Source organism: Arsukibacterium sp. (assembly GCF_036735525.1).
Taxonomy (GTDB): Bacteria; Pseudomonadota; Gammaproteobacteria; order Enterobacterales; family Alteromonadaceae; genus Alishewanella.
This window is the reverse complement of sequence record NZ_DAINOE010000007.1, coordinates 1-57,671: the sequence shown is the minus strand read 5'-3', so window position 1 is coordinate 57,671 and position 57,671 is coordinate 1. Positions and strand designations below refer to the sequence as shown.

Below are 57,671 nucleotides of genomic sequence, written 5' to 3'. Positions count from 1 at the left end.
AGGAAGAGCTGCAGAAAATGTGGATATTACGCAAAATTCTGCACCCGATGGACGAAAGCGATTGTATGGAGTTTTTAATCGACAAACTGTCGATGACCAAAACCAATGATGAGTTTTTTGACTCGATGAAACGAGCAAAATCTTAAAACTAAACCGGCGCTGGCGCCGGTTTTTTTATTGCTGTCGCTCAACAACGGCATGGCCTAAGCACACTACGCTGACTGGCCAAATAACACAGATACGTTTAATAGCATAACCAAAGGAAAGCTTAACATGAGCTCCCCTCGCATCCTGGTGATTGGTGGTGGTGCCGGCGGCCTGGAGTTGGCCACCCGCTTGGGCAATACATTAGGCCGTAAAAAGCGCGCGCACATTACGCTGGTTGACCGCAACCACACCCATATTTGGAAGCCACTGCTGCACGAGGTGGCTACCGGCACCCTCGATGTGGAAATTGATCAGCTCAGCTACCGGGCACATGCTGCCAGCCATGGCTTTGATTTTCAGCTCGGTCAGTTTACCGCTATTGATCGCCAGCAGCGAACCGTCACCCTGGCGGCCATTACCTCGGGTGATGGCGAACAACTGCTGGCAGAGCGACAGCTGAGCTATGATTACCTGGTACTGGCCATTGGCAGTATTTCCAATCACTTTAATACGCCGGGTGTGGCCGAACATTGTATTTTTCTTGACAGCCCGGCGCAGGCCCACCGCTTTCAACGCCGCTTGCTCGATGCCTATCTAAAGCTAAATTCGCCACAACACCCCAAAGAAAAACTGAACATCGCTATCGTCGGTGGCGGTGCTACCGGTGTCGAGCTGGCAGCCGAGCTTTACCATGCCGCCGCTGAGCTAAATTTATACGGTTTTGCCGACCTGCGCTCAGAACGGTTAAATATCCACTTAGTCGAAGCCGGCCCCCGCCTGCTACCGGCCTTGCCGGAGCGCATTGCCACTGCCGCCCATAAAGAGCTGCAAAAACTGGGGGTCGATGTGCGGGTTAACACCAGAGTAACGGCAGCCGACCATCAAGGCTTGCAGCTGGGAGACGAACATCTGGAAGCTGAGTTAATGGTATGGGCGGCCGGCATTAAAGCGCCGGATTTTATGCAGCAACTGGCCGGGCTGGAATGCAACCGGATCAATCAGCTGCTGGTAGGGCCTACCCTGCAAAGCAGCTGCGATCCAAATATCTACGTGATAGGTGACTGTGCCGCCTGCCCGTTGCCCGATGGTAAATGGGTACCCCCCCGGGCGCAATCGGCGCATCAGATGGCCAGCCTGGTGGCGGATAACCTGCTAGCCAGCATTAAGCAAAAACCCTTACGACACTTCGTCTATAAAGACCATGGCTCTCTTATTTCACTGAGCCGTTTTGGTACTGTCGGCAGTTTAATGGGTAATCTGGTGGGCGGTGCCATGATGATTGAAGGCCGCATTGCCCGTCTGGCGTACATTTCGCTGTATCGGATGCATCAGGTCGCGCTGCATGGCTGGATGAAAATGCTGGTGATTTCAATGGTTGCCCGGCTTAACCGTATTGTCCGACCCAGGCTCAAATTGCATTGAGGCTTGCTGCAACTGCTGAATGTCTGCGCTCACTCTTTGCCGGGCGTTGCCATCCAGCCAGTGCTGCATCGCCTCGGTATAACTGGCTTGCTGCCATAACACGGGTAATAACTGGTTTATTTCGCTAATCAGTTGCTGGCCAACAGCGGTTTTAGTACAGGTGATGTGAGATATCGCCGTTGGCTCAGCCAAAGCCACCTCAGCACTGCTTAACGCCAGAGGCTCTGTTAACGCCAACGCATAAAACTGCAAGCGCTCAGGGTACTCTAATACATAATCTATCCGGCGCGATTGTAACAACATGGCAGCATTAAGCTCACTGGTAAATTGTTGCACCAGCAAGTTGTGCTCAGCGGCCAGTACCTGCATTACCACGGGCGAATAATAACGGTTTGGCTGATAAGCCCCCACCAACTGTGGATCAGCTGCTAATTGCTGCAAATCAATACTGCCATCTGCTTGCTGGTATTCTGCCACAGCACTACCCGCCAGATAATTGATATATATGCCGGGGCCCACTGCCATAGGCAGCGAAAAATAGCGATCACGGGCGCGTTCTTCGGTAAGCAAGATACCGGTGGTGCAAATAGTGAGTTGGCTCTGCTGAAATTGCTGCTCTAACCTTGCCAGGCTTACCAGCTGCGTTTGATGGGCATAGCCTGGCAACCCGGGCAATATTTGCTGCAACAGTTTGTCGAAAGTGCCTTGGCTTTTGAACGGACCGCTCGCAATCTGATGCGGTGGCCAGTCGGTATAAAGCCAAAAAACTTGTGGCTTAGCCATAGCTAACAAAGGCAGCAATAACAGACTACTGAGCACAACACGCGTCCATGCAAGCATTTGTACTATTCCGAATAAAAGATGTACCTAATACTTTAGCCAAAAAAACACTCTCTGACTATTAGCCTTTAGTGGTTAGCTAAGCGTTTTGAACCGTCAGGATTGACTCAATAGTGGTTAACCAATGACATGGTGCACTAATGGCATGCCAGCGCGGGCTTGATCGCCCAGCTGACAGGCTGCCAGGTATTCAATGGCGGCCAGCTTAGCCGCCTCAGCAGAAGCCGCATGCACTTTGGCTATCACCTCGCCTTTGGCTACCTTAGTACCACAAGGCAGAATAGCGCTAAAGCCCACCGACGGGTCTATTTGCTGACCCGGATGCGAGCGACCACCGCCTAAACGCACGACCGCCATGCCAAGGCCAATGGTATCGGTATAGTGCAGATAGCCGGCCGCTGGCGCCACTATATCCTGCTGTACTTTGGCCTGTGCCAGATAACGTTGTGGCTGCTCCAGTAAATCGGCTGGGCCACCCAGCTCAGCCACCATTTTGCTGAAGATCTCAGCGGCTTTGCCAGAGCTTAAGCTGTGTTCTAATGCCACTATGGCTGCGGCTTTATCGCGGTACAGGCCACCCAGCATTAACATATTGGCGCCCAGTTCCAGCGTTAACTGGTGCAACCGGGGTTCGCGGTATTTACCGGTTAAATAATCCAGGGTTTCTATTACCTCTAAAGCATTACCGGCACTAGTGCCTAAGATTTGGTTCATATCGGTGATCAATGCCCGCGTTGCTACACCTGCGCCAGTAGCGGTATTGACAATACTGCTGGCCAGCGCGTTGGCATCGTCAGCGGCGGCCATAATGGCGCCATTACCGACTTTTACGTCCATTACCAGTGCATCCAGCCCCTCAGACAGTTTTTTCGATAAAATTGAGGCGGTGATCAATGGGATAGATTCAACAGTAGCAGTAACATCGCGAATGCCATACAGCCTGCGATCGGCCGGTGCCAATTCACTGCTTTGGCCAACGATGACGCAGCCCAGTTGTGGCAACAGTTGCTGAATGCGGCTTAAACTCTGAGTACAACTGTAGCCGGGAATAGTCTCCAGTTTATCGACAGTGCCACCGGTATGGCCCAAACCACGCCCGGCAATACTGGGCATAAAGGCGCCACAGGCAGCCACCATAGGTGCCAGCATTAAGGTCACTTTGTCGCCGACCCCGCCGGTGCTGTGTTTATCAACCACAGGGCCATTCAGCTTACCCTGCCAGTTCAGTACGGTGCCGGAGTCACGCATCGCCAGTGTCAGCGCCACCATTTCCTCTACTGTCATGCCATTTAAATAAATCGCCATCGCCAGTGCGGCTGCCTGGCTGTCGCTAAAACTGTCGTCGGTCAGACCGGTGACAAACTGGCGGATATCGGCTTCGCTCAACAGCTTACCGTTGCGCTTACGTTTAATGATTTCCTGTGGAATGGCCATGGGTGTCCTTATGAAATTTTGTTACTGTCAGCCAGATAGGTTGGCGTGAAGGCATCTGGCAGCAATTGTTGCAGGCTCCAGCTTTGTTGCTCACCTAAATGGTTACAACTGGCGATGGGCGCATCTGGCATAAAAAATTCGGCGATCACCTGACGGCAAATACCGCAAGGTGGTGTCAGTTTGCTTTGCGGGGTATAGACCATTAAGGCAACAAATTTGCGCTCTCCGGCCACCACGGCCGCGGCGATAGCATTGCGCTCGGCACAGACAGTACCGCCATAGGAGGCGTTTTCAACATTACAGCCCTGATAAATGTTGCCACTAGTGGCTTGTACGGCCACCCCCACCGGAAACTGGCTATAAGGGGCGTAGGCTTGCTCAGAGGCAGCTTTGGCAGCGGCAGCCAGTGCTGCCCAGTTAATTGTAGTCACAGCAAGTTCTCAGCTGAGTAAACGGTCTGTAGTTATGCCGTGTTCAGTCTGTTAAATCAAGTGCTTTTGGCTTTATAAACACATCTGCCAACCGTTACCAAACTTAATTAAGCAGACTAAAATCATCCGCATCCAGATAAGCCGGAAAGCGTTTTAGATATTCGGCCTGGGCGACTAAATCCAGCTCGGCATGTAACATGCCACTTTGCTCGGGTGGCAAGCTGGCCAGCAGCTGGCCCTGGTAATCGATGATGGCGCTGTCACCACTGTAGCCAATATCATTGCCGTCGCTGCCGACCCGGTTGACCCCCAGCGCAAAAGCCTGATTTTCAATGGCCCGCGCCAGCAGCAAACTACGCCAGGCATGGCTTCTGGCCGCTGGCCAGTTGGCCACGTAAATCAGCATATCGTAGTCCTGGCGGTTGCGGCTGAATACCGGAAAGCGCAAGTCGTAACAGACTTGCAAGCAGCAACGGGCCCCGCGCCAGTTGACGACAACCCGCTTAGCGCCCGCCTGATAAGCCTGCTGCTCGCCAGCCATTCTGAATAAATGTTTTTTATCGTAATACTGTACCGCCCCATCAGGCGTAACAAAATATAAGCGGTTAACATAAGTGGCCGCCGCCGTTTTCACGGCAACTGAGCCGGTAATAGCGGCATTCAGCCGTTTTGCCTGCTCAATCAGCCAGGCTAAGGCCGGGCCGGGTTCTGCCTCGGCAATCTCAGCACTTTGCATGCAAAAGCCGCTGCTAAACATTTCTGGCAATACCACCAGATCGGTGGCCGGCAGCGCATCCAGCAGCTGACTGAAATGCGCTAAATTGGCTTGCGTATCTTGCCAGTGCAATGCCGTTTGCAACAGGCTGACCCTGAGTTTGTGCGTTGTTACAGTTGACATAAGCGCTGTGCCGCCTGTTGAAGCGTATCGGGTGTTTTTGCAAAACAAAAACGAATTAGCCGCTGCTGTGCCGGCGCTTGTTTGTAAAACACCGACAAGGGTATCGCTGCCACTTTGTGCTCAATTGCCAGCCGCTGACAAAATGCCAGATCAGGCTCGTCGCTGATGGCACTATAGTCGGCCAGCTGAAAATAAGTACCCGTACTGTGCAATAAGCCAAAGCGGCTGCTGGCCAGCAAGCTGACAAAGCCATCGCGCTTTTGCTGATAAAAAGCCGCCAGACCGCTCACCTGATGTCGCTGTTGCGCCAGCATCTCGGCGATGGCGTGTTGCGCCGGGGTAAAGCAGGAAAACGTCACGTACTGGTGAATTTTGCGAAACTCCGCCATCAGCGCCGCCGGTGCCACTGCATAGCCCAACTTCCAGCCGGTAACATGAAAGGTTTTGCCAAAGGACGACACCACCACAGTCCGCTCTGCCAGCTCAGGCAGCTTATTGGCACTTAGCTGCGGCGCCCCGTCAAACACCATATGTTCGTACACTTCATCACTCAGGCAATAGAGGCCATGCTGACACACCAGCTGGCTCAGTTGTTGCCAGTCATTAGCAGTAAACACCGTCGCGGTAGGATTATGCGGGCTGTTGACGATAATCAGCCGGGTGCGGGCGTTAATGCTGTCGGCCACCTGCTGCCAATCCGGATTAAAATCCGGCGCCGTTAAATTCAGGTGCACACAGCGGCCGCCCGCCAAATGCACGGCAGGTGCATAGCTGTCGTAGGCCGGGTCAAATACGATTACTTCATCACCCGGGCGCACCAGCGCCTGAATGGCGACAAACAGCGCTGCCGTGGCACCACTGGTCAGGGTGATCTCGGTGTCCGGGTTCAGCTGCCGCTGATAACAGCTATAAACCACGTCAGCAATTTGCTGACGCAAGGCTAAGATGCCAGGCATAGGCGCATACTGATTTAGCCCGTCACGGCTAAAACGGGCTAAGGCGTCAATTAATAGCGGGCTGGCGGCAAAGTCAGGAAAGCCCTGCGACAAATTAATCGCCTGCTGCTGTAATGCCAGTTCAGACATCTGGCTAAAAATACTGCTGCCTATCGCCGGTAACTTGGAGCTTATCGTCATAATGCAAGAAAACGTTGCGAAAACCAGCTTGAATGCTATCATTCAGCCAGTTTTATGTATAGACATCTAAACGTTTAAGCGTTTATCTCTGCTGGCATTATTGGATAAGGCCGTTGGTATCTCTGCTGGCCTTATTAGATAAGGCCGTTGTTAAGAGTAGCGCTGCAAAATGTCTTTTTAACAGAACACAGGTACTGCTGTTTATGAATGCTAGCCCTCATGTGCAACATCTTAATCCCAATGCCATAGCGCTGTGCGCGCTCGGCCGCTGGATTGCCAGCCGCCACTGGGTGCCGGCTACCGGCGGTAATTTTTCTATTCGCAACGCTGAACAAAGCATGCTGATCACCGCCTCAGGCAAAGATAAAGGTGAACTTAGCCCACAGGATTTATTGCCGGTAAGCTGGCAACAGCAACAAATACAGTGCACTCAGGGTACGCCCTCGGCCGAAGCCGCCTTGCATGCCATGCTATATCAATTGGATCCGCAGATTAAAGTGGTGTTGCATACCCATTCGGTGCAAGCGACCGTATTTTCGCGGTTGATCGAGCAAGAACAATATTTTTTTACCGGTTATGAGATGCAAAAAGCCATTAGCGGCTGCAGCAGCCATCAGCAAGTACTGCCGTTAGCGGTATTTGATAACACTCAGCAAATCCCCGAGCTCGCCGAAGCACTAAAACAACGCTGGCAAGTTAAGCCGCTGAATTATGGTTTATTAGTGCGCGGCCACGGCCTCTATGTCTGGGGACATAGCCTGGAGCAGGCAAAAAGGCATTTAGAAGGCTGGGAATTTCTTATACACTGCGAACTGGAAAGATTTAGCATTACAGGAAAGCCGTGAACTATTCCGCCATTATTACCGACATTGAAGGTACCACCAGCCGCATCCGTTTTGTCACTGAGGTACTTTTTCCTTACGCCGCTAAACAGCTACCCGATTTTATCCGTCAGCATCAGGCAGAGCCGGCCGTGGCCAGCGAGTTGCAGGCAGTGCGTGAGCTGATGCCACAGGCCAATGCAGACACTGAAAGCTGTATTGAGCAATTACTGCAGTGGATAGCCGAAGATAAAAAAGTCACCCCGCTTAAAAGCCTGCAAGGTATGGTGTGGCGTGACGGTTACCAGAGTGGCGCCTTTAGCGGCCATCTGTACCCGGATGTGCCCGTGCAATTACAGCAATGGCAGGAAAAAGGCATTAAATTGTATGTGTATAGCTCGGGCTCAGTGGCGGCGCAGCAGTTGTTGTTTAAACACAGTGATGCCGGCGATTTAACCCCGCTGTTTAGTGGCTATTTTGACACCCGCATCGGCCACAAGCAGCAAGCCAGCAGTTATGCGGCGATATTGCAGCAATTACAGCTGCCGCCGCGTCAGGTATTGTTTTTATCGGACGTCACAGCCGAATTAGACGCCGCCGCCAGCCTGGGCATAGATACCGTGCAGCTGATCCGTGAACAGCAAAGCGCTGGCAGCCACCCAATAGCCACCGATTTTTATCAGATTAAGGTGTAAGCCACTATTAGATGTAAACCAGTATTAAGTGAGGTGTAACCATGTCCCAGCTTCGCATCTTTACCGACACAGATCCCGCCACACCCTTAGTGGACACGACAGATCCCGCCCTTATTCAAGCGCAATTGCACGCGGTCGGCATTCAATTTGAGCAATGGCACGCCAGCGCACCACTTACTGCCGACAGCACAGCCGAGCAAATCCTGCAAAGCTATGCCGAGCCCATCAACCGGCTTAAAGCGCAAGCTGGCTATCAGGCAGTGGATGTTATTTCGTTAAGCGCTCACCACCCGGACAAAGTGGCTTTGCGGCAAAAATTTTTAGCCGAACACCGGCACAGTGAAGATGAAGTTCGGTTTTTTGTGCGTGGCCAGGGGCTGTTTTGCCTGCATCTGGGCGACAAGGTGTATCAGGTGCTGTGCCAGCAACAGGATTTAATCAGTGTACCGGCCAACACGCCGCACTGGTTTGATATGGGCAGCCAGCCAGACTTTAGCGCCATCCGCTTATTTACCAACCCCGATGGCTGGGTAGCCAATTATACCGGTAGTGATATTGCCAGCCGTTTTGCGTTATTGCCCTAGCTGTCGTTAACCGGCCAGGGATTTGTATCTTATTCATTTCTCTTTATAATTGCTGCGTTAGTTATCATAGGCGCAGCATAGCGTTTTGTGATTATTGCTCATCTACATGGAGTGTCATATGAAACCCTTATACTGCGCCGCATTAACCTTGGTGATGGCCTTAGCCAGCAAGCCTGTTTTAGCTGACACCGTCAAAAATTACAGTGTGGGGGTTAGCTCGAGCGCCACCAGCCTTGGCTATAAAAATAATGGCACCGAGAGCTTATCCGGCCTGGGCCTGACCGGCAGCGCAGTGTTCGCCGATGATGGCCGTTACCAGTGGGCTGGCCGGCTGAACTATGCTTATATGGAGCATGAAAATATCAGCTCCTTGCGCTCGCACAATACGGATTTGAGCGCACTGTGGGGCAGTCGCTTAAACCGTGAAGGTTTTAGTTGGGCAATTGGCGGTGGCGTATTTAACGAACGGTGGCATGCCAACAGCAACAGTGCCACCTTTAGCGGGGTGCAACTCGTTGGCAGTTTGGGTTATCGCTGGCAGTCGCTGAGTATCGATTTCTGGTTAAACTTGCGTAATGCCAATGCTTACAAAGTTGGTAATGTGCAAGCCGATGCTGCGGCTAATGGCGCTCTGGCGCTGAGCTATCGCTTCTAACTGGTGCAAGGCGGGGCTGACTGCCAACTAATGGTGCAGTCAGTCGCCGCCATAATAGATTAACGTATTAATATTTAACGTTTTTATTTTTGGTTTATAAATTGCAGAAGCTTTATATTGCAAATGAGTTTTTATATTGAAGCTGCGTTGTCATCTTTGCCTTGTATCGTTTTTTTATTCGCTTGCTGATGTTACTGGAGTCGCGTAATGAGTATTCAGACACCGTTAAGAGGCTTGCGCTGTTTTTGCGTCGCCGCCGAGTGCCTGAGTTTTAAAGATACTGCCCAACAGCTGTATTTAACACCCTCGGCCGTCAGTCACCAAATCAAACAGTTAGAAGATAACCTCAATTTAGCCCTGTTTGAGCGCAAAACTCGCGCCATAGTGCTTACCGAAGCCGGAAAACGCTTTTACCAGCAGGTGCAACCTTTGCTGGCGCAGCTGGCCGATACTATAGCCCAGTTCAGCCAGGCAGAGCGCGTGCAGGAAGTGAGCATTTCGATGCCGGAATTTTTTGCCAGTGAGTTATTTGTACCCAAACTCATTGGCTGGTCGGCGCAATATCCCAACATTAATTTAAAGCTCGAAACGGTAAAGTCGCGCCGTGACAGCCCCAAATTTACCGATTTATCTATCATATTGTCTGGTAAAAAACCGGATGAAACCCAGGCTTATGATCTATTCCCGATAAGCTATGTGCCTGCCTGTAACCCAGAGCTGTTTGCAAAAATTCATGGCAAAAGCTACCGGGCGCTGGAAAAAACGCCACTGATTTTGCATCAGGCCAGGCCCCATGCCTGGCACCAGTGGGCAGAGCATGTGGGTTATCATCAGTTTCAGCCAAAACAAATTATCCAGCTCGACAGTATGTTCAGTGTGGCGCGCGCCGCCCAGCAAGGTTTAGGGGTAGCGCTGATTCCGTTGCCGATCAGTCAAAGCTGGTTTAGTAGTGGTAGCCTGGTGCGCTTGTTTGAGCAGGAGTTGTTAAGCCGCGATCGTTATTATCTGGTCAAACATGACGACGACGGTAACCGGCCAGAAATTCAGTTACTTATCGATTGGGTGCTACGCAGTTTTCAGCCCGGCACAGCTGGCATCTAACACCACGTCTTTTTGCTACCCTGCCCACGCTAGGGCGTGTTGACGTTTGCGCTTTATTGCCGCTTTATGACTGTTATAGGTGAAATTTCTTAACCTGTCGCTGCGATTTATCTCGTTTGTCAGACCAGTTGCCCTTGGCTACAGTATCCCTGTCGCCGCCAAATGTTATACCAGCACATGCCGACGACCCACATTTAACCAAGGGAGAATAAGACATGACCTTTTCAGCCAAAAAATTTGCTACAGCAGTGGCACTGAGTGTGCTGGCCTCAAGTCCATTTCTCGCTTCAGCTGCGAGCAATGGCTACAAAATGGTGTTAATTGAAGACACCCCAGGTGCAGACACCATCCAGGCCGGTGAGCTTGAGCAGGGTATCAAAGAAGTGACGACCAGCTTGAGTCTGGATGCTGACGGCTTTTCACGCAGCATGGCATTATGTGTCGCATACAGCCGTTTAGGCCAGTTAGCCCAAGCCGAAGCATCCTGTAACAGCGCGGTAAACCAGGCACGGACTTATGCCAGTGCGCCCCGCGCTATCAAGCGTGAAATGCGCGCCCTGGCCTTTAGCAACCGCGGTGTGATGCACCTGCTGGCCGGCAATCGCGTGGCCGCCTTGGAAGACTTTAAACAAGCGGTATCGATTGATAAAAACGATATCAGTGTAGCGAATCTGGAGCGGTTAACCGCTTCGATCAACGGCGTGGCGTTGCAACAGTACGCTTTCCACGCAGAGTAAACGGATTACTCAACCCTATCTATCCTTGTCCTTTGCCCGGTTAATTTAGCCGGGCTTTTTTTATGTGCTTTGCTCATTTCCGTTTTTCAGGCCATCGTACAGTTCAAACACTTTGTTCCGGCGTTGGCTTCGGTAAACTCATTTTCGCTTTATAGGCCTTGGTGACATCCCGCAGCTGACCTTTATATGCCTAGGGGTCAGGCCTTGCTTTTTGCATTTGTTAACAGCTTTGTTGCTTAACGCAAAAAGCAAGGCCTGACCCCCGAGGTGGCTAAACTAACTGCTGCAACACGCCACTGGCGATATCTTGCTGCGAATACACCCCAGTATCCAACACCCAGCCGGTGACTAAACTGGCTGGGGTAACGTCGAAGGCCGGGTTAAATACCGGTGCATCTTGTGGGGCCCAGATGATCTGATGGAAGGTCGTCTGGACGAAAGCGCCGCAGACACCGCGCACTTCACTGGCGTCGCGCTGCTCTATTGGAATAACACTGCCATCCGGGCAATTTAAATCGACGGTGGTGTGCGGTGCCACTACATAAAAGGGTACCTGATGATACTGCGCCAGCACGGCTAGGCTATAGGTACCCACTTTATTGGCAAAATCGCCATTGGCGGCGATGCGATCGGCGCCGACAAAAAGGCGGTCTACCTGGCCGCGCGCCATCAGCATGGCCGCCATATTGTCACAAATAAGCTGATAAGGAATGCCCAGCTGCTGGCACTCCCAGGCCGTTAAACGCCCGCCTTGTAGCAAGGGTCGGGTTTCATCGACCCAGAGCCGGATATTTTTACCCTGCTGATGGGCCAGGTTAATCACCCCCAGGGCAGTGCCAACCCCTGCGGTAGCCAGGCCGCCGGTATTGCAGTGGGTTAACAGCTGCTCGTCCGGTTGTACTAAGGCGGCACCATGTGCGGCCATTTGCTGGCATAAGGCTACATCTTCGGCAAACAGCGCTTCGGCACAGGCCACAGCGGCGGTAGCGTAATCTGGCGTGGCCAAAGCGTGCAGCATGCTGTCGATATTGTTCATCAAATTAACGGCGGTTGGCCTGGCGGCGCGCAATATTTCAGCATCCTGCTGCAATTGCTGCCGGCTGACGCCCTGCTCTGCCCGCAGCGCCAACAACAGGCAGGCACCAATGCCAATAGCCGGCGCGCCACGCAGTTGCAACTGCTTAATCATGCCGACCAGCTGCGCCACACTGCGACAAGCGCGCCATTGCTGCTGTTGTGGCAGCAGAGTTTGATCCAGCACATACAGGGTGCCGTCAGTGGTTTTCAGGCTCAGTGCTGTCAGGTTTTGCATAGCTTATTCCCATTTAGCGTTGCAGACGTCTAGAAGTTTTGCGATTATGCAGAGCATCTTAATGTTATTCAAGTACGGAGTGCCTGATGGCGGCCTATCATATTTTTAAGCCCGATGATGCCAAAGCCTTTGCCGATAAACATAGCGGCCTCTTTGGTGAGCACAGCCAGTTAACGGCTGCCGAATTTGGCGATGGTAACCTTAACCTGGTGTTCCGGGTGCAAAATGATAAAGGCAGCTCGCTGATTGTCAAACAAGCGCTGCCTTATGCCCGTTGTGTTGGCGAAAGCTGGCCGCTGACCACAGACCGCGCCCGCATAGAGGCAGAAGTACTAGAGCAACATGGCCGGGTGTGTCCGCAGCATACCGTAGAAGTGCTGCATTTTGACGCTGAGCTGTCGGCCATACTGCTGGAAGACTTAAAAGCCTACCAGATTTTGCGCCACGAGCTGATTGCCGGTAAACAGTTTAAGCATTTAGCCGGGCAAATGGCGACTTACATGGCACAGAGCTTATTTTACAGCAGCGACTTTTACTTAAGCGGCCCGGCAAAAAAGGCCGCAGTCAGCCGCCTTTTAAACCCGGAGCTGTGTCTGATTACCGAAGATTTGTTTTTTAGCGATCCCTACTGCAACCATGAGCGCAATAATATTCACAGTGCTATTCTGGCCGACGCACAAAAACTTTGGCACGACCAAGCCTTACAGGCCGAAGTGGCCAGCTTAAAAGCTGACTTTTTATCGAAACCCCAGGCGTTATTACATGGTGATCTGCACAGCGGCAGTATTTTTATTAAAGAAGACAACTGCAAAGTGATCGACGCCGAGTTTGGCTTTTATGGCCCTATAGGCTTTGACCTTGGCTCGCTTATCGGCAACTTACTGCTGAATTATGTTGCCTGTCCCGGGCGCTTTGCACAGCCGCAGCAAGCAGCCGAGCAAGAGCAATACCTATTGCAGCAAGTAAGCACCTTATGGCAAGAGTTTAGCCAGCAGTTTAGCCAGTTAATGGCCAGCGAATGCCGGGATGCCGCCCTGCAAAATAGCCATTACCAGCAACAGTTTTTACAGCAAGTGCTGGCCGATAGCCTGGGTTATGCCGGCTGCGAGCTTATTCGCCGCACTGTTGGCCTGGCGCATGTGGCTGATTTGGACAGCATCAGCAACGCCTCGTTACGAGCACAGGCCGAGCAGCGGGCGCTGGCACTGGGCCGGCAATTAATTTTGCAGCGCACTGGGCTGGCCAATATCAGCCAAGTGCTGAACCTGGTGCAATATCTACAGTAAGGTCGATTTTACAAACGCTTACACTTTTAAGCTCAGGCTTTACCCTGGCATTATTTCATCTTTGGGTATGGCTGTGGCACACTGCGTGACCATAGCAGAAACAGAGACTTGCCATGATAGAAGCCAAAGGACTGAGCAAGGTATTTGGCAGCGGTGACACCCAGGTGCACGCGCTGCGGGATGTCAGCCTGAGCATTAAAGAAAACGAATTTGTTGCCATTATGGGCAGCTCTGGTTCGGGTAAATCGACGCTGATGAATATCCTTGGCTGCCTCGACACCCCCAGCAGTGGCCAATATGCGCTGGCCGGGCAACCGGTCAGTAGCTTAGATGACACCAGCCTGTCGGCGATGCGTAATCAGCACATCGGCTTTATTTTTCAGTCGTTTCATTTATTACCCAGACTGACTGCCGCTGAAAACGTTGCGCTGCCGCTGCGCTATACCGATATCCCCACCGAGATTGCACTGCAACGCGCTGAGCATTTGCTGCAGCAAGTAGGCCTTGGCCATCGTATGGACCACAAACCCTATGAAATGTCAGGCGGCCAGCGCCAGCGGGTTGCTATTGCCCGCGCCCTGGTTAACAGCCCCAAGGTGATTTTTGCCGATGAACCTACCGGCAACCTTGACAGTAAAACCTCGGTCGAAATTATGCAGTTACTGACCAACTTACATCAGCAGGGCAATACCGTAGTGATGGTAACCCATGAAGATGAGATTGCTGCTTATGCGCAGCGGGTGATCCGCATGCGCGATGGCATTATTATTGAGGATTCGTTATGCCAAGCCTGACCACTATGCTATTGAGCGTCTTGCTGGCGCAGCAAAGCAGCAGCGAGCTGCCGCTGTTACTGACGGGCAGCCTGGTGTCTGAACACCGGCAAACCGTGGTAGCGCCAATGAGTGACAACTGGCGCATTCAGGTGCAGTGGCTAAAGCCTGAGCAAGAGCCGGTGAAAGCCGGTGAGCTGATAGCGGTGTTTGACGCCGGCAGCACGCAAGCCAACATAGAACGCTTACGTAACCAGTTAAACAGTGCGCTAGAGCAGTTAAAACAGATAGAAAGCCAGAATGCCCAGCGGGTGATGGAAGCCGAGTATGAAGTACAGCGCCGCCAGTTATTACTGGAAAAAGCCAATATTGATGCCGGCGTGCCTGCTGGTAATCTCAGCCTGTATGATTATGAAAACAACCAGCTGTTACAACAACGGGCAATAACCGAGCTGAAAAAAGCCAATGAAGACCTGAGTACGGCGCGCAGTGCCCAGATAACTGAGCTGGAAAAGCAGCAATTAGTGATTAGCAAAACCGCCGCGGATTTACAGGAAGCCGAACAAATGCTCGAGCGTATGAGCATTTATGCCGAGCGCGATGGGGCCATCAGCTATGGTTTACATCCCTGGTATCGCACCAAGCTGTTTGCCGGCACTACGGCACAGCCCGGCTGGCTGATTGCCGAAGTCACTGAGCAACAAGGCTTATACGTCGAAGCCTGGGTGCATGAAGTGGATATTCCGCGCTTACGGCAAATAACTTCGCTGACTGCGCGTTTTGATATAGCACCGCAGCAACCCTTTAGCGTAACGCTGGTGCAACTGGCGCAGCAAGGTGAAAAACGGTTGTCCTGGGGCAATGCCCAGTACTACAGAGCACGTTTTGCCGCTGAACAGCTACCGATTGATGACCCTATGCTCGGCATGGGTTTATTAATTGAAGGGAGTCTGCCATGAAAGCATTGTTTATCGGCCTCGCCAGCTTAGTATTGCTGGCCTGCCAACCTGACAGCCAGACGGGCAGCACCCCGACTACCCAAAGCACAGTGCGTGCCACCGGCCAGCTGACTGCAGAGCAGTCTTTTAAAGTGTCGCCGCCCAGTGTCGGGCGCTTATGGCAATACAATATTCGCGAGTTAGCTGCTGAAGGTGCGCTGTTAGAAGCCGGCGCCCCGGTCATTGCCTTTGATGCGCAAAGCCTGCAGGACGAACTGCGCAATAAAAGTATAGAACTGCGCAGTGCTGAGCAAGAGCTGGCTAACCGGCTGACTCAGGACGAACAACGGCATGAAGAGCTAAAGCTGGCGCTGGCCGAACGTAAAAATGATTATGATCGCGATAAGCGCAAAGCCGAAATTGTTGATCAGTCACGCTCGGCCAACGACAGACGCAAAGCCCAAATTGACTATACCATTGCCAGCAGCCAGTATCAGCTGGCGCAAAGCCGGCTGGCATTTCATCAGCAGCAAAGGGCAGCGGAAGAACAAATGCTGAAATCAAAAATTGGCCGCTTGCAGGCCGAGGTGAACCAGCTGCAAAGTGATATCGCCTCGATGAGCATTAAAGCGCCCTTTACCGGCATCATGGTGTATGTACCGAATTTTCAGGGCGAAAAATCCTCAGTCGGCGACTCAGTGCAATTTGGCCAGCCGATTGCCGAAGTCAGCCAGCTCGACAGCTTATATATCCGTGCTGAAATTGATGAAATCGACTTAAAATCGTTGCGCCTGGGCCAGCGCGTGTCTATTAGTCTTGATGCCTACCCTGAGCGCAGTTTTAACGGTGAAATCAGCAGCCTGGGTAATGCGGTACGGGATAAATCGGCCGACAACCTGAGCCGGGTAATCGATGCCAGTATTCGTATTGAACAACTGGATTTAACCATTATGCGCCCGGGTATGAGTGCCCGCCTGCAAATTGCCCTGAGCCCTGCAGCCGTTTTTGAGGAAGCAACTAATGCCGACTAACCCCTTTATTAAGCGGCGCTGGCTAGTTTGTTTGCCGCTGGCATTAAGCCTGCTGGCCTGTAGCGACAGCCCGGATACGGTGCCGCATATCCAGCTTGAACGCAGCACCCTGCAACACCGGATCGTGGCCGAGGGAGAGCTGTTTGCGGTCAATTCGGTCAGTATTAATGCCCCGCGCAATACCCGGGGCCCACGCTTTATTGCCGAAGTTGCTGCCGAGTACAGCGAAGTAGCACCGGGCGATCTGGTGATCCGTTTTGATGCCACCCAGCTTAGCCGCAGCCAGCGCGAAGCAGATAATGCCCTGCGCACGGTACAGGCTAATAAACAGTTTAAAAATGCTGAGCAAAGCGCGGAAATGACCAGTATCGGTTTAGATCAGCGCCTGGTGGTGCAGGAGTTCAGCTTTGCCGACCGCTTTAGTATTGATGATGTTCAGATCCGTTCGCAGTTGGAAATTCTGGATTCTATGCAAAACAAAGAGTTTTTAGCCGAGAAAAAAGCCTATCTGAACTGGCAGGAATCGAGCTTTGCCAGCCGCTCTCAGGGTGAGCTGGATTTGCTGCAACTGCAATTAGGCCAGCAACAAAGCTTATTAGAGCAAGCTGAAACGGGGCTGGCGGCATTGGAAATTCGCGCGCCGCATAGCGGTATTCTGCTGCTCGAAACGAACTGGCGCGGCGAAAAGCCGGAAGTAGGTGGCATGGTGTTCCCGGGTGAGCGTATTGGCAGCATTCCTGATTTGAGCTTACAGCATGTGCGCTTGCATATCATCGAACAGGAAGCCATTGGTTTAGCCCCCGGCCAAAGAGTAGCGTTCAGCCTGTCGGCGCGGCCTTCCGAGCGGTTAAGCGGTGAAGTGTTAACTGTCGGTCAGGTGGCGCAATCGCGTGAGCGGCGTGATCCGCGCCGTTATATTGAGGTGATAGTAGCGCCGACTGAGCAGTTACCGCATTTTTTACCCGGTGCCAAGCTCAGAGCAGAAATCTTTGCCGCCGAAAAACCGCAAGTGATAAGCATACCGCTGCAAGCCATTTTTAACGAACAGCAGCAATTATTTGTCTGGAAACGCCAGGGCCGCAGTTATGAAAAACAGCCGGTGACCATAGGCGAGAAAAGCCTGACCCATGCCGAAGTACTCAGTGGCCTCAAGGCTGGTGACACCATAGCGCTTGTCGCAGTAGGAGACTAACCGATGAAACATAGCGCCATGATGAAAGACACCCTGGCCGAACTGGCACAGCATAAGTTACGCACTTTTTTAACTCTGCTGGGCATGATATTTGGGGTAGGCGCGGTAATTGCCATGCTGAATATTGGCGAGGGCGCCGAACGCGAAGCATTAAAAACCATTGAAACCATGGGCTTGCGCAACATTATTGTCCAAAGCCAGCCGGCCGACGAGCGTGCCTTGCTGGAGCAGCGCAAACACTCGCTGGGCTTAAGCATGAGTGATATTCATGCGGCGGTAACGACCCTGCCTGATATCACCGGTTACAGCGCCGAGCGGCAAATTGAAACCTACGCCATTATCAGCCATTACGGTAAAAGTGATGGCAAGGCCATCGGGGTTACGCCCAGCTATATGGAGTTAAGCAGCCTGCCCTTTGCCGCGGGCGCGAACTTTACCGAGCAGCACCAGCTGTACGCGGCTCAGGTGGCGGTACTGGGCGCACAGATGGCCAACACTTTATTCCCGCAGGGTAATGCGTTAGGACAGCAGGTAAAAGTGAATCATGTCTGGTTGCAAGTGGTCGGTGTATTAGCCGAACCCTACAGTAACAATAATGAGTTTCAGGGGGTAAAACTCGGTGGTGAGCAAAACCAGTTGTTTATGCCATTGAATACTGCCCGCAACCGCTTTAAGGCGGAACCGCTGGCCGCTGAGCTAAGCTCCTTCCGCTTACAACTAGCCGAAAACAGCAACAGTGCGGTGATTGCCCGGGCGCTGGATTTTTTATTGAAGCAACGGCATAACGATATTGATGATTACACCCTAATCGTACCGGCCGCCCTACTGGCGCAGCAAAAGCAAACCCAGCAGATTTTTAATATCGTCATGTCCTGCGTTGCCGGTATTTCGTTGCTGGTGGGCGGTATTGGCATAATGAATATTATGCTGGCCACCGTGTTGGAGCGCACCAAAGAAATTGGCCTGCTGCGTGCCATAGGCGCGACCCGGCGTGATATAAAATTGCAGTTTGTCGCCGAGAGTTTTACCATTGCCATTGTCGGCGGCATGCTGGGTATTTTATTTGGCATTATTTTATCGGAGCTGATCGCCTTTTATTCCGGTTGGGCCGTGTCCTGGTCGATACCAGCCATAGTACTCAGTTTCAGTATCTGCGCCCTTATTGGTGTTGCTTTTGGCGTTTATCCGGCGATCAAAGCCTCAGAGTTGGATCCTATTACCGCCCTGCAAACGGATTAAGTCACCCGTTTTTTGGAATAATTATAAATGATAACAACCAAGCTAATGATTAGCGCCAGACCATTCCTTTGTATTGCAGCATTCTGTGCGATAACGGCCATGGCTCAAGACATGCAAGAGCCTGCGCCCCTGCAACGAATGGAGCTAACAAGCAATCTGGGGTTGCCCGATCAGGATTTTAACACCGTATTGCAAAACCGGATGCAAAATGATCGAATGGCTCCGGTTAACAGCCTTCTTATTTTGTTGCGGCAAAAGCTACCACAGGATCAGCATGCAAAAGCAGTAATTAGCAGAGTTGATGCCCTCAACACTTACCAGCAAGGTGATTACGACAAGGCCCGCAGCCTACTGCAGCATCTGATGCAGTATGGCAGCGCTCATGCTATGTCGCTTTTAAGCACCATGGCAGAACAAGGCCAGGGCCAGACAGCTGACAAAGTGCAGGCTCTCAGTTACCTCTATGTTGCATCAGGATATCCGCTTCCCGGCGCGAAAGCGCGGGTCCTCGAGTTAGAGCAAGGCTTATCGGCCGCGGAACAAGCTGACGCCAGAGCGCAAGCGACCACCTTACTTGCTAACTTAAAGATAAAGCGTCAAAAGCATTACAATGACAGGCATATAATCGAGCGCGGACGGATTAGTTTGAGCCGCCGGGTATTGAAAGACTCATTATTTGGCTACGTAAAGGGTCGGCAGTTGATAGGTCGTGATGGCAAAGTACTGGTGGTAGAACTGACGGATTCGATGCCCGAGGGTCTGTTCGAAAGCGCGGCGATCAATGGCATATCCAGAAACCGGTATAATCCAAGCGAAAAAGCGTCAATTTATTCCTTTTTCTCGAATGTTACCTTTGGGCCTGGCATTCATGTGCAAAAGTTCACAGAATTGCTGCAACAAGATAATTTATGGCGCAATGCCAGCCAGGGAAACCCAAGCGCCCAGTATCAACTGGCAAGGTTAATGCAGTTGGCAGAAGCACGAGCCATCTCCAGTTACAGCGATTTAGAGCAATTAGAGCTGCAACTGTTTGAGCCAGATTTTAGACAGTTGATTGGTGGACTCACCGCCGAGGCCATTTTTCCCAATTTTGAAGGCCAGGTCGAGCTAACTCTGGATGACAATGGGATAGTGAGTGAAGTCAATCGCATCAACCGAAGTCATTTGAAACCAGAAGATTTATTGGGGCATTCATTTGGTTTACCAGCAGGCCGTTATCGCTTAACTAAACCACAAGGAAGAGGTATAGGGGACTACATTTTTATTACTCAGCAGAATCCAGTTGCGGAGAGATACCGAGGGGAGTTTTGGCTACAACAAGCGGCAGAAAGTGGTTATTTACCGGCTCAACAAACGCTCAGCACATACAATACAACGAATGGTTGGCTTAGCTACCTGGCACAACAGCAAGACCCGGCATCTCTGGCCTGGTTTGGTGCGCAACAAATTATCGACGGACAAAAGACGGAAGGCATGGCGAATATAGATAAGGCTATCAGCTTAGGTTATGGTGTTGGCAAACAACTCAAAGCCGCTTTAAAAGATTATTAGCGTGCAGCTTTAAGGGCACTGCACAACAAACATATCTTTGCTGGTTGCGGGAGACCATATGATCACAGCACGCTGTATCTGGCAACAAGCGGCACATAATGCCTTTACTGATCTCATCTGGTTCAGGCAGGCATTATGGTGCGTGTTTCGCGAAGGCAGTGCTCATGTCTCAGCCGATGGTGCTTTTCGGCTGTTACGCTCCACCGATCTGGGTAACAGCTGGCACAGTGTCGCCCTGTTAAGCGCCAGCGATGCCGATTTACGTGATGCCAAATTATACATACAAGCAGATGACAGCCTGCTGATACTCGGCGCCGGCGCCTTACATAACCGTCAGCAGCAAAGTCATCAGTCTTATATCTGGCAATCAGCCGACGGGTTAAGCTGGTCAACGGCCATACCGGTGGGTGAGCCAAATATCTGGCTTTGGCGTATCGCAAGGCAGCCACAAATACAACAATATTTCGCAGTTGGGTACCGGGTGGGCCCGAACAAGTTAGTGCGTTTATATCAGGGCGCAACAGCACAAAGGCTACAGCCCTTAACCGATTTAATCAGTGGCAGCTATGCCAACGAAAGCGGCCTGCTGTTCGAGCCGGACGGCACGGCCTTATGCCTGTTACGCCGCGATCCTGACTCTGGCTTATTTGGCTACAGCCAGCCGCCCTACACCAACTGGCAGTGGCAGGATATAGGTTGTCGTATTGGCGGGCCGCAATGGCTGCAGCTTGCCGATGGCCGCCTGCTGGCGTGTGTCAGGTTATATGACAACCTGGTACGAACCAGCCTGTGCTGGATAGACAGAGACAGCGGCAAACTGACCGAATGGCAAGCCCTGCCCTCAGGCGGTGATTGCAGCTATGCCGGCATGGTGCTGCAAGGCAATACCCTTTACATCAGCTATTACTCGTCACATGAGGGCTCAAGCCGGATTTATTTGGCTATTTTAAACCTATAGTCATCAACTTAATGGCGCCGTTTATGGCGCAGTTGACAAAGCTGCGCCATATATTCCAAAAAAAATGGCGCAGTTTTAGTACTTCACACTACAGCCATAAGGCCGGGTAACGGCCGGATCCGGCGTTTGCCCTGCCAGTACCGCTTTGGCGGCGTTGGCAAAGTATGGCGTTGCTTTGGGGATATCGGCAGCATTGGCTGAGGGGACACTGTCGATACCGCCCATGTACTGCAGTACGCCGTTTTTATCAATCACATACATATGTGGCGTGGTACGGGCATCATAGGCCTTGCCCATAGCGCCGTTTTCATCAAACAATACGGCAGTAGGTGCTGCATTGCGACTGGCAGTCAGCTCGTCAGACTTAGCGCTGCTGACATGGCCTTGCTTGCCGGGGGCCGATGAAATCACACTCAGCCACACCACATCTTGCGCCGTCAGTTCTGTTTGCAGTTGTTGCATGTTGCCGGTGTAGTGTTTAACCACGAAGGGGCAGTCATGATTGGTCCACTCCAGCACCACATTTTTACCGGCAAAGTCTTTCAGGCTATGGCTCTGGCCGTTTGAGTCTTTCACAGTAAAGTCGGGGGCCGGTGCACCCACTTGCGGTGCCGCAGCCAGAGTGGCGGCGAATAAGATGGCGCCGGCGGCGCTAACCAGTTTAGCTAGTTTCATGATCATGACTCCTGTTGCTCGATTAATTAACGACTTGTGATGGCTGACTCAAGGAGTCAAAGGTTTGCCTGAGCGTATCAGGCGTTAAAATCTGTGGCAGCAATTTTGGCGGCTGCCCGGGCCAGTACAACACATACAGTGGTACACCATCACGTTGATACTGATGTAAATAGGCAGTAATGGCGTCGTCACGCCGCGTCCAGTCACCTTTTAAATAGCTTACGCCATATTGCTCAAGCGCCGCCTTACTGCTGTCGGTATTCAGTGCCACCCGCTCATTCACTAAGCAGGTTATGCACCAATCGGCGGTCATGTTCACCAGTACCGGAGTATTGCTGGCTCTGAGCTCGGCCAGCTTAGCGGCACTCCAGCTTTGCCAGTGCGCGCCCGCTGCAGTTTGTTGCTGCTCGTTTGCTGGCGCCACACTTACCGCCGCAACGGCTACCAGTATTAAGCCCAGCGCCATTACCGGCATCAGCCGGCCCTGACGGCTAAACTGCCAGCGGCCCCATAACCAACACGCGGCCGCTATTGCCACCATGCCGCACAATAACAAGGCCAGTGCATCAATACCGGTTTGACGGCCAAAGACCCAGGCTAACCAGACCGCACTTAAATACAAGGGGTAAGCCAGCAGATGCTTTAAGGTATCCATCCAGGCGCCCGGTTTTGGCAGCGCGCGGGCCAGCACCGGAATATAGGCCAGTAACAAAAACGGTAGCGCCATACCCAGCCCCAGCGCAACAAACACCAGTAGCGCCAGATAAGCCGGCTGAGTCACCGCATAACCTAAGGCCCCGCCCATAAAGGGCGCAGTACAAGGGCTAGCGACAATCACCGCCAGCACGCCGGTAAAAAAGCTGCCTTTAGCGCCTTTGCTTTGCGTCAGACCTGCACCAGTGCTCATTAAACCCAGGCCAAACTGCACCACACCGGATAAACTTAAGCCTAGCGCAAACAACAGATAAGCCAATAAAGCCACCAATAACGGGCTTTGTAACTGAAAGCCCCAGCCAATAGCACTGCCGGCAGCACGCAGCGCCAATAACACTAAGGCCAGCGCGACAAAGCTCAGTACCACGCCCAGCGTATACCAGAGTGCGTCTTGACGTTGCTGAGCGCGCTGGCCGGTATTAGCAGCAATACTCAGCGCCTTCAGTGATAACACCGGAAACACACAGGGCATCAGATTTAAGATCAGGCCGCCTGTTGCCGCCATCAGCAACACCAGCCACAGGCCTGTACCGGCTAAATCACCACGGGTTACCAATACCGGCGTACCACCTGACACTTCACCTTCGACAGCGCGCAACAGCAGCGGTAAGCTATAACCCTGCCCTGTCTCACTCACCATCACCAGCTCAAAAGCCTCTGGCGCTGCGCTAAAATAGGTATTGAGTGGCTGGCGCAACAACCACTGGTTATCACTGAACAACAACTGCTGCGGCTGCGCATGCTCCACCAGCTCAGTTGCTGCGACAAAAAAGTGACTAAAGTTCACTGGCGGTAAATCATTAATCACGGCAGAAAAGCTATTGGCGGCGATATCGTAATCACCGCTTATTGCCAACAGCTGTGGCATGGCCGCTCTGGCATCGGCAAACAGGGCTTGATAATCAACTGCCAGCTCAGCACGCTCAGCCACCTGCAATGTTAGCGAAAAGCGGGCATCGGCCGGGATACAGACGTCTTCACAAATCAGCCAGTCTGCTTTGGCGCTTAACACCAGCTCACCTAAGGGCAAGTCATCTGCCAGTATTAGTTCGGTTAGCAGTACGGCAGGCCCACCATAGCCGTAATTTTTCAGTGGCGGTATTGGATACGCTTTTGGCGTGGGCCATTGTATGTCGGTGCTACTAACGCCGGCAGGCAGCTGCCAGTGTATCTTGGTGGCCAGCCCGGAGTCGCCCGGGTTTTGCCAATAGGTATGCCAGCCCTCGTCATGCACAAAATGCAGCGCTATGCTGACTTTTTGCCCGGGCTGTACAGTGTGATATTCACTGGCCAGCTCAGCGACCAAATGCGTAGACTGCTGCCAGCCGCTGTTGCCAGCCTGCAGCACGGAAGCAAAAAACAGAGCAGCAATGCAAAGGGCGCTGAGCCAGTGTCGGCACCGGGTTAATACTGTCATCTTGTTACCTCCTTTGTGAATATACGCTATTAAGCCACTAAAGTTCAGCCACTGCAGTGCCATTGCGGTTTTATTACGGCAATTACTGTAAAAACTGCGACTAACTGCTATATTTAGCCAGCATGGTATTTGCGGTTAGTCATGGTCACTCAGACTAATTTTACTCCTCCTCAGTGATGATATTAAAAGGTAACTTAGATGACAGGCATAAAAACATCTGCTTTGGTTTTGGCTGTGCGCGCGGCCTTGCTTGGCGCTGCAGGTTTTACTGTAACGCTGCAAGCGCAGGACACTGAGCAAGAACCCCAGGAAAACAAGCTGGAAACCATTACCATCACCGCCCAAAAGCGCAGCCAGACTATTCAGGAAGTGCCGATTTCGGTGGCCACTATCAGCCAGGAGCGCTTTAACGCCATCTTCTCCAGTGGTGATGATATTACGGCACTGGCGGTAAAAGTGCCGGGCTTGTACGCTGAAACCTCTAATGGCCGCGCCGCCCCACGCTTTTATATTCGCGGCCTGGGCAATACCGATTTTGATCTGGCGGCTTCGCAGCCGGTATCGATTATTATCGACGACGTGGTGATGGAAAACGTGATTTTAAAAAGCTTCCCACTGTTTGATATGCAGGCAGTGGAAGTGATCCGTGGCCCTCAGGGCACCTTATTCGGCCGCAACACCACAGCTGGTATTATTAAATTTGACACTGTAAAGCCACGTCAGGATTTTGATGCCTACTTTAAAACTGGCATCGGTAGTTTTGGCATGTTAAACATGGAAGGTGCTGTTGGCGGAGGCTTAACCGAACAGTTATCAGCCCGGTTATCATTAATGTCGCTTAACCGCGACGACTGGGTCAGTAACAGCTTTACCGGCGAAAAAAACGCACTGGGTGGCTATGATGAAAAAGCCGGCCGGCTGCAGTTGCTGTATGAAGCCGACGGCTTTGATGTCTTGTTAAACCTGCACGCGCGTGATTATGACGGCACCTCTACCTTGTTTCGCGCTAACATTTTAAGTCCTGGCAGCAACAAGCTGAACGACAATTACCAGCGTGACACTGTCGCATACAACGAAGGGCGCAATAACCCGCAAAGTTATGACGCCTGGGGCGCCTCATTAAAATTTAACTTCGCGCTGGATGGCATGACACTCACCACTATCTCGGCGCTGGAAAAAGCCGATGGCGGCGGCATCGGCGATATTGATGGCGGTAACCCCACAGGCCCGGGCTTTATCCCTTTTCAGGCGGTCACCGAAGATCAACTGCGTAACTTAAAGCAACTTACCCAGGAAATCCGGCTGGCCAGCGATACCAATCAGGCACTCAGCTGGCAAACCGGTGCCTTTTACTTTGATTCCAGTTTTGAAGTAAACAGTATTGACGGCTTTTTCGGCGCTACTGAAGTCTTTCATGGCAATACCAGCTGGGCGCTATTTGGCCAAACCTCATATCAGCTGAATGAGCAACTGACCCTGACTGGCGGTATTCGCTATACCGATGATGTTAAAAACTTTTCGGTGGGCCAGCAAAATGTCGATGGCTTTGCCCTGGTGATCGGCGCGGCACAGATCCAGGACTATGCGCCTATAAAGGTGTCTGATGACAACATCAGTTGGGAGCTCAGTGCCAACTACCGCTTAACAGCTACCAGCAGTTTGTTTGCAAGGCTGGCTGAAGGTTTCCGCGCCCAGTCAATTCAGGGTCGTGACGTGGCCTTTGAAGCACCGCCTTCGGTGGCAGCGGCCGAAACCATTCGTTCTATTGAAGCTGGCGCTAAATCAGATCTGCTCGACAACACCTTACGGCTAAACGGTGCCTTGTTTTACTACATCATTGACGACATGCAATTGTCGGCGATTGGCGGCGAAACCCAGGGTAATCAGCTAATTAACGCCGATAAGGGCGTCGGTTACGGTTTTGAAGTCGATTTTGACTGGCGTGCCACACCATACCTGACGCTGGGTGGTGGTTTTAGCTACAACAAAACAGAGCTGAAAGATGATAGCCTGACAGTAGCACCATGCGGCTCTGGCAGATGTACAGTGCGCGACCCAGTGAATAACGACGGTCAGGCGTTGGTGAGCGGCAATCCATTCCCACAGGCACCAGAAACCATCCTGACCTTAAACGGTCGTTATGACATCCCTGTCGGCAACGGAGAAATTTATCTGTATGCGGATTATCAATTACAGGGCAAAACGAACCTGTTTCTATATGAGTCAGCCGAATTTAATTCAAACAATAACCACGAAGCTGGCCTGCGCATAGCCTATATCAACTATACGCATAACTTCGAGGTTGGGGTTTTTGGTCGCAACGTGACCGACCAGCACAATTTAAAAGGTGCTATCGACTTTAATAACCTGACCGGTTTTGTCAATGAACCGCGGGTATTCGGTGTCGATTTCCGGATTAACTTCTATTAAAAACGCAACGCACTAACTTAAGGGCAGCTAAGGCTGCCCTTATTCATTCTGACGAGAAAACCTGCGCTTTAACCGATAGCGATTGCACAAAGGCGCTGTGCGCTTTAGGCTGCCTTTATTCTGATTGCCGGAGTAAAAGATGCCTGACTTTCGCAGTGACACCGTAACCCAACCCTGTGCCGCTATGCGCCAGGCCATGCACGATGCGCCGCTTGGCGATGATGTGTTTAACGACGACCCCACTACACTTGAGTTGCAGCGCTATGCCGCAGAGCTACTGGGCTTTGAAGCGGCGCTGTTTGCCCCTAGTGGCACCCAGACCAATCTGATTGCACTGATGAGCCATTGCCAGCGCGGTGACGAAGCCATAGTAGGCCAGCAATGGCACACCTATAAATGGGAAGGCGGCGGCATGGCAGTACTGGGGTCGATTCAACCTCAACCTATAGAACTGCAAGCGGATGGCAGCCTGGCGCTGCAGGATATCGCTGCGGCAATAAAACCCGATGATCCGCACTTTGCCCGTACCCGGCTGATTGTCATTGAAAATACCGTTGGCGGTAAGGTGCTGCCGCTAAGTTATATGCAGCAGGTAGCGGTACTGGCTAAACAGCGGCAGCTTGGTTGCCATATCGATGGCGCCCGCTTATTTAATGCTGCTGTGGCACTGGCACCAGCACATCAGTGCACACCGCAACAGATGGCACGGCAATTGTGTCAAGGCTATGATTCAGTATCCATTTGCTTATCTAAAGGCCTGGGCGCACCTGTGGGTTCCTTGCTGCTGGGCTCTGCAGCGCTGATTACCAGGGCGCGGCGTATCCGTAAAATGCTCGGTGGCGGTATGCGTCAGACAGGTGTGCTAACAGCGGCCGGGTTATATGCGCTTAAGCACAATATTGCCCGGCTGGCAGATGATCATGCTCATGCCCGCTTATTGGCTGAGGGTTTAACCACATTATCCACGCAAGGCCGTTTTGCTGGTAAATTAAGTGTGCAGCAGCCGCAAACCAATATTGTCTTTACGGATCTGCCTCTGGCATTAGCCCGTGAGTTGCAGGCGTTCTTAGCGGCGCAGCAGGTGCAGCTCACCAGCAGCAACTATTTGCAGCACAGCGCAGGCGCCAGCGCCGAACAAATCCGGATCCGCTGGGTCTGTCACTTGGATATCAGCACTGCAGATATTCAGCAAACACTGGATTTATTACAACTATTTGCCCATAGTGAAGGCTGATATCACGCCATTCTGGCGCCGGAGCAACATATGAAAATCACCTTAATCACTGCCGCCTTTCTAAGCAGCCTCTGCTGGCTAGCCACGCCATCAGTAGCAGAGACCTTACGCATATCAGCGGAACTGGAACAAAAAGTAATAAGCTGGCGCCGTGACCTGCACCAGAATCCGGAGTTAAGTAACAGAGAATTTCTCACGGCAAAAGTGGTAGCAGAGCATCTGCAGGCACTGGGCTTAACCGTTCAAACCGGCATTGCTCATACTGGTGTGGTGGCCATCTTAGACACTGGCAAGCCCGGGCCTTTTTTAGCGCTGCGCGCTGATATGGATGCCTTACCGGTGACAGAGTTAACAGATCTGCCTTTTCGCTCGGTGGCGGTAGGCGAATACCGCGGTAAAGAGGTCGGCGTAATGCATGCTTGCGGCCATGATTTACATGTGGCGATGTTAATGGGTGCCGCTGAGTATTTGGTGCAGCACAAGGCAAAGCTTAGCGGTAAGGTGATGTTTATTTTTCAGCCGGCCGAAGAAGGCGCACCTGCAGGTGAAGAAGGTGGCGCTGAACTGATGCTCAAACAAGGCCTGTTTGCCCAACAAACACCAGAGGCGATATTCGGCATTCACGTCTGGTCTTCAGCCAATACCGGTGAGGTGCAGTACCGGCAGGGGCCACTTATGGCCTCATCTGATCGCTTTGAAATAAACGTGAAAGGTCGGCAAACCCATGGCTCTACCCCTTGGAGTGGCGTTGATCCTATCGTCGCTGCGGCGCAAATTATCAATAATGTGCAAACTATAGTCAGCCGGCAAATTAATATTACCAAAGCGCCGGCGGTGGTTAGCTTTGGCATTGTAGAAGGCGGGGTGCGCAATAACATTATTCCGGATCAGGTGTATCTGGAAGGCACTATCCGTAACTTTGATATGGCTATTCGCCAGCAAATTTTTGCCTTACTAAAAACCGCGGTTGAAGCCAGTGCTGCCGTAAACGGCGCCACGGCAGAACTCAAAATTGCAGAAGGTTATCCGGTAACCATCAATAACCCGGAATTAGCCGCCCGTTCGTTGCCGATACTGCAACAGGTTGCCGGTGCAGCTAAGGTATCGCAAAGCCCGCTGATTACTGGCGCAGAAGATTTTTCGTATTATGCTTTAGAAACACCCGGACTTTTTGTGTTTTTAGGTATTACCCCTGAAGGTCAGGATCCGGCAAAAGCGCCAGCCAACCACTCACCCTATTTTTATGCCGATGAAAAAGCACTTAAAACCGGTACTGAACTCTTTATAAATTGGGTAGTACAATACTCGCCTTGATTATGTGTTAGCATTTATATAACTTTAAGTAAAACTTTTGCCGGGCAGTATGGTCAGAAACACTGCCCAACGCAACCAAATGGAAATCCCAGATGCCACGCTTTGCCCTACTGTTTTTTTGCTTTAGCTGCTTTGCCAGCCAGGCTAATACTCTGCTGCAACCACAACTTGAGCAACTTTGGCAGCAGGGCGCTTATGCTGATGCCAAGGCTTTACTGGTACCCAAGATAGATCGCCGCACCAAGGACGCTTTTTTACTGTCGGCGTTGGGGCGCACCGAGTTGGCCTTGGGCGATACCGAGCAGGCCGAGCAACTGCTAAACCGCGCGGTAAAGGCAGAACCAGCCAATGCTGAATACCAGTTTTTATATGGCCAGGCGAACTGCAATGGCGCACAGAAAGCCGGTATGTTTGGCGCCTTAAGCCGGGCCAAGCGCTGTGTTAAAGCCTTTGAAACCGCTCATCAGTTATCACCAGAGACGCCGCAATATATGCAGGCACTGGCGCAGTTTTATGCCCAGGCACCGGGTATTGCCGGTGGCGATAAAGATAAAGCCTTGCAGCTTGCGAAAACGCTGCAACAGTATGCACCATTAAAAGGCCAGTTACTGGAGCTTGAGCTATTACTGCAGCAAAATCCGGAACAAGCCCAAGCACTACTGGCCAGTTCCACCGAATTACAACAGCGGCCTGAGCCTTATTTTATGCAGGCGGTCGGTCTGGCGTCGAAGCGTGATTATAGCGCTGCTATAGCGCTGTTCCAGCAGGCCACAGAACAGCCAGCACCTGATCTGGACGCCCAGCGCAGCCAGTTAATGGCACGCTATCAGCTAGGCCGCGCTGCCGTATTGGGAAAAATTGAGCAGGAGCAGGGTATCCATGCCTTACAACAGTTTATTGCCGATGGCAGCATAGCGGATTTTCAGGAATGGGCGCAGTTTCGTTTAGCGCAGCTATATCAGGCCACCGAGCAACCTGAAAAAGCTAATGCCTTGTTGCTGCCGCTGCAGGCCAGCACTAAAGATGACGCCCTTAAAACCGAAATTAAAAAGATCCTCTGATGACAAAACCCAGCCTGAGTGGCATCCATCATGTGGCGCTGATTTGCAGCGATTATGCCCGCAGCAAAGCCTTTTACTGCGAATTGTTGGGGTTAACAGTGCTGGGGGAGCATTATCGGGCAGCGCGCCAGTCCTGGAAGCTGGATTTGCAGCTGCCAGATGGTAGCCAGCTTGAGTTGTTCAGCTTTCCCGCGCCGCCTGCCAGATTAAGCCAGCCAGAAGCGCAAGGTTTGCGCCATCTGGCCTTTGCTGTGGCGGATATTGAGCAGTGGGTCAGTTATCTTAACCAACATGGCGTTGCCACCGAAGCCATCCGCCGCGATGAATATACCGGTAAGTACTTCACCTTTTTTCAGGATCCGGATGGCTTGCCGCTGGAGTTGTATCAACGGTAACTTTTCATGATTAACAATGCCAGCTAGAGCATGACTTTCTCTGCCGCCAGCGTGACAGATTTTGCTGGTTTATGCCGGATAGCCAGGGTTAAGCCGGTCAGGATGATCAGTAACACGCCTGTTAGTTGCAGTAGATTTAAGCTTTCATGAAATAACCACCAGCCGGCTAGGATCACAGTAACCGGTTCCAGATAGGCCAGAGTGGCATACACCCGGGTGGGTAAATGTTGCAACGCCACTATGGCGCAATAAATGGCAATAAAACCCGGAAAAAGTCCGGCCAGCGCTATCCATAGCAATTTATCTGTTGTTGGCAGCGTCATCTGGCTTAAAAAAGGCAGAACGCAGCAGGCGCCTATTAACAACTGATAAAAAGTACGCTGCAATTGCGAGTGTGCCGGTAAAGCCCGACGGTTAAGCAATAAAAAGCCACTGTAGCTGAAAAGCGAAAGTAATCCGAACAGTAAGCCAGGCAATTGCTGAGCATCCAGCACCAGGTCAAACTTAAATTGTTGCAGCATAGCAAAGCCGAGAAACGACAATACTATTAAGCTGGAGTCTGGCAAATCGAGTTTTTCATGCAACAACCAGTGAGCAATAAAGGCCGATAACGGCGGCGCTAAATACACCAACATAATGGCGTTAGCTAAACTGATATAGCTGATTGACGTTAAAAAACTCAGCATAAAACTGGCCAGCAGCACGCCGTTTACCGCCATGCGCCAGTCGGGTTTGCCCCTTAGCGCTTTAAACTGGCCGCTAGCCAGCACAAAGAGTAACAGGCACAAGCCGCCGACTGCCAGCCGGTAAAAGGTGAGCTCAGCGGCCGCTATACCGCTAAAGCGGGCAATAATGCCACTGCTGGCCATCGCTACTGCCGATATCAGCGCTAACAGCGCATAAATCCCCATTGCCCACTCCAGGAAAAACAAAACCGGCATAAATGCCGGATAAAACATACCGGAAAAGTATGCCAGTTTTTATGTTATTACTCGAGCACCTTAACCCGAATTTCGCATCCCTGCTGCGATACCAGCGATGGTCACCATCAGCGCGCGGTTACTTTGCGCGCTAATGTTATCGGGGTTTTGCCGTGAGCGTGTTAACAGCTCCACCTGCAAGATATGCAGCGGGTCAACGTAAGTATTGCGCAGCATAATGGATTCACGGATCCACCCCTCTTTCGCCATCAGGGTATCACTATGAATTAACGTCAAAAGCAGTTCGCGATCGGCCGCCAGCTGCGCGCGTAATTGTTGGCCCAGGTCCTGTATTGCCTCGGGCACTAACATCTTGTCGTAATAAGCAGAGATTTCCGCATCGGCTTTTAAAAACACCATTTCAAGCATCGACATACGAGTGGTAAAAAACGGCCACTGCTGCTGCATTTCATCCAGCACGCCGGTGTGCTGCTGCGCCACCGCTCTGGCTAAGGCCGAACCAGCCCCAAGCCAGGCGGGCAGCATTAAGCGGTTTTGCGACCAGGCGAAAATCCAGGGGATAGCACGCAGGCTTTCTACGCCACCGGTGGGGTTACGCTTGGCCGGCCTGCTGCCCAATGGCAATTTACCCAATTCCTGCTCGGGTGTGGCGGCGCGAAAATAGGACACAAAATCCTTGTTATGACGCACCACAGCACGGTAAGCCTCGCAGGAGTCATCGGCCAATTGCTGCATCAATTTACGCCAGGCTGGTTTTGGCACCGGTGGTGGCAGCAACATGCCCTCTAACACTGCGCTGGCATAAAGCGCCAGGCTGCGCTCGGCTAGTTTGGGTAAACCAAACTTAAAGCGGATCATCTCGCCCTGCTCAGTGACCCTTAAGCCCCCGGCTAAAGAGCCAGGTGGTTGTGATAAAATAGCGGCATGGGCCGGGCCGCCGCCACGGCCGATAGTACCGCCACGGCCATGGAACAAGGTGAGCTTAACGCCATAGTCAGCGCTTAACGCCACCAAGGCTTCCTGGGCACTGTACTGTGCCCAGGCCGCCGCCAGTACGCCGGCATCTTTGGCGGAGTCGGAATAGCCAATCATCACTTCCTGTTTGCCGTTTATAAAGCCGCGATACCAGTCGATACTCAGCAATTTGCGCATACAGTCCGGCGCCTGTTGTAAGTCGCTGAGGGTTTCAAACAAGGGCGCTACCGGCATGTTAAAGCTGCTACCCGCTTCTTGTAGCAACAGTTGCACCGCTAATACATCCGAGGGTTTACCGGCCATTGAAATGACATAGGTACTGAGTGCTTCGCTGCCATGACGGGCAACAATATCGCAGGTATCCAGCACTTCCTGCACCTCGGCTGAGGGCTGCCAGTTTTTTGGAAACAGCGGCCGTTTATTCGGCAGCTCGCGCAGTAAAAAGGCCTGACGGTCGTCTTCGCTCCAGGCGGCATAATCGCCCAGGCCTAAATAGCGGGTCAGCTCACTAAATACCTGCGCATGACGCGCCGCATCCTGGCGGATATCCAGCTTTAAAAGGGTTAAGCCAAAGGCATAGGCGCGACGCAGGGTATCCAGCAATTTGCCATTAGCAATGCTGGCCATGCCACACTCCAGTAGCGAGTGGTAGCACAGCAATAAGGGCTCGAGTAACTGCGCATTGTGCCAGATTAAATCATTTGGCCGTTGTAAGCGGTCATGCTTCAGCGCTTCGGTTAACCAGTCGCGGGTATGCAGCAAGTCAGTTCGTAATGTATTCAGCACCAAGCGGTATGGCTCGCTGGCCTCTGCCGCCGCCTCGCGCAAGGCGGTATTGGCCTGAAACATCGACAGCTCACTGCTGAGTAGATCCAGATCCTGAGCAAATAAATCAGCGGCTTTCCAGCGGCTCAGTAACAACACTTGTCGGGTAACCTTAGCGGTAACAAAAGGGTTACCATCGCGATCACCGCCCATCCAGGAAGAAAAACGGACCGGTGCGGCATCCAGCGCCAGCCCCTGGCCGGTGGCACTCACTAATTTGCCATCCAGTTCGCGTAAAAAGTCGGGCAACGCTTGCCAGACGGAGCTTTCGATCACCGCAAAACCTGATTTGGCTTCGTCGACCGGTGTGGGCCGCTGCTCACGAATTTCATTGGTGTGCCAGGCCTGGGCAATCAGTTCGCTGAGCCGTAATTCCACTTTTTGCTGCTCATTTGCAGTTAATGGCTGCTCAAACTGGCTTAAACAGGCGGCAATTTCGGTCAGTTTATGAATAAGAGTGCGCCGCGACACTTCGGTCGGGTGCGCGGTCAGCACCAGCTCTATCGACAAATTGGCCACCGCTTGTTGCACCTGGGCGTTATCCAGCTTTTTTTGCTCCAGCAAGCTAAACAGCTCCAGCAAGGGCTCGGGCTTTTCAATACTGGCGTGGCCTGCCCGGCTGATACTGTGGTGCTGCTCGGCTAAATTAGCCAGATTTAAAAACTGCGCAAAAGCACGCGCCACCGGCAATAACTCATCATCCGACAAACCTGCTAATAATTGCGTCAGCTGCTGTGCCTGTAACTGCTCGCCCTGCCGCGCTGATTTCGCCAGCGCCCGTATTTGCTCTACCCGCTCAAATACGGCCTCGCCCAACTGCTGGCGAATGGTCTCACCCAATTGGCTGCCCAACAAGCCAACATTGGCCCTTAGCTCTGTGTAGTGATCCATATTTTCCTCTGCGTTGACTAGCGATCTAATGGTCTTTCCAGTTAATTCCGACTGAATCATGCATAATTAACTGGAAAGAGCACTAACTACCCTATCTGCTATTTCGTTGGTACTCAACACTGACAGATTACACAAGCAGCAACGCAATTGGTAAGACCAAATTACCAAGCAATAAATATAATGAACATTGGGACGGCTGACAAAGCTTGGTATACTGACCACCATTTACAGACATCCCGGATAACGCATAATGACAGCACCCTTGAGTACCCAGCCCGCGCCAGCGCAAAAGCCCAGTGGCTTTTTAAGTAATCTGATTTTTAATATCGTGGTACCGGCGGTTATCCTCAGCAAATTTAGTGGTGAAGAACAACTGGGTCCAGTGTGGGGCATAGTGCTGGCGCTGGCCTTTCCGATTGGCTTTGGTTTGTGGGATTTGCGCCGGCTGGGAAAGGTGAATTTTTTCTCCGTGCTGGGCATTATCAGTGTGTTTTTAACCGGAGGCATAGCACTGCTGGAGCTTGACCCGGCCTATATTGCCATTAAAGAAGCCGCCATTCCTGGGGCCATTGGAATAGCGGTCTTGGTTAGTCAACGGCTGGGCTTTGGCTTGGTGAAAAAGTTTTTATTAAACGGGCAGATTTTGGATAGCGACAAGCTGTATCAGGCGTTAGCGCTGCGGCAAACGGTAGCGCAGTTTGAACAACGCTTGGCCAAAGCCAGCTACCTGGTAGCCTCGTCGTTCTTTTTATCCTCAGCGCTGAATTACATTCTGGCAAAAGTAGTACTGCAAAGCCCGCCCGGTACCACGGCTTTTAATGAAGAGCTGGGCCGCATGACCTGGTTAAGTTACCCGGTGATCGTACTGCCCAGTATGCTGGTATTAATGCTGGCTATCTGGTTTATCTTTAGCAGTATTGGCAAGCTGACCGGACGCGAGCTGGATGAATTTTTAGTGCAGCAGGGCTAAGCCTGCTGCCAAGCCAGCTATTTATTCCCTGCGGTTTTATTTGCCAGTTCACTGCGCAATAACGCCAGCTCTTGCTGCAACTGGCGCATCTGGCCCACTAAATCCTGCTGCAGCGCCTGCTCAGCATCATGCTCTTCTTTATGCTCTTCATCATGCATGCTTTGCACTGCATTGACGATAACGGCAATAAATAAATTCAGCATGGTAAAGGTGGCTATCAGGATAAAGGGCACAAAAAACGCCCAGGCATAGGGGAATTGCTCCATCACCGGGCGCGAAATACCCATAGACCAGCTTTCCAGTGTCATGATCTGAAACAGCGTATATAAGGTGGCGCCCAAACTGCCAAACCACTCAGGGAAGGCTTCACCAAACAACTTGGTGGCCATTACCGCAGCCACGTAATACACCAGACCCAGCACCATGGCTATAGACATCATGCCGTTAAGCGATTTAACCAGGGCACCGACGATTTTTTTCATCGACGGCACAAAGGTCAGCACCCGTAACACCCGTAGTACCCTTAACGCCCGCAGCACAGCAAAAGGCCCACTGGCCGGCACCAGAGCAATACCCACGACAATAAAATCGAACAGACTCCAGGCATCTTTGAAGAACGCCAGGCGATGCACATAGATCCGCAAGCCAATTTCAACTACAAATACCGCCAGGATCACCTTATCCAGTAACAACAGCGGCTTGCCCGCAAATTGCATGACAGCATCAGAGGTTTCCAGCCCCAGCAATACCGCGTTTAATAAAATTAACGCCAGCAAACTGCGCTGGATAAAGGGTCGCTCCAGCCAGAGTTTCACTTGCTGCCGCAACTGGCCGCCTTGTTCGGTAATCGCCACACTCATTCGGGTACTCCAGAGGGTTGAATGGGCGCTATTGTATGCCAGCCAGCTAACAGATCAATGTGCATAAGGCATTTGCAGCTAAAAATAGTCTAGTCATGCCACTGTAAGGCAGGGGGTAAACAGCTAAGTGCTTTTTTTCAGTTAATTCCGACTTCATCACAAAAACATCAGCTTAAAACTATATTGAAATTACCGCCAAAAACATGCAGAGTTGCTAACAAAAAATAGACAGAATGACTGCGGTAGAAATGCTGTGCTCTTAGCGGGTTGTTATACAGGCTGGTAATTAAATACAAAACTAAGGAGAGAAAAATGAAGTTTATCAAAGTTACCTTTGTGCTAGTGATGTGCTCATATCTTTGGGGCTGCGCTTCAGGTGCTAAGATGGAGAACATGGTTTTCCAGGGCGAGAAAAAAGAATACTCTGAAGAAATACAAGAAAACTTGATGCTTGGCGAAGTATCAGGTGGTAAAAAAACCAACCCTGCCTGGACTTCAGAAATTGATAACGAAGCATTCTCTGGTGCTGTAAAAGAAAGCCTGAAATCTCAAGGGCTTTATTCAAACAATGGAAAATATCGATTAGAAGTCAAAATGCTTAAGGTCGATCAACCGCTATTCGGTTTAGATTTAAAAGTCACTACCCATGTTCGGTATATTTTGACCCACACTGACAGTGGCGCTGTGGTTTTTGACGATACAGTAATAGCACCTCATACCGCTGGTGTAGGTGACGCTTTAGCAGCCGTGAAAAGACTCAGGCTAGCTAATGAAGGTTCGGCTCAGAAAAATATAGAAGGGCTGCTGAGCAAATTGTCAGAACTGCGCATAGCGCCGCAAGAAGTATCATTAGCCAAGTAATCAACATGCATAGGTCGCACTTAGCTGCGACTTACCTGAGCCCGGTGTTGTATGATGCATAGCCGGGCTTATTTTTGCTACCAGATGCAATAAGTACCGATGTCAGGCCAAGAGCGCGCTGTGTTAACCTGCCTGCAAAAACCGCTCAAAAGCGCGGGTTAAATCGTCCAGCAAATCATCTACGTCTTCCAGACCAATATGCAATCGCAATAAAGGCCCGCTGTAGGGCCAGTGGCTGGCGCTGCGCAGTTTTTGTAACTGCATAGTTGCGGTAATTAAACTTTCATAGCCGCCCCAGGAAAAACCCATTTTAAAATGCGCCATCCCTTCAATAAAAGCCTCAACCTGCTGCTGGCTGCCCTGCTTTAACACAAAAGAGAACAAGCCATTACTGCCGCTAAAATCACGTTTAAAAATGGCATGGCCCGGGTGAGATGGCAGTGCCGGATGCAGCACCGTTTCTACCTCTGGCCGTTGTTGTAACCAGTGCGCCACCTTAAGGGCACTGTGCTCATGCTGCTTTAACCTAACCGCCAAAGTGCGTAAACCGCGAAGCGCCGTGTAGGCATCATCAGCCGAGGCGCAATAGCCCATTAAATAGCTTTGTTCACGCAATGTTGGCCAGTGCTGCTCTGTAGCACTGGCGGTGCCGAGCATCACATCTGAGTGGCCAACAATATACTTAGTAGCAGATTGCACTGAAATATCCACACCCAGCGCAAAGGGCTGACACAGAATAGGCGACGCCCAGGTGTTATCCAGAATAGTTACGATCTGATGCTGGCGCGCCACAGCGCATATAGCGGGTATGTCCTGCATCTCAAAGCTGAGCGAGCCCGGAGACTCCAGAAAAATCACCTTGGTATTGGGCTTAATTAAGCCTGCGATGGCTGCACCCAGTTGCGGATCATAATAAGTGGTTTCAATGCCCAGGCCTTTAAGCAGTTTATCGCACAAGGCGCGGGTGGGTTCGTAGGCACTGTCAACCATCAATAAATGATCGCCACTTTGTAAAAAAGCCAGTAAAGCACCACTTACCGCCGCCGCGCCACAGGGATATAGCGCACAGCCAGCACCGCCTTCCAATTCGCATATGGCTTGTTGCAAAGCGAAATGGGTATCGGTGCCGCGCCGGCCATAAAAGGGCACCCGGTTACCACGCCCTAAGGTTGCCTGCTTAAGTTGGGCAAAGGTATCAAACACTATAGTAGAGGCGCGTACCAAGGGCGGATTGACCGCATAGCCAGTGTATTGTTTGGCACGGCCGGCATGCACTAACCGGGTATTTTGCTTCATGAGTGCTCCAATTCGACCTTAGTCGCGTAGTAAAGACATCTGGAAGTCTGTACTATTTCTAGCTATAGTTCAACAGACCCGGAGTAAATGTCACAACTTATGTGACATTGATTTGACAGCATTATTCGCGACAACTAGTTTTAATGCAGTATAACAAGGAGAGAAACAATGCGCGCACTTACCCCAACACCTCTGGCGTTAGCCATCGCCATCAGTTTAGCCAGCCCCAACCTGCTGGCACAGCAAGCAGAAACTGAAGAAAAAGCTGAAAAAATTGAGCAAATCGTGGTGACCGGTACCCGGGTTGCAGGGCGCTCTGTCAATGATACTGCAGTACCTATCGATATCGTAGGCGTGGATGTTCTGGAACGCAGCGGCAGTACCGAATTAAACCAAATGTTATCTACTGCTCTGCCCTCTTTTAACTTTCCGCGTCCGGGTTTGGCCGATGGTACCGACACCATTCGTCCAGCCACCTTGCGCGGTTTAGGCCCGGATCAGTCTTTAGTACTGGTTAACTCAAAGCGTCGCCATTCAGCCTCGCTGGTTAACGTAAATGGTACTGTTGGTCGCGGCTCATCGGCAGTCGATTTAAATACTATTCCTACCGCGGCTATTCGTTCGGTTGAGGTTTTACGTGATGGTGCTTCAGCCCAGTATGGCTCAGATGCCATTGCCGGCGTATTAAACGTGCGGCTTCGCGAAGAAACCGATGGCGGCAGTGTAAACCTGTCTTATGGTTTTCGCGATACCAGTTACACCATACCCACGAGACCCGCACCAACTGGTGCCACCTGGAGTGCACCAGCTGAGCTAACGCGCAGCCGCACGGACGGCGAAACCTTCACACTAAGTGGCTGGAAAGGGTTTGAGCTTGGCAGCGATGGCTTTATCACCTTATCAGCCGATTATAAAAATGCCGAGCGCACCGAGCGCGGTGGCTGGGATACCCGCACCCAGTACCCGTTAATTGACGGTCAGTTTGACCCACGTGAAGCCACCTTTAATCGTTTTAGTGCCTGGTATGGTGAGCCCGAGGTGGAGCAATTTACCTTATTTGCCAATGCTGGTATTAACCTGGAAAACGGTAAAATCTATGGCTGGGCCAGTTATCAAAACCGTGAAGCACGCTCAGCTGGTTTTTATCGACCTGCTAACGATGCACGAAACGTGATTGAAATTCATCCGGACGGTTTCTTGCCTATTATCGCTCCGCAAGTCACCGACGGTAGTGCCGCCTTAGGTTACCAGTGGGATAAAGGCGAGTGGAGCTATGACACCTCAGTGGTCTGGGGTGAGAACAAAATGGCTTTTACCATAGAAAACACCGTAAACCGCTCTATTGGCCCGAGCAGCAAAACCGAGTTTGATGCCGGTGGTTTTAAATACGGCCAGGCGGTATTTAACTTCTCTGCCGTTACTTCTGTTAATGTTGATAACCTGGCTTCACCACTTAACGTAGCCATTGGCGCTGAAGCACGTCGCGAATATTATTCCATCTTTGCTGGTGAGCCAGACTCCTACCGTAATGGCGGCGTACTTTTGCCTAATGGTAATCCTACGGCTTCTGGCGCCCAGGTATTTCCGGGCTTCAGGCCCTCTAATGAAGTGGATGAAAACCGTCGGGCAGTGGGTGTTTTTGTTGACGTAGAAGCCAACATCACTGATAGCCTGCTGGGCTCAGTCGCCATAAGGGCTGAAGATTATTCCGACTTTGGCAGTAACTTCACAGGTAAAGCAGCGTTTCGCTACGATGTAAGTGACGATTTTGGAATACGAGGCTCAGTACAAAACGGGTTTAGAGCACCTTCACTGCAGCAGCAAAACTTTACCGCCACATCCACTAACTTTATAAGTGGTGTACCCTTTGATATTACCACTTTCCCGGTAAACAACCCCGTAGCTATTGCACTGGGTGCCAAACCGCTGGATGCCGAAAAGTCGACAAACTTTTCATTAGGCACGGTATTACAATTAGGCCCTGTGTCATTAACTATTGATAGTTATCAAATTGATATTAACGATCGCATCGTGTTGTCTGAAAATCTTACACAAGCAAACGTAAGAGAATATTTAGAGAGCCAAGGTTTTATTGGTATTGGTGGTGGCCGCTTCTTCCTTAATGGTGTTGACACCACCACCAGGGGCTTAGACATTGTTGCCAACTGGCCTTATATCAGCGATAGCCTGGGGCAATTCGATTTTACGGTTGTCGCCAACTATAATAAAACAGAAGTAACTGCGGTGCCTGCAACTGCTGAGTTATCAGCATTAAATCCGGCGCCGGTGTTATTTGCTCGTGTAAATGTATTAACTTTTGAAAAAGGCACGCCTGAAAACAAACTAGGATTTATTACCAACTGGCAGCGTGATGGCTTTGGATTAACGCTACGTGCTACCCGCTATGGTGATGTATTAGCGCCACAGTCTAATGCGCAAAATGATTTAACACTAAAAGCTAAAACCTTGATTGATATTGAAGCCCGTTATGATGTTAACGACAATATCCGGGTATCTTTTGGTGCTGACAACCTGCTGGATACTTACCCTACGGAGAACCCGATTAACCTCAATACCACCGGGGCAACCTCGTTCTCTAACTACTCGCCATTTGGCCGCTCTGGCCGCTTTATTTATGGCCGGGTTACCTATAACTTTTAATGGTTAAGCCGCTTAACTATAAATAAAAACACCAGCTTAACCGCTGGTGTTTTTTTTGCTAACAGTAAGGCTAATACACTAAGGACTACAACATACCGCTTAATTCAGCATTAGTGGTTAAATGCTCCAGCTGCGGTTTAGCAAAATAATAGCCCTGAAAATAACGGATGCCCAGTTGCAGTAAGCAGTCTAACTCCGCCTTGGTTTCGACTCCTTCAGCCAGCACTAAGGTGTCCTGCAACGCGCATTGCAATATCGTTTCCTTAACAATTAATTGCTTAGTCAGGTGCTGCTCAATGTTGCGGATAAGCTCCATATCCAATTTTAAGATATGCGGTTTTAGTTCTATCAGCCAATCCAGTGTCGCGAAACCTGCGCCATAATCATCAATCGCCGTTTTAAAGCCGCGCTTAGAATAACTTCTAAAAATACGGTTTAAATGATCTTTATCAGGTATTTCTTCACCTTCGGTGACTTCAAATACCAGTTTGGTTAAATCAAAGCCATATAAATCCGCCGCTTCTATAGTAGCCTTAATACAGGTTTCCGGGTTATAGACAGCATTGGGTAAAAAATTGATATTAAGGTAAGTATTGCAGCCCAGTTTAGCTGCGGTTTCTATGGCTTTCACGCGGCAGGCCTGATCAAAATAGTATTTATTGCCGGCATGGATACGTTCAAAAACCCAGCCGGCACCCTGGCCTTCAGGCCCTCGTACTAAGGCTTCATAACCGCAGATGCTTTGATATTTCCAGTCGATAATCGGCTGAAATGCCATGCGGATTTGAAAACCCAAATCCTGACCGCTTAGGCAGTCACCACAAGTTTGTTGTTTGATACTGTCTGGAAATATCATGGCATTAACCCTACAACGGCTTTATTTATTAAGTCAGTGTTGTTTATTATAAAAAATTAACAACAGACTTAAGTCATCATCTGAGCAACCTTAGCATAAAAAAACACCAGCCGGCTAACCGGCTGGTGTTTTTTTATGCTAAGGTGTCAGTAGCCTAAGCTTAGGACACAGGCCGGATTAATGCAGACGACGGCGCCGCAGCATTAACAAAGCCAACAGGCCCAGTAAACTGAACATAGTGGCACTGCCGCTTGATTTGCGTTTTACTTCAATCTCAGCTGCCGCCGCACTGACCACCAGGCTTACCGTTACCGTATCGGTTAACTGGCCATCAGATACCGTTAACTGGAAGCTGTAATTGCCTTGTGGCACCTGAGTCAGATGCAAGCGGCTTGCCTGTTGCTGCACCGTTACACTGGCGCCACTTTGCTGTTGCCAGCTAAAGCTCAGGGCATCACCATCAACATCATAACTGCCAGAAGCATCCAGTACGATATTATCACCGGCTTTGGCACTGGTAGGGTTAACCACAACCCTGGCAACAGGGGCATCATTAATGTTAATAACATGCAGTTTAAAGGTGGTAGAGCCACGATCAGACGGGTTTTCCATATCGGTTACCGTCACTGTCACTTCAGTAGTACCAAAGAAGTGCGCTTCAGGCGTGATACTAATAGCGCTGCCAGCAGTATGACCATGCACCTCAGCCGTGATATTCGCACCACTGACACTGATCCGGTTTGCAGTATTGCGCTCATCACTATACAGCACCAGCAGATTGGCTAAAGTGGTGTTTTCATCGATAGTGTAATCGCGGATAGCGCCCACCGTTATATTACCCGGTACGTCTATGCTGGCCTGTAGTGGCATATCAGCCATACCCGCCAGCGTTGCCACGCCGGTCACATCCAGTGTTTTGCCCACAGCACCGTTAGACACCCGCACCGGTACGGTCACCGAGAACTGCGAAGATTCCGGTCCCTGGTAATCCATACAGATCACTAACCCTTCCTGCAGTTTTTGATCAAGGTCTTCATAGGCGAAACTTGAACCTAAATGCCCCTCTAACGGACCATAGGGATCGCGTAAACCGCGGAAGCCTTGAATACCAACGGAACCCCGGCCATCGCCGTTAAACTGCAGCTTTTGATACCCCAAATAGAACTCATATTGCCCTTTACCAAAACGGGTGGCTTTATTCATCACCATTTGAAAATTAAAGCGGTCATCACGCTCTATGCGTGTTGTTTCCCAGGTCTCAGGATCAGTTTCATAGTATACCGAATGTGATCCATTCCATTGAACAACTGCATGTTCATCCGAATGTGCCACTGAAATCCCCTGATCCCAACCATTAAAAGGTGTAATCATTACATCAAAGCCAAATGGAGTCCCTCCCCATCCTCGCCACAGAGGTGCGATCGCCTGATGAGGAAAGCCCCTGTAAGGGAAAGGATAGTGTGCCGGCCAGAATAAGGGTTCACCGCTAAAACCGATATGACCATTACCTCTTATGAACAACGAATGCACCGGATAGTGTTCATTGCCATAGAGGTTTAGCCCTGAGTAATCTTGGAATAACCAGCTTAACGGTATATGAGTGCCTTCACGTAAATCCATCGGATCCTCATTACCGAACAAAGGCCCTCCGCCCATTGCGACCAAATCAATAAAGCCTGGATCATTCTGTCCATAATCTGGCATGAAGCACATCGCATCGTCCTGATTAGTGGTCATCACATAGGCCGCCGCGAGGTCTTTGGTGTCGGGTTGCTCACCACTTATGGTTAACACACCATCGCTCAGGCTCATTGCAGTAATAATGCTGTCGTCAGATAACCGAATCGCATCTTGTTCCAGCGTTAACCCTGCGGGTATTTGTGTTGTGATGCTAAAGCTGCGATCCAGGCCACTTTGGTTTGGCAAACCGGTGAAGGTCAGATCAAAACGCTGGCCGATACGGGCGCTGGTTTTTTCCGTTTGCATGCTAATGTGATTTGCCCCACGATTAAGCCGCAACGGCACAAAACCGGCACTTTGCGGATTTACGTCTGAACTGCCAATATCAAAACCACTGTAGTAAATATCACCAGCTTGCGCCTCTGGCAGGTTCCATTCCAGGTTAATAGTTGTTGGCGTAACGCCATCGGTATTGCCTGGTAACTGTATGCTAACAGAGCCATCTATCTCGTCAGTGACCACGGCGTAAGCCACTTTATAGGTAAAGTCACCTGGCAGGAACCAATCATTTGGGTTGTATACCATGGCCCAGTATTCACCCGGCTCCGGATCATCAATATAGCAATAGTTGTTCAGCGTGGTATGTAAAGAGGCGCAAAGAATTTCAGTACGCGGGTTAGCAGCACCATCGCCATCAAAATCCTTACCAAGATAGACGATTAAGTTGCTGTCATTGATCTGTCCGTCAGGCAGCTTGGTAACGCGCTCAAGCACCTCTACCACCAGCCTTTTGCTCCCCTCAGGTACCGTCATCCATCGGATATGCACCGAATCATCAACAATTTGATCTGTTGGCTCATCATAATAAGGATTAGCTGGCCAGGGCATCACACCGTCATCATCTGTTGGCAGGGTGACCAATTCAATATCTGGCGTTACTGCTTTATAAACCCTGGCAACCGGCGAAACGGCTTCAGGTAAAACCACACCTTTAATCGGGAAGTTACCAGCAGCTGCGTGCATATTCAGTTCAATTTTTTCCGGTAATTGGCCGGCGTTATACTTGAATACCACCGGCATACGCATGTCCGGTGAACGGCCGCTAAGATCCTGCAACTTCAGATGTGAATGCAATTCCACTTCTGAGTTACCAAAGATATCGTGGGTTTTGGTGATCGATGCCGTTACCATTACGGTTTGGCTTTCACCGGCTCTCAAACTAAAACGGCTTGGGACGGCTTCGATTTTTACACCATTTTGCTGATACTGATAGTGGCTTGCTGCAGACCAGTTCACCACTGGATCACTGCTGATTTCCCAGTGCCCATCTTTGGTCGCGGTAAAGGTTCTTAACCATGTACAGGTCGGATTACAGTTAAAATTCACCAATTGTGGAATATTGAGCTGGTGCGGTAATCCCCCGCTATTAGGGTTGGCGGCCAGCATATTGGCATGACTCTCATCCATTACCAGGCCTGTATCAATCGCATTTTTGACATTAATCCGGCCGGTACCGGCACGGTAAATGTTCACTTCTGTGCGGGTTTCCCAAGGCTGCCCTTCATTATTCACTGTGACAACTTCCGGATCCGCTGTGAGTTGCAAAGCCGATTGCAACTGAGCCACCGACAATTGCGGATTGGCTTGCTTGAGCAGGGCTAGCGCACCGGCCACATGAGGCGCAGCCATTGAGGAGCCACTGAGGAAAGCGTAATCAGCAGTAAAAGGGGTACCACCGGCATATTCTGCAAAAGGGTTTTCATCATTTGACGCGGCGTAAATATTTACCCCAGGCGCTGACACTGTGGGCACCAACAGACTTGGATTCGCCCGGCTTGGTCCACGGGACGAAAAGCTGGCCAATCGGTCTTGCTTGTTGGGATCCACTGTTTTATAGATGTCGGTTGCCGAAATGGTTAACCAATGACCATGACTTGCGTCACTGTTTAACCAACTACTCAGCTGCCACCAGTTTTCCATACTAATGTGAATACCCGGGATCGGATAGCGATCGGTGTAGACCACATTGCCTTCATCACCCCAATCTGACGCGTTATACAAAATGAAGCCACTGGCACCGCCGGCAGCCACATTAGCGGCTTTTTCAATACGCGGGTTGTTACCACGCTGACAGGCAACGATGACCGGTGCCGGGTTACCGTTCGTATCAACAATCGTATTGTTATTTACATCTAAGGCATAAGCAAAGGTATCAGCAGCAAACGCGGACAAACAGTCGGCATCACCATAGTGGGCAGCATCAACCACCACCCCGGTCAGGCTTTCATCGTTAATGCCGCCGCCTTTTATTGCTTGATAGGGCGCATAATCACCACCAACAAAGTTATCAAGGGTAGTATCGATGTGCATGCTTCGCCCATGAGTTGTCGCCCCTACGTTAACCAGCCAGGGTGAAGCATGGTCAATATAACCCAGGTATTCGTTTCCTTCAGCACCTCCAGAGTTACCGGCAGATGCCGCGGTGGCTACGCCAGCCTGGAAGGCACCCAGGAACGCTTGCTCAATCGCATCTTCCCACGGCGAGCGCAGATTTCCGGCGTTACCTATAGAAAAATTAATGACATCAGCGCCGTCTGTTACCGCATCTTCAATGCCGGCAATCAGGGCTTCTGACGGACACTCCCCTAACGGCGAACAGACCTGGTAGGAGATAATATTGGCACGTGGCGCAACACCAGAGATCTGAGGGAAAAAGCCTTCTTTTATGACGATACCATCGCTGGCGGCACTCACGTCCTGAATAACAAAATCAACATCATGCAAGGTATTACCTGCTGCCGTTGACGCCGTATGCGAACCGTGACCGTTATAATCTTCGCCAACAGCGGGGGCGATCCACCCAAAATCTTTGGTGATAACCGGGTAACTGCGGACACCTATTAGTTTGTCATTACACAGGTGAGCAAAACCGGCCTTTTGACAATCGCCCAGATACTGACCGGCACCAAACGGATTAACGTGCTGGTAACCATCAGTTGAGACGGCAGCAAATGACGGGTGATCGGTGTTGACGCCAGTATCCAACACCGCAACAATAATGCCCTCACCTTTTAACGGCAAATTCAGATCAGTATTGCCTGACCACACCTGATCGGCATTGATCACTCGCGGCCCTTCATCAGTGTTCAGTTTATAGATCACCGAGCGCTGTACAGAGGCAACCTGCGGCAAACGAGACAAGCGTTCCGCTTCATCCTGGGTTAGGCTCATACTAAAACCATTAATAGCTGCGGTAAACTGTTGCCGCACGTGCTTGGCCCCCAGCACCTGCTCAACCTGGATCAGGGTTTGCTGTTGCGTCTGCAATAACTGTTGCTGGTAGTCCGCCACCTGCTGTGTCACTGGCTGGCCGCGGCTGAATAATTTCTGCTGGCCAACCAGGGGCTGACTGGCAGCACCTATTACCTGCAGCGGCTGGGACTGAATAGCATGTGTACTGATCGCCGGTTGTGTCAGTTGAACTATATAGACATGCTCACCGGTTAAGTCAGGCTCAGGCTGAAATTTACTCCTTACCGGATTAATCGCCATATTTAGGCCATGGTTCTGTTTAACCACATTAACCTTGTTGACCGCATTGACGGTTTGGCGTTGGTTTAACCTTTGGACTTGCTCAGCAGTAATAAAGCGTAATGTATTCGCGGCTGGTTGGGTTACGGATGCAGACTGCGGCACATCACTGGCCGCATGTAAGGCTGCAGCACTGTATAGTGCCGCGGCCACCGTAACAGAGAGCGTACTCAATTTCATTGCGTTCTCCGGATTGTTGATGGAATTATTGTTATAGTCGTACAGATAACCTGCGTTACCGACTGCACATAAAACCATCATTTCCAGAACTTTCAGCACTGTTTTCCTGTAGCGTTTTGTAGCAACTGCAACCAGATCGCTGCATTTTTCAGCATGGCTTGCTAGACTGCCATTATTCACCTTTTGCCTTGCGATAACATGAAACCATTTCTGTTAGTCTTGCAGCTCGCTTTGCTGCAATTTTGTAGTATCACGGCCGCGTCTGATAGCGCTAGCCAGGGGGAATGGGCGTTTAGTCTGTCGGCAGGCTATGGTCAGATCGACAATCCACTGAGCTTTCGCGACGATATAAAAATGTTTCTGCTGCCTGGCATCAGCTACTACGGCAAGCGCTTTTATCTGGAAAACACTCATCTTGGCTATTCGTTGTTCGAGCAGCCTACGTTTTATGTCGACCTGGTAGGTCAGTTTAACGAAGATGGCTTTTTTTATCACTTTGACGGTCGCCACACCCTGGGCTTGCGGGAAATATTAGTACCCGATTTTGGCTACTCCGATCCTGGTGACACACCCGATATCCGCATCCGCCGCCATCTGAGCTATCTGGGCGGGCTCAGCGCTACCTGGAAAACCCAGCTGGCTGATATCCGTCTTAGTGGCCTGGTAGATTTAACCGCCGGGCACCATGGCACAGAATATCATTTAAGCCTGAGTCGCGACCTGCAGCTACACAAGCTGAAACTGCGGTTGGTCGCCCGATATTTGCTGAAAAGTGCAACCACCACCAACTACTACTATAATTTCACCAGCAGTGAACTTGGTGGTTTTAACTGGTATAGCCTGCCTGCAAGCCGCCATTATCAGTTGCGGCTGGTGATGGCATACCCGTTAACCGAGCAGCTCGATGTGATTGGCCAATTGCAATACACCAGGATGGATAACGCACTGGACAGAACGCTGTTATTGAACAACACGGCGTATCGAAGCCAGTTTATAGGGCTTAGATACCGATTCTGATGCCGTACTCAACGCTGTTACTACTATTGTTCATATTTAGTGGTGGCTTACTTGCTGCAGATGCCCGTTTTACCCTGACACTAACGCCGGATAAATGTGCGGTCTCTGCCGATATGCCGCGCTGTAAGGCGCAGGTACAGGCGGCAGTAACAGCAAACTACACAGGCATGCTTTGTATTGTGGCCCAACAACAGCAACACTGTCAGTTGCACCAACCTGAACGCGTTTCGTTGTTTCAACTGCAGCTGGACAGCTCTGAGGCGGTACACATTGATTTACGTGATGAGCAGCAACAGGTAGTGCGCAGCAGCCGTTTCGTCGTCTATCAATATATCGAAAAACCGCGGCCCAGACGTGGTTACTTGTGGAACAGCCTATGAACGAAGCCATTTCTGTATTGTTGATAGAAGATGATCTTAAGCTGGCCGAAGTGATCAGCGAATTTCTGAGCCAGCACCAGATACAGGTTCAGCATGTGGCCACGGCACAGCAAGCTTTAACCTTTTCGCAAGCGGTTGACATGATTATCAGTGATATTATGCTGCCCGACTTAAATGGCCTGCTGCTATTTAATAAGCTGCGGCTGCGCTGTAGCTGCCCTATTGTGTTTCTTAGCGCCCTGACCTTAGAGCACGAGCAAATTACCGGCCTGGAAACGGGGGCGGCCGATTACCTGTGCAAACCCATAGCCCCATTATTGTTATTGGCAAAAATTCGCAGCGCATTGCGTTTCGCCAAACATCAACAACTCACCGATAAACGGCAGATTGGTGATTTACTATTGGATAAATCGCGTTATCAGGCTTTTTTTCAGGGAGAATCATTACAACTTACTGCCCTGGAATTTGATATTTTCTGGTTACTTTGCAGCCATCAGGGCCAGGTGGTTGGCCGTGATCTGCTATTTCAGGAAATTGTTGGCCGGCCCTATGATGGCATTGATCGCGCGATTGATCTGAAAATCAGCCGGCTCAGACGTAAGCTGGCAGACAACTTTGCGGATAATTTTGCCATCGCCGCGCTTCGTGGTCAGGGCTATATGTTTAGCTATGGCAGTGCGCATGAATAAGCAATTTGTGCATTTCTACCTGCTGGTTGTACTGTCCAGCTGTGCGCTGATCTGGGCGCTGGCGAAACTCTATCAAGGGCTGGTACCGGCAGAGCCGGCTTACCAGATCACGGCGGAACAACTGTTTAACAGCCCGCAACTTAGCTTTAGTGAAGTACCGCTAAACAGCTTACAACTGCCCGCCGCATTAGAGCAAAAGCTGGCAAACAATGAAACACTGGCGCTACAAATGCCTGATTTAACCACTTATTTTTATCGTTACAGCGACACAGGTCAATTGCTGCAGGCCGGACCGGTCAATAACTGGCAACACCAAGATTCACCCGATTTTTCCTGGCTGTTTTACAGTGCCCTGGCGTTATTGTTTATGGTGATTTTGTGGCCACTATTCCGGGATATTCAGCGCCTGAGTAAACTGACTCTTGCCTTTAGCGAACAACCTAACCCGATCAAAGCCAATATTTCCAGGCACTCCAGCTTATCTATATTGGCAAACAAAGTGGAGTTGATGTCTGAGCGCATTTGTAGCTTGCTGCAACAACAGCAACATATCGCCCGTACCATTACCCATGAAACCCGCACCCCTTTATCCCGGATAAAATTTACACTAAGTTTATGCGGCGAGCAGATGCCGCTGAAATACCAACGCACTTTACAGCGTGATATCGCCGAAATTGATCAGCTAATGCAGGATTATCTGGATTTCTCCAGGCTGGATTATATGGCCAACAAAACCTTGCAACCCTTAGCTACCGAGCCCTGGCTGGCGGCTATCCGCGATAATTTCGACGTTTATCAACATGAGTTTCAGCTCGAGTTTCATAATAGCGTGGCGCACATGCATTTTATTGCCGATGCCATGACCCTGGCTGTCAATAACCTGCTGAGTAATGCGCTGCGCTATGCCAACAGTACTATTACTCTCAGTCTGCAGCAGGCGGCTGGCTACTATTGTTTAACGGTACAGGATGATGGTCCGGGTTTTGTTCAGAATAGCCAGTTATTGACACAGGCCTTTAGTACCGGTGACAGCAAAGCCGGTTATGGCCTTGGCCTCTATATCGTTAATCAGGTGGTACTGTGGCATGGTGGCCAGCTCACACTGAGTAATCAGCATGGCGCCGTGGTGCAATTGCGCTGGCCCGTACCTGCCGCCGCTATAATGTCCGGTACTGTCGCCGGCACTGCCCACTGAGCCAGACTGGCATGCAAAGCGTAGAGCTGTATAATAACCACCAATGACAGTCAGGGCCTGAAGCCAAGCATGAAATATAAAGATTTACGTGATTTTATTCAGCAATTAGAGCAACGCGGTGAGCTGGTGCGGGTCATTGCTGAAGTAGACCCGGTACTGGAGATGACCGAAATTGCCGATCGCACACTGCGCGCCGGCGGCCCGGCAATTTTATTTGAAAACCCCAAAGGCTACCGCATGCCGGTATTGGCCAATTTATTTGGCACCCCTAAGCGGGTAGCGCTGGGTATGGGTCAGGAAGAGGTGTCGGCACTGCGCGAAGTCGGTAAGCTGCTGGCGTTTTTAAAAGAACCTGAGCCACCGAAAGGCTTAAAAGATGCCTGGAGTAAGCTGCCGATATTTAAGCAGGTGCTGAATATGTCACCAAAGCTGGTGAAAAAAGCGCCCTGTCAGCAAATAGTGTTAAGCGGTGACGACGTTGATTTAAGCCAATTACCGGTGATGACCTGCTGGCCTGGCGATGCCGCGCCGTTGATCACCTGGGGCCTGACGGTCACCAAAGGGCCGCACAAAGAGCGGCAAAACCTCGGCATTTATCGCCAGCAAGTGCTGTCTAAAAACAAAGTGATTATGCGCTGGTTGTCGCACCGTGGTGGCGCGCTGGATTTTTATGAATTTCAAAAAGCCAACCCGGGCCAGAATTACCCGGTGGCCGTAGCGCTGGGTGCCGATCCGGCCACCATTTTAGGCGCGGTCACACCAGTGCCTGATACCCTATCAGAATATGGCTTTGCCGGACTGTTACGCGGCGATAATACCGAGGTAGTCAAGTGCATTAGCAATGATTTGCAGGTACCGGCCAGCGCTGAAATTGTGCTGGAGGGCTATATTGCCCCGGGCGAATTAGCGCCGGAAGGCCCTTATGGCGATCACACCGGTTATTACAATGAAGTAGATAATTTCCCGGTATTTACCGTCACCCATATTACTATGCGTCAGGACCCGATTTATCACAGCACCTACACCGGACGGCCACCGGATGAACCGGCCATTTTAGGTGTCGCATTAAATGAAGTGTTTATTCCGATTTTGCAAAAACAATTTCCGGAAATCACCGATTTTTATCTGCCACCAGAGGGCTGCTCATACCGCTTAGCCATTGTCACCATGAAAAAGCAGTACCCTGGCCATGCCAAGCGGGTGATGATGGGGGTCTGGTCCTTCCTGCGCCAGTTTATGTACACCAAGTTTGTTATTGTCTGTGATGACGATATTAATGCCCGCGACTGGCAGGATGTGATCTGGGCCATTACCACACGCATGGATCCGGCCCGCGATACCACATTAATTGAGAACACCCCGATAGATTATCTGGATTTTGCCTCGCCGGTGTCAGGCCTAGGCTCTAAAATGGGTATGGACGCCACCAATAAATGGCCGGGAGAAACCACTCGTGAATGGGGTGAGCCCATAGTGATGACAGATGAGATTAAGCAGCGCGTCGATGACCTATGGCCAAGCCTCGGTATTCATTTACCAATTAATGAGTCGAAGCTTTGAGTAACACTACCCGCTTCAATATCACCCTGATACCAGCAGGGCTTAACTTTAGTGTTGAGCCAGGAGAAACAATATTAGTGGCGGCGTTGCGTCAGGGTATTGATTTTCCAAATCGCTGTCGTCAAGGGGTATGCACCAGCTGTGTCTGTAAGCTAAAAAGCGGTGAAGTTAGCTATGCTGAGCCGCAACCACTAACTGAACTAGACAAACAACAAAAGTTTACTTATTGTTGCCTGGCTTACCCGCTGAGCGATGTGATATTGCATCACCCTTTTATTACCGGCTAAACGCGCACTTTTATCCTTTATTAATATTGAGAACACCATGACCACCACAGCCCCTGTTACTGCCATCGCCTGCCATGTACTTTCGGTTGAGGCGTTAAGCCCGGCCATCAGTAAAGTGCTGCTGCAGCCACAACAAGCCGTGGACTACCAGCCTGGCCAGTATTTGCAGCTGGTACTGAGCGCTGAAGATAAAAGGCCGTTCTCCATCGCCAGCATCGCCAGCCAGCCACAATTGGAGCTGCACATAGGCACCCCTGCCGGTGACAGCTGGTCAAGCGCAGCGCTGACGCATCTTAAACAACAACACGCTGCGGCGTTACCGGTGATGGCAGAGATTGGCCTGGGTCTAGCACAATTACGTCAGGACAGTCAGCGGCCGGTTATCTTACTGGCTGGCGGTACCGGCTTTTCTTATGTGTATGCTATTGCCCAGGCATTAAGTGCGGCCAACGCCAGCCAGCCGGTATTTTTATATTGGGGCGTTCGCCAGCAGGATGCCTTGTACTATCAGCCGCAAATACAGCAGTGGGCGACACAGGGTAAAAAATTCAGTTATATCCCGGTGGTACAAGAGCCCGACAACCTCTGGCAGGGGCGCAGCGGTTTAGTCCATGAAGCGGTGTTAGCCGATTTTGTCTCGCTGGAAGCGTACGATATTTATATCGCCGGCCCCTTTGCCATGGCCGGGGTAGCCCGCGAAGCCTTTGCCGAGCAAGGGGCGCAGCGCCAGCATATGTACGCTGATGCCTTTGCTTATATTTAAGCCAGCGCTGTTAACGCAAAAAGCGGCTTTATGCCGCTTTTTGCCGGTTTAACTGTCACCCAGCCTGTTACATTAACTGTTTTTTCAGCTCAAGCGCCGGTCGATACTGCTTGGCAATAGCCGCATCCAGCAGCGCTAAGCCTTCGTTACGCTGACCTTCTAACATCAACCGGGAGCCGACCCAAGCCATGACTTCGGCATCTTGCTGATCCAGCAAATATTGCTCCCAGCGTTCATCATAAGCCGCCATAATTCGCTGCGCTTCTTTACTCCCATTTTTGGCGGCGCTATCCCACCAGTAATGTGCTGACAAACTGGCGGGCACGCTAAGTGACGGTCTGACATAAATACTTCTTGATCGCTGATCAACACCCCTGCTTAAACGATACACATCTGTTTCTATCTTGCCACTGAGCGTTAAGCCCAGCAGGGTGGTGATGTCGCTTTCTGGGGCAAAATCTGCACTAAGTTGTTCAATAATGCGGCCATCTTCGGCCACTCGCACCAAAGCGCGACCAAAAAAACCATCAAAGTCAGCTTTAACCGTGCTGAATGGTTTAAAAACCGCTAAATTTAAATGGCCGTCTATCGGCAATGATTTGTCTATATAAAGCTCAACCCGGCTTTGCACATCCATCAGTCGCAGCACACTGCCCAGCAGTAACTGATGCTGCGGTGAGCCAAGTAAAGACCCTTGCCATAACTGATGTTTATCAATCAACGCTTGAGCACTGTTAACGCTTACTGCGCCCTCAAGGCTGTAATCAAGCCGCACGCTCAGCAAATGCTTTTTACCTGTCGCTTCATATTGCCAGCGCTTAACAGCACGTATTGATTCGCGGTCAAAGGTTTTTGCAGGGTAGGCATCCACCACATCTATTGCCTGTACTTTACCTTGCTCATCCACTAAAAAGCGCATAGACACATAGCCAAACAGCCCAGATCTGGCAGCATCAACCGGATACCTCGGCTCCGCCCGCTTTACGGGCCGGGGCAGTTCAACAGTGTCGGTCGGTTCGTTAAGATCTTTTGGCCATATACTGACGGATTGCCGCAACACGGCTAGCTGCTGTTCAGTTTTTGCTAACTGTGCCGCGTCTGCTTGCACTAGTAGCCGCTCCAGTAGTTCAGCGGCATCGGCCCTACCCAGCTCTGCTGCAAGCATAAAGTACGCCAGGGCCTTTTCCTGATCAGCAGCTACCCCTTCAGCATTATGGTACATAGCGCCTAAGTTATAGGCCGCATCTTCATTGCCTAATGTAATCAGTTGTTCAAAGCCTTGCAGGGCAGCAGCATACTCCTTGTTTTCATAAGCGTTAATCGCTTGCCACCAGTCTGCTCTGGCCGGATTAACCAGCAGCAAAGCAATGATTAGCATCCATCTTGTTTTCATCTTTTCTTCCTTTACTCTGTATCAGGCTCAATAGCGAGCCGTGGTATGCATTTAGATATTTTGTGGCAATAAGGCTTGCAGCAGTTCCGCGGCCTGGCTGTATCCCGCGCTCGCCGCTTGCTGTAACAGTGTCTGACCTTCAGCCGTTTCACCGTCCAGTATTAAACGCGCCCCATGCCAGGCTTTGGACACCGGATCTTGCTGTTGTAATAAATAAAACTGCCAGTCTTCCCGCTTAGCGCCCAGAATGCGCTGCGCGGTTCGATCGCCATTAACTGCCGCTTCATTCCACCAGTACCAGGGATTCATGGCATTGCTCATCGGCAGATAATGTTGCACAGTGGCGGTATCCCTTCGGGTGGCCCGGCTTAAACTGTACCAGCCAGCTTTGGCACCACGGATGCGCTCACCTATCAGTTCGTCTGCTGTAGGGCTTTGCAGTAGCCGACCCTGGATAACCCGCACAATTTCACCTTTGTCGTTAGTTTGCACCTCAACAGAGCCAACAAAGCTGGGTAACAAAAACCTTAGCTGTTGCTGGCGAAACAGTTCGGTTAAATCCGGGGCTTTTTCATCTAACGGCAGTTGCCGGTCAATCACCAATAAACCGTCGGCAACAATATCAATCAGATTAAGTACACTGCCCAGCATTTCCTGATAACGTGGCGCACCCGCCTGAGCATAATCCCATAAATTCTGATGATTTAACAGCTGATTGGCCTGACGTCCGGTCATCGCACCTCTTACCCAAAAATTAATTTGCTTTGTCATCAGGTGCTGTTTACCTGTGGCTTCGTATTGCCAGCGGCGCATAGTGCGAAAGGTATAGGAGTCAAAGGCGTCTTCTGGGAATGCATCAACCGTATCAACCACCTGCACCCGGCCTTCACCATCCACTAAATAACGCAGCACTATGTAACCAAAGGGATGTTTGCGATGCACATCATCAGGGATATTCGGCATAGGTGTACTCAGCGCCGCAGGCGGATGCTCTTCGGTGAAACGGTAAGGTCGGAAATCCGTTTTTATGACCAGCGCCTGCTGTGCCTGCTCCGCCAGCGCTTGCGCTTGTCGCCGCTGCTCGGCCGTGGCTTCTTGTTGCAAGCGCGCTAAGATGTCGTCTGCTTGCGGATGCTGAAACTCACTGGCCAACATAAAATAGGATAACGCCTCAACCAGATCAGGCGCCTGACCTTCACCATAATAGGCCATGACACCTAGGTTAAAGGCCGCTTTACCATTACCCAGCGGCAATAGTTGGCTGAATTCTGTTTTCGCTCTGGCGAAGTCTTGCTTTTCATAAGCGGTTAAGCCAGCCAGCCAGTCGGCAGACAAACTAAAACTGGCCATCGCTAACAGTAACAAACTGCATAAGCGCATAGGTGTACCTATTATTAATTTTTATTCCACTATTGCATAGTAAACCAAAAATTAACCTAAGCAATATTCATCCAACAAAAAACCTCACCATATCTGGTATGGCCAGTTAAGCTATGCCACAATTACGTCTCTATTTAACGTCGGGACCAAACCATGACACACAGTACGCAAATTAAAGTTCGCGGTTATCATTTAGACATTTATCAGCATGTTAATAACGCCCGCTATCTGGAATTCTTAGAAGAGGCTCGCTGGGGTTATTTAGAAGACAGTGGTGATATTGACTGGTTTGCCAAACACAATCTGGCCTGGGTAATTGTTAACATTAATATTAACTACCGGGTAGCGGCCACCATGGGTGATACGCTACAGGTACTGACCCGCTTTAGTAAGGTAGGCGGTAAGAGTGCGGTGGTCACGCAGGAAGTGCATATTGCCGGCAAAGACGCCGTCGCTGCCGATGCCCAGGTGACCTTTGTCTGTTTAGATCAAAAAACCGGCAAGGCCGTGCCGATTGAGGGCGAATTAAAAGCGCGCTTAGAGCAACATATTGCTGAGGGTTAACGCGCTGCAGCAGCTTAGCGTTTCAGGTGTTTGTCCAGCGCCTGTTTTAATGCATCAATTTTAACTTCATCACCACAGTCGCTGCGCTTTAATGCCATCAGCGCGTCAAAACCCTCTTTGCTGGGGTCGGCAATCAGGCAGCCATGTCTGGTGCGGATCAGCTGCGTGCCATTATTGAGTGTGGCCAGCACTTGTTGCGCCGGATCGGCGCTCAGCTGTTGATGCCGCCGTTCAACAGTCATTTTTGGGTGCTGCTGTTTTTCTAAAAATTGTTGATAACTGGCGCTGGCCGCATCGTGCAGTTGCTCGGGCTGCACTGTTGTAACCCGGTTAAGCGCCCGCTCTGCCAATCCCGGTAGCGGCAGCGTTTCTACAGAGTGAGCCGTGGTTTGCAAAGCGGGGGTTGTGGTTAGCTCAGCAGGGACGGTGATTAACTCAGTGTCCGTCTGTACTGCAGCGTTTTGCTCAGCCTTGTCAGGCTCTGGCACTAAAGGGTCGCTTAAGTCCTGCTCTGGCGCGGCATGGTCGGCTGCAGTAGCCTCAGCCAAAGCGGATATAATGGCAGCACCCGCTTCTGCTAGCGCTGTTGATGCGGGTGTTGCTGCGGGTGTTGCTGGCGGCAGTTTGGGCGCCTGATACAGATAAGTCTGAATCGGTTCAACAGCTGGCGGCAAAACGGGCTGGCGCACATCGATACAGAGCAATAGCAACAACAGCAGCGCATGCAAAGCGATAGCCAGCAGCAACGGGCGGCCATCATTAGCCACAAAGCGTGTTAAGCGTCGAATAACAGCAGTCAAGCTATGCTGCCCCTGCGCCGGTTTGGTTGTCGTCAGCGTCAGACCGACAAGGCCGCAATAAATTCCGTATTTGACTAATCTTAACGTTGGTATAGATTGTTTTTTAAGAAATCATTTATTTATCAGAACTTCATCGATTTTACCATCCCTCAAATCATCAATAATGCGCTGTTTAATTCCACAATTCGACTTAAAAATAAGAGTAGTAATGCTAAGGATAAATATGGCTTTAAATAAAGTAAAAGTTGTCGCTCTTGCGGTACTTATTAGCAATAACGTAGGTATAGCAGTCGCTGCCCCAACTGAACCCGAAGTCCTTGAACGTATTATCGTTGACGGAACTGCGTACCGTGACATGCTCACAAAATTAGCCTTATGGGACTTTTCAAATCAAAATTTACTACGATCTCAACAAAATCGGGCAAAGGCTTTGGATTTTCATACCCGTTTACATAATAACGTCAAAGACGATTTCGGTTCGGACGGTGATAGTAACAGCTGTAGTCAAGGCAACCCAATTCATGTTGCTAATGGTACAAAAACAGAAACTGAATATGATTTTAGCGGTCTGGAACAATATCAGGGCAAGAGCGTGAATGCTCATTTTTCATTCATGTTTAATCCAGCCAGTAAAA

50 protein-coding genes (1 of these 50 running past the window's edge) are annotated in these 57,671 nt (G+C 50.8%); 33 read left to right on the top strand and 17 right to left on the bottom strand.

Annotated features, from left to right (window positions below):
- Both rho and V7D78_RS02670 read left to right on the top strand, forming a co-directional pair.
- Positions 1-146: the 3' portion of a transcription termination factor Rho gene (gene rho / locus V7D78_RS02675; protein WP_333606884.1), read on the top strand. Its footprint begins 1,120 nt before the window's first position; 146 of the gene's 1,266 nt are visible here — the last part of the coding sequence; its start codon lies beyond the left edge, outside the window; its stop codon occupies positions 144-146.
- Positions 147-273: 127 nt separating this feature from the next.
- The gene (locus V7D78_RS02670; RefSeq protein ID WP_333606883.1) at positions 274-1,569 is read left to right on the top strand and encodes an NAD(P)/FAD-dependent oxidoreductase; all 1,296 of its coding nucleotides are present in this window, start codon (positions 274-276) and stop codon (positions 1,567-1,569) included.
- On the opposite strand, the gene V7D78_RS02665 is transcribed toward V7D78_RS02670, so the two are convergent.
- The 5 genes from V7D78_RS02665 to V7D78_RS02645 form a co-directional block, all read right to left on the bottom strand.
- Positions 1,516-2,409 (bottom strand): hypothetical protein, encoded by an 894-nt coding sequence (locus V7D78_RS02665; RefSeq protein ID WP_333606882.1) that lies wholly within the window; start codon positions 2,407-2,409, stop codon positions 1,516-1,518. The two genes, V7D78_RS02670 and V7D78_RS02665, sit on opposite strands and share 54 nt — an antisense overlap.
- A 117-nt stretch (positions 2,410-2,526) precedes the next feature.
- On the bottom strand, positions 2,527-3,843 hold the full coding sequence (deoA, locus tag V7D78_RS02660; protein ID WP_333606881.1) for a thymidine phosphorylase: 1,317 nt from the start codon (positions 3,841-3,843) through the stop codon (positions 2,527-2,529).
- Between the two features lie 8 nt (positions 3,844-3,851).
- The gene (locus V7D78_RS02655; protein ID WP_333606880.1) at positions 3,852-4,274 is read right to left on the bottom strand and encodes a cytidine deaminase; all 423 of its coding nucleotides are present in this window, start codon (positions 4,272-4,274) and stop codon (positions 3,852-3,854) included.
- Between the two features lie 103 nt (positions 4,275-4,377).
- The gene (locus tag V7D78_RS02650) at positions 4,378-5,172 is read right to left on the bottom strand and encodes an amidohydrolase (RefSeq protein WP_333606879.1); all 795 of its coding nucleotides are present in this window, start codon (positions 5,170-5,172) and stop codon (positions 4,378-4,380) included.
- A complete protein-coding gene (locus V7D78_RS02645) occupies positions 5,160-6,308 on the bottom strand; it encodes a methionine aminotransferase (protein ID WP_333606878.1) in 1,149 nt (382 codons plus the stop codon). Before V7D78_RS02645 ends, V7D78_RS02650 begins: the two co-directional genes overlap by 13 nt.
- Positions 6,309-6,511: 203 nt before the next feature.
- Between V7D78_RS02645 and V7D78_RS02640 the strand changes: the two genes are divergently transcribed.
- The 6 genes from V7D78_RS02640 to V7D78_RS02615 all read left to right on the top strand — a co-directional run bounded on the left by V7D78_RS02640 (position 6,512) and on the right by V7D78_RS02615 (position 10,901).
- The gene (locus V7D78_RS02640) at positions 6,512-7,153 is read left to right on the top strand and encodes a methylthioribulose 1-phosphate dehydratase (protein WP_333606877.1); all 642 of its coding nucleotides are present in this window, start codon (positions 6,512-6,514) and stop codon (positions 7,151-7,153) included.
- Positions 7,150-7,824 (top strand): acireductone synthase, encoded by a 675-nt coding sequence (mtnC, locus tag V7D78_RS02635; protein WP_333606876.1) that lies wholly within the window; start codon positions 7,150-7,152, stop codon positions 7,822-7,824. The genes V7D78_RS02640 and mtnC overlap by 4 nt, the downstream gene beginning before the upstream one ends.
- 41 nt (positions 7,825-7,865) lie before the next feature.
- Positions 7,866-8,408 carry a 1,2-dihydroxy-3-keto-5-methylthiopentene dioxygenase gene (locus tag V7D78_RS02630; protein ID WP_333606875.1) on the top strand — a complete coding sequence of 181 codons (543 nt, stop codon included), beginning with the start codon at positions 7,866-7,868 and terminating at the stop codon, positions 8,406-8,408.
- A 118-nt stretch (positions 8,409-8,526) separates the two neighbouring features.
- Positions 8,527-9,063, top strand: a complete 537-nt coding sequence (locus V7D78_RS02625) for a hypothetical protein (protein ID WP_333606874.1) — start codon at positions 8,527-8,529, stop codon at positions 9,061-9,063.
- A gap of 207 nt (positions 9,064-9,270) precedes the next feature.
- On the top strand, positions 9,271-10,164 hold the full coding sequence (locus V7D78_RS02620) for a LysR substrate-binding domain-containing protein (protein ID WP_333606873.1): 894 nt from the start codon (positions 9,271-9,273) through the stop codon (positions 10,162-10,164).
- A 215-nt stretch (positions 10,165-10,379) separates the two neighbouring features.
- Positions 10,380-10,901 carry a tetratricopeptide repeat protein gene (locus V7D78_RS02615; RefSeq protein WP_333606872.1) on the top strand — a complete coding sequence of 174 codons (522 nt, stop codon included), beginning with the start codon at positions 10,380-10,382 and terminating at the stop codon, positions 10,899-10,901.
- A 271-nt stretch (positions 10,902-11,172) separates the two neighbouring features.
- Here the strand turns inward: V7D78_RS02615 and mtnA are convergent, their stop codons facing one another.
- Positions 11,173-12,213: an S-methyl-5-thioribose-1-phosphate isomerase gene (gene mtnA / locus V7D78_RS02610; protein WP_333606871.1), complete on the bottom strand. Its 1,041-nt coding sequence runs from the start codon at positions 12,211-12,213 to the stop codon at positions 11,173-11,175.
- 86 nt (positions 12,214-12,299) lie between these two features.
- On the opposite strand from mtnA, the gene mtnK reads away from it, so the two are divergent.
- From mtnK to V7D78_RS02570, 8 genes are all read left to right on the top strand, one after another.
- Positions 12,300-13,499 (top strand): S-methyl-5-thioribose kinase, encoded by a 1,200-nt coding sequence (mtnK, locus tag V7D78_RS02605; protein WP_333606870.1) that lies wholly within the window; start codon positions 12,300-12,302, stop codon positions 13,497-13,499.
- 113 nt (positions 13,500-13,612) lie between these two features.
- A complete protein-coding gene (locus tag V7D78_RS02600) occupies positions 13,613-14,293 on the top strand; it encodes an ABC transporter ATP-binding protein (protein ID WP_333606869.1) in 681 nt (226 codons plus the stop codon).
- Positions 14,281-15,231 (top strand): HlyD family secretion protein, encoded by a 951-nt coding sequence (locus V7D78_RS02595; protein ID WP_333606868.1) that lies wholly within the window; start codon positions 14,281-14,283, stop codon positions 15,229-15,231. The genes V7D78_RS02600 and V7D78_RS02595 overlap by 13 nt, the downstream gene beginning before the upstream one ends.
- Entirely contained in the window at positions 15,228-16,241 is a 1,014-nt protein-coding gene (locus V7D78_RS02590; RefSeq protein WP_333606867.1) for an HlyD family secretion protein, read from the top strand. Before V7D78_RS02595 ends, V7D78_RS02590 begins: the two co-directional genes overlap by 4 nt.
- Entirely contained in the window at positions 16,231-17,433 is a 1,203-nt protein-coding gene (locus tag V7D78_RS02585) for an efflux RND transporter periplasmic adaptor subunit (protein ID WP_333606866.1), read from the top strand. Before V7D78_RS02590 ends, V7D78_RS02585 begins: the two co-directional genes overlap by 11 nt.
- Before the next feature lie 3 nt (positions 17,434-17,436).
- Complete coding sequence (locus V7D78_RS02580) at positions 17,437-18,672, top strand: ABC transporter permease (protein ID WP_333606865.1); 1,236 nt, start codon at positions 17,437-17,439, stop codon at positions 18,670-18,672.
- A 111-nt stretch (positions 18,673-18,783) separates the two neighbouring features.
- Positions 18,784-20,223: a hypothetical protein gene (locus V7D78_RS02575; RefSeq protein WP_333606864.1), complete on the top strand. Its 1,440-nt coding sequence runs from the start codon at positions 18,784-18,786 to the stop codon at positions 20,221-20,223.
- A gap of 58 nt (positions 20,224-20,281) precedes the next feature.
- On the top strand, positions 20,282-21,181 hold the full coding sequence (locus V7D78_RS02570; protein ID WP_333606863.1) for a sialidase family protein: 900 nt from the start codon (positions 20,282-20,284) through the stop codon (positions 21,179-21,181).
- A 75-nt stretch (positions 21,182-21,256) separates the two neighbouring features.
- Here the strand turns inward: V7D78_RS02570 and V7D78_RS02565 are convergent, their stop codons facing one another.
- Positions 21,257-21,856, bottom strand: a complete 600-nt coding sequence (locus tag V7D78_RS02565; RefSeq protein ID WP_333606862.1) for a redoxin domain-containing protein — start codon at positions 21,854-21,856, stop codon at positions 21,257-21,259.
- Positions 21,857-21,878: 22 nt separating this feature from the next.
- The gene (locus tag V7D78_RS02560) at positions 21,879-23,987 is read right to left on the bottom strand and encodes a protein-disulfide reductase DsbD family protein (protein WP_333606861.1); all 2,109 of its coding nucleotides are present in this window, start codon (positions 23,985-23,987) and stop codon (positions 21,879-21,881) included.
- 198 nt (positions 23,988-24,185) lie between these two features.
- Here V7D78_RS02560 and V7D78_RS02555 point away from each other — a divergent pair, with 198 nt between their 5' ends.
- From V7D78_RS02555 to gloA2, 5 genes are all read left to right on the top strand, one after another.
- Entirely contained in the window at positions 24,186-26,417 is a 2,232-nt protein-coding gene (locus V7D78_RS02555; RefSeq protein ID WP_333606860.1) for a TonB-dependent receptor, read from the top strand.
- Positions 26,418-26,556: 139 nt separating this feature from the next.
- Entirely contained in the window at positions 26,557-27,651 is a 1,095-nt protein-coding gene (ltaE, locus tag V7D78_RS02550) for a low-specificity L-threonine aldolase (protein WP_333606859.1), read from the top strand.
- Positions 27,652-27,681: 30 nt separating this feature from the next.
- Positions 27,682-28,965 (top strand): amidohydrolase, encoded by a 1,284-nt coding sequence (locus V7D78_RS02545; RefSeq protein WP_333606858.1) that lies wholly within the window; start codon positions 27,682-27,684, stop codon positions 28,963-28,965.
- A 92-nt stretch (positions 28,966-29,057) separates the two neighbouring features.
- Positions 29,058-30,026: a tetratricopeptide repeat protein gene (locus V7D78_RS02540; RefSeq protein WP_333606857.1), complete on the top strand. Its 969-nt coding sequence runs from the start codon at positions 29,058-29,060 to the stop codon at positions 30,024-30,026.
- The gene (gene gloA2, locus V7D78_RS02535) at positions 30,026-30,421 is read left to right on the top strand and encodes an SMU1112c/YaeR family gloxylase I-like metalloprotein (RefSeq protein ID WP_333606856.1); all 396 of its coding nucleotides are present in this window, start codon (positions 30,026-30,028) and stop codon (positions 30,419-30,421) included. The genes V7D78_RS02540 and gloA2 overlap by 1 nt, the downstream gene beginning before the upstream one ends.
- A gap of 23 nt (positions 30,422-30,444) precedes the next feature.
- Here the strand turns inward: gloA2 and V7D78_RS02530 are convergent, their stop codons facing one another.
- Together V7D78_RS02530 and ppc are read right to left on the bottom strand one after the other, a co-directional pair.
- A complete protein-coding gene (locus tag V7D78_RS02530) occupies positions 30,445-31,332 on the bottom strand; it encodes a DMT family transporter (protein ID WP_333606855.1) in 888 nt (295 codons plus the stop codon).
- 90 nt (positions 31,333-31,422) lie between these two features.
- Positions 31,423-34,053: a phosphoenolpyruvate carboxylase gene (gene ppc, locus V7D78_RS02525; RefSeq protein ID WP_333606854.1), complete on the bottom strand. Its 2,631-nt coding sequence runs from the start codon at positions 34,051-34,053 to the stop codon at positions 31,423-31,425.
- 250 nt (positions 34,054-34,303) lie between these two features.
- Between ppc and V7D78_RS02520 the strand changes: the two genes are divergently transcribed.
- Positions 34,304-35,023, top strand: a complete 720-nt coding sequence (locus V7D78_RS02520) for a VC0807 family protein (protein WP_333606853.1) — start codon at positions 34,304-34,306, stop codon at positions 35,021-35,023.
- 17 nt (positions 35,024-35,040) lie between these two features.
- Here V7D78_RS02520 and V7D78_RS02515 read toward each other — a convergent pair whose 3' ends face one another.
- Complete coding sequence (locus V7D78_RS02515) at positions 35,041-35,883, bottom strand: ion transporter (protein ID WP_333606852.1); 843 nt, start codon at positions 35,881-35,883, stop codon at positions 35,041-35,043.
- Positions 35,884-36,195: 312 nt separating this feature from the next.
- On the opposite strand from V7D78_RS02515, the gene V7D78_RS02510 reads away from it, so the two are divergent.
- On the top strand, positions 36,196-36,744 hold the full coding sequence (locus V7D78_RS02510) for a hypothetical protein (RefSeq protein ID WP_333606851.1): 549 nt from the start codon (positions 36,196-36,198) through the stop codon (positions 36,742-36,744).
- A gap of 123 nt (positions 36,745-36,867) precedes the next feature.
- On the opposite strand, the gene metC is transcribed toward V7D78_RS02510, so the two are convergent.
- Entirely contained in the window at positions 36,868-38,040 is a 1,173-nt protein-coding gene (metC, locus tag V7D78_RS02505; protein ID WP_333606850.1) for a cystathionine beta-lyase, read from the bottom strand.
- A gap of 168 nt (positions 38,041-38,208) precedes the next feature.
- Between metC and V7D78_RS02500 the strand changes: the two genes are divergently transcribed.
- Complete coding sequence (locus V7D78_RS02500) at positions 38,209-40,701, top strand: TonB-dependent receptor plug domain-containing protein (RefSeq protein WP_333606849.1); 2,493 nt, start codon at positions 38,209-38,211, stop codon at positions 40,699-40,701.
- Positions 40,702-40,786: 85 nt separating this feature from the next.
- On the opposite strand, the gene V7D78_RS02495 is transcribed toward V7D78_RS02500, so the two are convergent.
- Together V7D78_RS02495 and V7D78_RS02490 are read right to left on the bottom strand one after the other, a co-directional pair.
- Positions 40,787-41,557 (bottom strand): EAL domain-containing protein, encoded by a 771-nt coding sequence (locus tag V7D78_RS02495; RefSeq protein WP_333606848.1) that lies wholly within the window; start codon positions 41,555-41,557, stop codon positions 40,787-40,789.
- Between the two features lie 177 nt (positions 41,558-41,734).
- Positions 41,735-47,008 (bottom strand): S8 family serine peptidase, encoded by a 5,274-nt coding sequence (locus V7D78_RS02490; RefSeq protein WP_333606847.1) that lies wholly within the window; start codon positions 47,006-47,008, stop codon positions 41,735-41,737.
- A gap of 198 nt (positions 47,009-47,206) precedes the next feature.
- Here V7D78_RS02490 and V7D78_RS02485 point away from each other — a divergent pair, with 198 nt between their 5' ends.
- The 7 genes from V7D78_RS02485 to fre all read left to right on the top strand — a co-directional run bounded on the left by V7D78_RS02485 (position 47,207) and on the right by fre (position 52,899).
- Positions 47,207-48,025, top strand: coding sequence for a MipA/OmpV family protein (locus V7D78_RS02485; protein ID WP_333606846.1), 819 nt, complete (start codon positions 47,207-47,209; stop codon positions 48,023-48,025).
- Positions 48,025-48,405, top strand: a complete 381-nt coding sequence (locus V7D78_RS02480) for a DUF3019 domain-containing protein (RefSeq protein WP_333606845.1) — start codon at positions 48,025-48,027, stop codon at positions 48,403-48,405. Before V7D78_RS02485 ends, V7D78_RS02480 begins: the two co-directional genes overlap by 1 nt.
- Entirely contained in the window at positions 48,402-49,094 is a 693-nt protein-coding gene (locus V7D78_RS02475; protein WP_333606844.1) for a response regulator transcription factor, read from the top strand. The genes V7D78_RS02480 and V7D78_RS02475 overlap by 4 nt, the downstream gene beginning before the upstream one ends.
- Positions 49,087-50,289 (top strand): ATP-binding protein, encoded by a 1,203-nt coding sequence (locus V7D78_RS02470; protein WP_333606843.1) that lies wholly within the window; start codon positions 49,087-49,089, stop codon positions 50,287-50,289. Before V7D78_RS02475 ends, V7D78_RS02470 begins: the two co-directional genes overlap by 8 nt.
- 69 nt (positions 50,290-50,358) lie before the next feature.
- Positions 50,359-51,849, top strand: a complete 1,491-nt coding sequence (gene ubiD, locus V7D78_RS02465) for a 4-hydroxy-3-polyprenylbenzoate decarboxylase (RefSeq protein ID WP_333606842.1) — start codon at positions 50,359-50,361, stop codon at positions 51,847-51,849.
- Positions 51,846-52,136, top strand: coding sequence for a 2Fe-2S iron-sulfur cluster-binding protein (locus V7D78_RS02460; RefSeq protein WP_333606841.1), 291 nt, complete (start codon positions 51,846-51,848; stop codon positions 52,134-52,136). The genes ubiD and V7D78_RS02460 overlap by 4 nt, the downstream gene beginning before the upstream one ends.
- 37 nt (positions 52,137-52,173) lie before the next feature.
- Positions 52,174-52,899 (top strand): NAD(P)H-flavin reductase, encoded by a 726-nt coding sequence (gene fre / locus V7D78_RS02455; RefSeq protein ID WP_333606840.1) that lies wholly within the window; start codon positions 52,174-52,176, stop codon positions 52,897-52,899.
- 67 nt (positions 52,900-52,966) lie between these two features.
- Here fre and V7D78_RS02450 read toward each other — a convergent pair whose 3' ends face one another.
- Together V7D78_RS02450 and V7D78_RS02445 are read right to left on the bottom strand one after the other, a co-directional pair.
- On the bottom strand, positions 52,967-54,292 hold the full coding sequence (locus V7D78_RS02450) for a TonB family protein (protein WP_333606839.1): 1,326 nt from the start codon (positions 54,290-54,292) through the stop codon (positions 52,967-52,969).
- A gap of 51 nt (positions 54,293-54,343) precedes the next feature.
- The gene (locus V7D78_RS02445) at positions 54,344-55,672 is read right to left on the bottom strand and encodes a hypothetical protein (RefSeq protein WP_333606838.1); all 1,329 of its coding nucleotides are present in this window, start codon (positions 55,670-55,672) and stop codon (positions 54,344-54,346) included.
- A gap of 153 nt (positions 55,673-55,825) precedes the next feature.
- On the opposite strand from V7D78_RS02445, the gene V7D78_RS02440 reads away from it, so the two are divergent.
- Complete coding sequence (locus V7D78_RS02440) at positions 55,826-56,236, top strand: acyl-CoA thioesterase (protein WP_333606837.1); 411 nt, start codon at positions 55,826-55,828, stop codon at positions 56,234-56,236.
- 14 nt (positions 56,237-56,250) lie between these two features.
- On the opposite strand, the gene V7D78_RS02435 is transcribed toward V7D78_RS02440, so the two are convergent.
- Positions 56,251-57,036 (bottom strand): hypothetical protein, encoded by a 786-nt coding sequence (locus V7D78_RS02435; protein WP_333606836.1) that lies wholly within the window; start codon positions 57,034-57,036, stop codon positions 56,251-56,253.
- 223 nt (positions 57,037-57,259) lie between these two features.
- Between V7D78_RS02435 and V7D78_RS02430 the strand changes: the two genes are divergently transcribed.
- Positions 57,260-57,671 (top strand): hypothetical protein (locus tag V7D78_RS02430; RefSeq protein WP_333606835.1); only part of this gene is annotated, 412 nt, incomplete at its 3' end.

Bases quoted from the DNA above. Each gene is read 5' to 3' on its own strand.
- V7D78_RS02620 (WP_333606873.1), top strand. From the start codon at position 9,271: ATGAGTATTCAGACACCGTTAAGAGGCTTGCGCTGTTTTTGCGTCGCC.
- V7D78_RS02670 (WP_333606883.1), top strand. From the start codon at position 274: ATGAGCTCCCCTCGCATCCTGGTGATTGGTGGTGGTGCCGGCGGCCTG.
- V7D78_RS02645 (WP_333606878.1), bottom strand. From the start codon at position 6,308: ATGACGATAAGCTCCAAGTTACCGGCGATAGGCAGCAGTATTTTTAGC.
- V7D78_RS02480 (WP_333606845.1), top strand. From the start codon at position 48,025: ATGCCGTACTCAACGCTGTTACTACTATTGTTCATATTTAGTGGTGGC.
- V7D78_RS02510 (WP_333606851.1), top strand. From the start codon at position 36,196: ATGAAGTTTATCAAAGTTACCTTTGTGCTAGTGATGTGCTCATATCTT.
- V7D78_RS02585 (WP_333606866.1), top strand. From the start codon at position 16,231: ATGCCGACTAACCCCTTTATTAAGCGGCGCTGGCTAGTTTGTTTGCCG.
- V7D78_RS02440 (WP_333606837.1), top strand. From the start codon at position 55,826: ATGACACACAGTACGCAAATTAAAGTTCGCGGTTATCATTTAGACATT.
- V7D78_RS02640 (WP_333606877.1), top strand. From the start codon at position 6,512: ATGAATGCTAGCCCTCATGTGCAACATCTTAATCCCAATGCCATAGCG.
- V7D78_RS02530 (WP_333606855.1), bottom strand. From the start codon at position 31,332: ATGGGGATTTATGCGCTGTTAGCGCTGATATCGGCAGTAGCGATGGCC.
- V7D78_RS02575 (WP_333606864.1), top strand. From the start codon at position 18,784: ATGCAAGAGCCTGCGCCCCTGCAACGAATGGAGCTAACAAGCAATCTG.
- mtnK (WP_333606870.1), top strand. From the start codon at position 12,300: ATGGCGGCCTATCATATTTTTAAGCCCGATGATGCCAAAGCCTTTGCC.
- ltaE (WP_333606859.1), top strand. From the start codon at position 26,557: ATGCCTGACTTTCGCAGTGACACCGTAACCCAACCCTGTGCCGCTATG.
- V7D78_RS02565 (WP_333606862.1), bottom strand. From the start codon at position 21,856: ATGAAACTAGCTAAACTGGTTAGCGCCGCCGGCGCCATCTTATTCGCC.
- V7D78_RS02560 (WP_333606861.1), bottom strand. From the start codon at position 23,987: ATGACAGTATTAACCCGGTGCCGACACTGGCTCAGCGCCCTTTGCATT.
- V7D78_RS02515 (WP_333606852.1), bottom strand. From the start codon at position 35,883: ATGAGTGTGGCGATTACCGAACAAGGCGGCCAGTTGCGGCAGCAAGTG.
- V7D78_RS02650 (WP_333606879.1), bottom strand. From the start codon at position 5,172: ATGTCAACTGTAACAACGCACAAACTCAGGGTCAGCCTGTTGCAAACG.
- V7D78_RS02540 (WP_333606857.1), top strand. From the start codon at position 29,058: ATGCCACGCTTTGCCCTACTGTTTTTTTGCTTTAGCTGCTTTGCCAGC.
- ppc (WP_333606854.1), bottom strand. From the start codon at position 34,053: ATGGATCACTACACAGAGCTAAGGGCCAATGTTGGCTTGTTGGGCAGC.
- V7D78_RS02625 (WP_333606874.1), top strand. From the start codon at position 8,527: ATGAAACCCTTATACTGCGCCGCATTAACCTTGGTGATGGCCTTAGCC.
- V7D78_RS02470 (WP_333606843.1), top strand. From the start codon at position 49,087: ATGAATAAGCAATTTGTGCATTTCTACCTGCTGGTTGTACTGTCCAGC.
- V7D78_RS02495 (WP_333606848.1), bottom strand. From the start codon at position 41,557: ATGATATTTCCAGACAGTATCAAACAACAAACTTGTGGTGACTGCCTA.
- V7D78_RS02665 (WP_333606882.1), bottom strand. From the start codon at position 2,409: ATGCTTGCATGGACGCGTGTTGTGCTCAGTAGTCTGTTATTGCTGCCT.
- V7D78_RS02595 (WP_333606868.1), top strand. From the start codon at position 14,281: ATGCCAAGCCTGACCACTATGCTATTGAGCGTCTTGCTGGCGCAGCAA.
- deoA (WP_333606881.1), bottom strand. From the start codon at position 3,843: ATGGCCATTCCACAGGAAATCATTAAACGTAAGCGCAACGGTAAGCTG.
- V7D78_RS02580 (WP_333606865.1), top strand. From the start codon at position 17,437: ATGAAACATAGCGCCATGATGAAAGACACCCTGGCCGAACTGGCACAG.
- V7D78_RS02545 (WP_333606858.1), top strand. From the start codon at position 27,682: ATGAAAATCACCTTAATCACTGCCGCCTTTCTAAGCAGCCTCTGCTGG.
- V7D78_RS02590 (WP_333606867.1), top strand. From the start codon at position 15,228: ATGAAAGCATTGTTTATCGGCCTCGCCAGCTTAGTATTGCTGGCCTGC.
- V7D78_RS02500 (WP_333606849.1), top strand. From the start codon at position 38,209: ATGCGCGCACTTACCCCAACACCTCTGGCGTTAGCCATCGCCATCAGT.
- V7D78_RS02630 (WP_333606875.1), top strand. From the start codon at position 7,866: ATGTCCCAGCTTCGCATCTTTACCGACACAGATCCCGCCACACCCTTA.
- V7D78_RS02485 (WP_333606846.1), top strand. From the start codon at position 47,207: ATGAAACCATTTCTGTTAGTCTTGCAGCTCGCTTTGCTGCAATTTTGT.
- V7D78_RS02600 (WP_333606869.1), top strand. From the start codon at position 13,613: ATGATAGAAGCCAAAGGACTGAGCAAGGTATTTGGCAGCGGTGACACC.
- V7D78_RS02475 (WP_333606844.1), top strand. From the start codon at position 48,402: ATGAACGAAGCCATTTCTGTATTGTTGATAGAAGATGATCTTAAGCTG.
- fre (WP_333606840.1), top strand. From the start codon at position 52,174: ATGACCACCACAGCCCCTGTTACTGCCATCGCCTGCCATGTACTTTCG.
- V7D78_RS02450 (WP_333606839.1), bottom strand. From the start codon at position 54,292: ATGAAAACAAGATGGATGCTAATCATTGCTTTGCTGCTGGTTAATCCG.
- V7D78_RS02555 (WP_333606860.1), top strand. From the start codon at position 24,186: ATGACAGGCATAAAAACATCTGCTTTGGTTTTGGCTGTGCGCGCGGCC.
- V7D78_RS02615 (WP_333606872.1), top strand. From the start codon at position 10,380: ATGACCTTTTCAGCCAAAAAATTTGCTACAGCAGTGGCACTGAGTGTG.
- V7D78_RS02490 (WP_333606847.1), bottom strand. From the start codon at position 47,008: ATGAAATTGAGTACGCTCTCTGTTACGGTGGCCGCGGCACTATACAGT.
- gloA2 (WP_333606856.1), top strand. From the start codon at position 30,026: ATGACAAAACCCAGCCTGAGTGGCATCCATCATGTGGCGCTGATTTGC.
- ubiD (WP_333606842.1), top strand. From the start codon at position 50,359: ATGAAATATAAAGATTTACGTGATTTTATTCAGCAATTAGAGCAACGC.
- metC (WP_333606850.1), bottom strand. From the start codon at position 38,040: ATGAAGCAAAATACCCGGTTAGTGCATGCCGGCCGTGCCAAACAATAC.
- V7D78_RS02570 (WP_333606863.1), top strand. From the start codon at position 20,282: ATGATCACAGCACGCTGTATCTGGCAACAAGCGGCACATAATGCCTTT.
- V7D78_RS02445 (WP_333606838.1), bottom strand. From the start codon at position 55,672: ATGCGCTTATGCAGTTTGTTACTGTTAGCGATGGCCAGTTTTAGTTTG.
- mtnA (WP_333606871.1), bottom strand. From the start codon at position 12,213: ATGCAAAACCTGACAGCACTGAGCCTGAAAACCACTGACGGCACCCTG.
- V7D78_RS02520 (WP_333606853.1), top strand. From the start codon at position 34,304: ATGACAGCACCCTTGAGTACCCAGCCCGCGCCAGCGCAAAAGCCCAGT.